This is a genomic window from Halovulum sp. GXIMD14793 (genome assembly GCF_054457435.1).
In genome coordinates this window covers 56,688-99,902 of record NZ_JBTLNE010000004.1, presented here as the reverse complement: position 1 = coordinate 99,902, position 43,215 = coordinate 56,688, and the positions used below count along the sequence as shown (strand labels likewise).

The 43,215-nt window shown below is 58.9% G+C and carries 42 protein-coding genes, 1 tRNA gene and 2 pseudogenes (1 of these 45 cut by a window edge); 22 read left to right on the top strand and 23 right to left on the bottom strand.

The window, feature by feature from the left end; translation table 11 throughout:
* Both ACW9UQ_RS01590 and ACW9UQ_RS01585 read left to right on the top strand, forming a co-directional pair.
* The coding region (locus tag ACW9UQ_RS01590; protein ID WP_458929238.1) for a hypothetical protein at positions 1–232 on the top strand (232 nt) is incomplete at its 5' end.
* Positions 121–360: pseudogene (locus ACW9UQ_RS01585) on the top strand (Tn3 family transposase); the annotation flags it as partial. The gene ACW9UQ_RS01590 and the pseudogene ACW9UQ_RS01585, both read left to right, overlap by 112 nt.
* 60 nt (positions 361–420) lie before the next feature.
* On the opposite strand, the gene ACW9UQ_RS01580 reads toward ACW9UQ_RS01585, so the two are convergent.
* From ACW9UQ_RS01580 to ACW9UQ_RS01560, 5 genes are read right to left on the bottom strand one after another with little or no spacing between them, the layout of a single operon-like run.
* Entirely contained in the window at positions 421–1,635 is a 1,215-nt protein-coding gene (locus ACW9UQ_RS01580; RefSeq protein ID WP_458929237.1) for a hypothetical protein, read from the bottom strand.
* A 13-nt stretch (positions 1,636–1,648) separates the two neighbouring features.
* Positions 1,649–3,082: a cardiolipin synthase gene (cls, locus tag ACW9UQ_RS01575; protein WP_458929236.1), complete on the bottom strand. Its 1,434-nt coding sequence runs from the start codon at positions 3,080–3,082 to the stop codon at positions 1,649–1,651.
* Positions 3,079–3,762, bottom strand: coding sequence for an endonuclease/exonuclease/phosphatase family protein (locus ACW9UQ_RS01570; protein ID WP_458929235.1), 684 nt, complete (start codon positions 3,760–3,762; stop codon positions 3,079–3,081). The genes cls and ACW9UQ_RS01570 overlap by 4 nt, the downstream gene beginning before the upstream one ends.
* Before the next feature lie 3 nt (positions 3,763–3,765).
* Positions 3,766–4,038, bottom strand: a complete 273-nt coding sequence (locus ACW9UQ_RS01565) for a YrhK family protein (RefSeq protein ID WP_458929234.1) — start codon at positions 4,036–4,038, stop codon at positions 3,766–3,768.
* A gap of 10 nt (positions 4,039–4,048) precedes the next feature.
* Positions 4,049–4,681, bottom strand: a complete 633-nt coding sequence (locus ACW9UQ_RS01560; protein ID WP_458929233.1) for a MarC family protein — start codon at positions 4,679–4,681, stop codon at positions 4,049–4,051.
* A 498-nt stretch (positions 4,682–5,179) separates the two neighbouring features.
* On the opposite strand from ACW9UQ_RS01560, the pseudogene ACW9UQ_RS01555 reads away from it, so the two are divergent.
* Positions 5,180–5,353 (top strand): annotated as a pseudogene (locus ACW9UQ_RS01555) (IS5-like element ISCARN85 family transposase); the annotation flags it as partial.
* A gap of 76 nt (positions 5,354–5,429) precedes the next feature.
* On the opposite strand, the gene dapE reads toward ACW9UQ_RS01555, so the two are convergent.
* The 5 genes from dapE to pncA form a co-directional block, all read right to left on the bottom strand.
* Positions 5,430–6,581 (bottom strand): succinyl-diaminopimelate desuccinylase, encoded by a 1,152-nt coding sequence (gene dapE, locus ACW9UQ_RS01550; RefSeq protein ID WP_458929232.1) that lies wholly within the window; start codon positions 6,579–6,581, stop codon positions 5,430–5,432.
* A gap of 60 nt (positions 6,582–6,641) precedes the next feature.
* Positions 6,642–7,298: an HAD hydrolase-like protein gene (locus ACW9UQ_RS01545; RefSeq protein ID WP_458929231.1), complete on the bottom strand. Its 657-nt coding sequence runs from the start codon at positions 7,296–7,298 to the stop codon at positions 6,642–6,644.
* A 59-nt stretch (positions 7,299–7,357) separates the two neighbouring features.
* Positions 7,358–9,058, bottom strand: coding sequence for a hypothetical protein (locus tag ACW9UQ_RS01540; RefSeq protein WP_458929230.1), 1,701 nt, complete (start codon positions 9,056–9,058; stop codon positions 7,358–7,360).
* Positions 9,059–9,379: 321 nt separating this feature from the next.
* Entirely contained in the window at positions 9,380–10,672 is a 1,293-nt protein-coding gene (gene pncB / locus ACW9UQ_RS01535; RefSeq protein ID WP_458929229.1) for a nicotinate phosphoribosyltransferase, read from the bottom strand.
* A complete protein-coding gene (gene pncA, locus ACW9UQ_RS01530) occupies positions 10,669–11,259 on the bottom strand; it encodes a bifunctional nicotinamidase/pyrazinamidase (protein ID WP_458929228.1) in 591 nt (196 codons plus the stop codon). Before pncA ends, pncB begins: the two co-directional genes overlap by 4 nt.
* A 116-nt stretch (positions 11,260–11,375) precedes the next feature.
* Between pncA and ACW9UQ_RS01525 the strand changes: the two genes are divergently transcribed.
* The 3 genes from ACW9UQ_RS01525 (at position 11,376) to leuC (ending at position 13,984) form a co-directional block, all read left to right on the top strand.
* A complete protein-coding gene (locus tag ACW9UQ_RS01525) occupies positions 11,376–11,954 on the top strand; it encodes a nitroreductase family protein (protein WP_458929227.1) in 579 nt (192 codons plus the stop codon).
* A 69-nt stretch (positions 11,955–12,023) separates the two neighbouring features.
* Entirely contained in the window at positions 12,024–12,341 is a 318-nt protein-coding gene (locus ACW9UQ_RS01520; RefSeq protein WP_458929226.1) for an anticodon-binding domain-containing protein, read from the top strand.
* A gap of 236 nt (positions 12,342–12,577) precedes the next feature.
* The gene (gene leuC, locus ACW9UQ_RS01515; protein ID WP_458929225.1) at positions 12,578–13,984 is read left to right on the top strand and encodes a 3-isopropylmalate dehydratase large subunit; all 1,407 of its coding nucleotides are present in this window, start codon (positions 12,578–12,580) and stop codon (positions 13,982–13,984) included.
* A 143-nt stretch (positions 13,985–14,127) separates the two neighbouring features.
* Here the strand turns inward: leuC and ACW9UQ_RS01510 are convergent, their stop codons facing one another.
* The 4 genes from ACW9UQ_RS01510 to tsaD all read right to left on the bottom strand — a co-directional run bounded on the left by ACW9UQ_RS01510 (position 14,128) and on the right by tsaD (position 17,028).
* A complete protein-coding gene (locus tag ACW9UQ_RS01510; RefSeq protein ID WP_458929224.1) occupies positions 14,128–14,382 on the bottom strand; it encodes a DUF1761 domain-containing protein in 255 nt (84 codons plus the stop codon).
* Positions 14,383–14,544: 162 nt separating this feature from the next.
* A complete protein-coding gene (locus ACW9UQ_RS01505) occupies positions 14,545–14,961 on the bottom strand; it encodes an EVE domain-containing protein (protein WP_458929223.1) in 417 nt (138 codons plus the stop codon).
* A 19-nt stretch (positions 14,962–14,980) separates the two neighbouring features.
* On the bottom strand, positions 14,981–15,952 hold the full coding sequence (locus tag ACW9UQ_RS01500) for an NAD(P)H-dependent glycerol-3-phosphate dehydrogenase (protein WP_458929222.1): 972 nt from the start codon (positions 15,950–15,952) through the stop codon (positions 14,981–14,983).
* Complete coding sequence (gene tsaD / locus ACW9UQ_RS01495; RefSeq protein ID WP_458929221.1) at positions 15,949–17,028, bottom strand: tRNA (adenosine(37)-N6)-threonylcarbamoyltransferase complex transferase subunit TsaD; 1,080 nt, start codon at positions 17,026–17,028, stop codon at positions 15,949–15,951. The genes ACW9UQ_RS01500 and tsaD overlap by 4 nt, the downstream gene beginning before the upstream one ends.
* Positions 17,029–17,079: 51 nt before the next feature.
* On the opposite strand from tsaD, the gene ACW9UQ_RS01490 reads away from it, so the two are divergent.
* From ACW9UQ_RS01490 to ACW9UQ_RS01470, 5 genes are all read left to right on the top strand, one after another.
* On the top strand, positions 17,080–17,763 hold the full coding sequence (locus ACW9UQ_RS01490) for a uroporphyrinogen-III synthase (protein WP_458929220.1): 684 nt from the start codon (positions 17,080–17,082) through the stop codon (positions 17,761–17,763).
* A gap of 145 nt (positions 17,764–17,908) precedes the next feature.
* Entirely contained in the window at positions 17,909–19,228 is a 1,320-nt protein-coding gene (locus tag ACW9UQ_RS01485) for a COG4223 family protein (RefSeq protein ID WP_458929219.1), read from the top strand.
* A gap of 10 nt (positions 19,229–19,238) precedes the next feature.
* Positions 19,239–20,771, top strand: a complete 1,533-nt coding sequence (locus tag ACW9UQ_RS01480) for a heme biosynthesis HemY N-terminal domain-containing protein (RefSeq protein ID WP_458929218.1) — start codon at positions 19,239–19,241, stop codon at positions 20,769–20,771.
* A gap of 51 nt (positions 20,772–20,822) precedes the next feature.
* Positions 20,823–20,898, top strand: a tRNA-Thr gene (locus ACW9UQ_RS01475).
* A gap of 304 nt (positions 20,899–21,202) precedes the next feature.
* Positions 21,203–21,607, top strand: coding sequence for a Rap1a/Tai family immunity protein (locus ACW9UQ_RS01470; protein WP_458929217.1), 405 nt, complete (start codon positions 21,203–21,205; stop codon positions 21,605–21,607).
* Between the two features lie 84 nt (positions 21,608–21,691).
* Here the strand turns inward: ACW9UQ_RS01470 and ACW9UQ_RS01465 are convergent, their stop codons facing one another.
* The 5 genes from ACW9UQ_RS01465 to ACW9UQ_RS01445 all read right to left on the bottom strand — a co-directional run bounded on the left by ACW9UQ_RS01465 (position 21,692) and on the right by ACW9UQ_RS01445 (position 27,164).
* Positions 21,692–23,326, bottom strand: coding sequence for a hypothetical protein (locus ACW9UQ_RS01465; RefSeq protein ID WP_458929216.1), 1,635 nt, complete (start codon positions 23,324–23,326; stop codon positions 21,692–21,694).
* Positions 23,327–23,329: 3 nt separating this feature from the next.
* Positions 23,330–24,070 carry an ABC transporter ATP-binding protein gene (locus tag ACW9UQ_RS01460; protein WP_458929215.1) on the bottom strand — a complete coding sequence of 247 codons (741 nt, stop codon included), beginning with the start codon at positions 24,068–24,070 and terminating at the stop codon, positions 23,330–23,332.
* Between the two features lie 205 nt (positions 24,071–24,275).
* On the bottom strand, positions 24,276–25,577 hold the full coding sequence (locus tag ACW9UQ_RS01455) for a TRAP transporter large permease (protein ID WP_458929214.1): 1,302 nt from the start codon (positions 25,575–25,577) through the stop codon (positions 24,276–24,278).
* Positions 25,578–26,102, bottom strand: a complete 525-nt coding sequence (locus tag ACW9UQ_RS01450; RefSeq protein WP_458929213.1) for a TRAP transporter small permease — start codon at positions 26,100–26,102, stop codon at positions 25,578–25,580. It abuts the gene before it with no gap.
* Between the two features lie 99 nt (positions 26,103–26,201).
* A complete protein-coding gene (locus ACW9UQ_RS01445) occupies positions 26,202–27,164 on the bottom strand; it encodes a TRAP transporter substrate-binding protein (RefSeq protein ID WP_458929212.1) in 963 nt (320 codons plus the stop codon).
* A 162-nt stretch (positions 27,165–27,326) separates the two neighbouring features.
* Between ACW9UQ_RS01445 and ACW9UQ_RS01440 the strand changes: the two genes are divergently transcribed.
* Positions 27,327–28,181 carry an MBL fold metallo-hydrolase gene (locus ACW9UQ_RS01440; RefSeq protein ID WP_458929211.1) on the top strand — a complete coding sequence of 285 codons (855 nt, stop codon included), beginning with the start codon at positions 27,327–27,329 and terminating at the stop codon, positions 28,179–28,181.
* Between the two features lie 39 nt (positions 28,182–28,220).
* Here the strand turns inward: ACW9UQ_RS01440 and ACW9UQ_RS01435 are convergent, their stop codons facing one another.
* A complete protein-coding gene (locus tag ACW9UQ_RS01435; RefSeq protein ID WP_458929210.1) occupies positions 28,221–29,024 on the bottom strand; it encodes an undecaprenyl-diphosphate phosphatase in 804 nt (267 codons plus the stop codon).
* A gap of 243 nt (positions 29,025–29,267) precedes the next feature.
* Here ACW9UQ_RS01435 and ACW9UQ_RS01430 point away from each other — a divergent pair, with 243 nt between their 5' ends.
* The 7 genes from ACW9UQ_RS01430 (at position 29,268) to gltB (ending at position 38,393) form a co-directional block, all read left to right on the top strand.
* Entirely contained in the window at positions 29,268–30,689 is a 1,422-nt protein-coding gene (locus ACW9UQ_RS01430; RefSeq protein ID WP_458929239.1) for an NAD(P)-dependent oxidoreductase, read from the top strand.
* 261 nt (positions 30,690–30,950) lie between these two features.
* The gene (locus tag ACW9UQ_RS01425) at positions 30,951–31,577 is read left to right on the top strand and encodes a hypothetical protein (RefSeq protein ID WP_458929209.1); all 627 of its coding nucleotides are present in this window, start codon (positions 30,951–30,953) and stop codon (positions 31,575–31,577) included.
* Positions 31,578–31,651: 74 nt separating this feature from the next.
* Positions 31,652–32,254, top strand: coding sequence for a hypothetical protein (locus ACW9UQ_RS01420; RefSeq protein WP_458929208.1), 603 nt, complete (start codon positions 31,652–31,654; stop codon positions 32,252–32,254).
* Positions 32,251–32,691, top strand: coding sequence for a GFA family protein (locus ACW9UQ_RS01415; RefSeq protein ID WP_458929207.1), 441 nt, complete (start codon positions 32,251–32,253; stop codon positions 32,689–32,691). The genes ACW9UQ_RS01420 and ACW9UQ_RS01415 overlap by 4 nt, the downstream gene beginning before the upstream one ends.
* Positions 32,688–33,122, top strand: a complete 435-nt coding sequence (locus tag ACW9UQ_RS01410; RefSeq protein WP_458929206.1) for a GFA family protein — start codon at positions 32,688–32,690, stop codon at positions 33,120–33,122. The genes ACW9UQ_RS01415 and ACW9UQ_RS01410 overlap by 4 nt, the downstream gene beginning before the upstream one ends.
* A gap of 1 nt (position 33,123) precedes the next feature.
* Positions 33,124–33,861, top strand: coding sequence for a hypothetical protein (locus ACW9UQ_RS01405; protein ID WP_458929205.1), 738 nt, complete (start codon positions 33,124–33,126; stop codon positions 33,859–33,861).
* Positions 33,858–38,393, top strand: a complete 4,536-nt coding sequence (gene gltB, locus ACW9UQ_RS01400) for a glutamate synthase large subunit (RefSeq protein WP_458929204.1) — start codon at positions 33,858–33,860, stop codon at positions 38,391–38,393. The genes ACW9UQ_RS01405 and gltB overlap by 4 nt, the downstream gene beginning before the upstream one ends.
* A gap of 93 nt (positions 38,394–38,486) precedes the next feature.
* Here gltB and ACW9UQ_RS01395 read toward each other — a convergent pair whose 3' ends face one another.
* On the bottom strand, positions 38,487–38,969 hold the full coding sequence (locus ACW9UQ_RS01395; RefSeq protein WP_458929203.1) for an EF-hand domain-containing protein: 483 nt from the start codon (positions 38,967–38,969) through the stop codon (positions 38,487–38,489).
* A gap of 162 nt (positions 38,970–39,131) precedes the next feature.
* Here ACW9UQ_RS01395 and mtgA point away from each other — a divergent pair, with 162 nt between their 5' ends.
* From mtgA to queG, 3 genes are all read left to right on the top strand, one after another.
* Entirely contained in the window at positions 39,132–39,863 is a 732-nt protein-coding gene (mtgA, locus tag ACW9UQ_RS01390; RefSeq protein ID WP_458929202.1) for a monofunctional biosynthetic peptidoglycan transglycosylase, read from the top strand.
* A gap of 75 nt (positions 39,864–39,938) precedes the next feature.
* Complete coding sequence (gene fzlA / locus ACW9UQ_RS01385) at positions 39,939–40,604, top strand: FtsZ-binding protein FzlA (RefSeq protein WP_458929201.1); 666 nt, start codon at positions 39,939–39,941, stop codon at positions 40,602–40,604.
* The gene (gene queG, locus ACW9UQ_RS01380; protein WP_458929200.1) at positions 40,605–41,663 is read left to right on the top strand and encodes a tRNA epoxyqueuosine(34) reductase QueG; all 1,059 of its coding nucleotides are present in this window, start codon (positions 40,605–40,607) and stop codon (positions 41,661–41,663) included. It abuts the gene before it with no gap.
* A 56-nt stretch (positions 41,664–41,719) separates the two neighbouring features.
* On the opposite strand, the gene ccoS is transcribed toward queG, so the two are convergent.
* Together ccoS and ACW9UQ_RS01370 are read right to left on the bottom strand one after the other, a co-directional pair.
* Positions 41,720–41,869 carry a cbb3-type cytochrome oxidase assembly protein CcoS gene (ccoS, locus tag ACW9UQ_RS01375; RefSeq protein WP_458929199.1) on the bottom strand — a complete coding sequence of 50 codons (150 nt, stop codon included), beginning with the start codon at positions 41,867–41,869 and terminating at the stop codon, positions 41,720–41,722.
* Positions 41,866–43,215 carry the 3' portion of a heavy metal translocating P-type ATPase gene (locus ACW9UQ_RS01370; protein ID WP_458929198.1) on the bottom strand. The gene runs 897 nt beyond the window's last position, so the window shows 1,350 of its 2,247 coding nt (coding positions 898–2,247); its start codon lies off the right edge, out of view; the stop codon is at positions 41,866–41,868. Before ACW9UQ_RS01370 ends, ccoS begins: the two co-directional genes overlap by 4 nt.

The window sequence follows — 43,215 nt, the reverse complement described above, 5'->3', positions numbered from 1 at the left end:
TCACGCTTTTAGGGTAATGCGCCCCTTTGAAATTGATAGCCATTTCGCCTGCCTTTTTTTTGCAGAGGGCATAACAGAAACGAAAATCAACAGCGAACTGAAAAATTTGCGACAGAACCAGGCGAAATCCGCGACCGTTCCAGCCGTGCCCAAAATGACCGCTTGGCCGGTCTCAATCTTTTGGCTGCGGTCATCATCTACTGGAACACGAGACAGCTCGGTCAGATCATAGTCAAACGAAGAAACGCTGGAATTTACGACCCAGAAGACCTGCTCTCACACGTCTCTCCGCTCGGATGGGCGCACATTTTGATCACGGGCGAGTACAGATGGCCCAAAATTACCTCGAAAACCCCTTAACGCAGGATTCCGCCCCTATCCGCAACTGACCCCTGTACCGAACTTTAAACGTTCTTGAGGTTAGCCACTCGCCGGTATGCCCAACACCGCAATAGCAAAGGCGATGAGTGCCAAGAAGCCAAACCACTTCTCTTGTCCCCGATCCCCATTGTGTCGCGCAACAAGAACGGCCACCACGCATTGCAAGGCGTAGAAAAGAGCAAAGGCCCGCGACGCAAGCGTCACAATGGACACCACATCAGTCGCCCAGATCACGCAGATTGCCACGGCTCCGATCACCACATAGGCGTGTTTTGGCGAAATGTGCCCACGGGTTGTTGTGCTTACCAGCCCGCTTGCTCCAATCGAGTCCGCAACAGAGGCACTGAATTGGCTGGCGATCGCACCTGCAGTGACGACATAGGGCAGCCACGGCGTGACGCGCCCAATCACATCAATGAATCCCGCGACATCTGCTGTCGAGGTGAAGTAGGGGAACAACGGGATCATCAAGATGAAAAACCCCACATAGACCAGAGAAGAAGTGATCTGCGCGCGTTTCATCGCAGAAATCCGAACCTTGCCGCTATACATTTGCCCCATGAAGCGCGTGGTTTCGAACCCTTGTACGATGATCAAGAGTCCCATGAGAAACCGTAAGGTATCCCAATCAAAACTGTGGTTTTCCTGCGCCGCTGCGGACCAGCTGTATGGCTCGGACAAGGTGAACCCAAAGATGATGAGAGATACCAACAATGCTGCGATCGCCGCGAGGTTCGCACTGACGGTGAACTTTTCTGCTCGCTCAACGCCTTTCAGTCCTTTGGTTGCGCCGATGAAACAAATGGCTGAAATCATTGCCGTTGCGACGGCTTTTCCCAGAAAGGGATCGTTCCAACCGACCAACTTTAGGCCAAACGCGGACAACAGGACTAGGTAGTAGGCAACCGAAATGAAGTAGGCCCCGATTAGGACCAGATGCGAAAGTGTCTCAATCAACTTGATAGGATGACCCGCCTCGGCGGTGTCAAAGATGGGTTCGCCATTTGCGATGTTGTAGCGAATGGCCCCGCCGATCAAGAAAGCCAAGAAGGTCAGACCAACAACAGCTGCAACCGCCCAGATGCCGATTGCACTCGCCAACAGAGGGACTGACACAAGAAAGCCACTGCCAATAACTGAAGCGAGTGGCGTGACCGTCGCCGACCACCCATTGTTGTTTCGCACGGGTCCGCTGACCAGAATGCCAAAGGCGATCACCAGCACTGCAACCATTGTCATATCAAGCGTTGTCATGAGGGCTACCCTTTCAAAGAACCGGGCCGATCGTGGCTATGACGTTGTTCCAAATGCGTCGGTGACGCGGCCAGGTGATGACTTGCTCCAGCATCACGGGCTCGGACTGCGCGATGTAATCTCCCTGCCTGTTTCGAACGTCTGAAGTCACGCCGGTATCTTGCAGAAGGATGTTGTTTTCATAGTTCAAATCGAAGCTGCGCAAGTCGAGGTTGGATGATCCGATCAGGGCTACTTCACCATCTATCGTCAACGTTTTAGCGTGCAGAAGGCCACCTTTGAATTCGTGTATCTCGCAACCCGCCGACAAGAGTTTTCGATAATAGCTGCGGCTAGCGGCGGCCACGATCCAGCTGTCGTTCACCTTGGGAAAGATCAAGGTTACGGTGACGCCGCGATGTGCCGCAGAGCAAAGCGCTTCCAATACAGTCGCATCCGGCACAAAATAGGGTGTTGAAAGTGTCAGGGTATCCTGCGCGCATGCGATGAGAGTTGCGAAGAGTTGCGGCGTCGCCCCCTTTCGCTCGGTCGGGCCATCGCCCATGACTTGCGCCGGGAACCCGTCCGGGATTGTCGCTGACTTTAGTTCGAATCCGTCAAGGTTTTCGTCCGTTGCCTGCATCCAATCGCTGAGAAAGAGAAGTTCGTTTTGCGCGACAACAGGTCCCTCAAATCGCAACATGATGTCGACCCATGGAGCATACTTGGCCTTAACAAGGAATTCGGGATCAGCAGAATTGCGGCTTCCGCAATAGGTAACCTTGCTGTCGATGACAGTGATTTTGCGGTGGTTTCGTAGGTCAATTCGGCTGGTCAGCAAGGTGCGAATGGGACTATTCAAAGGCAAGGCAACAGCCATATGAACCCCGGCGTCTTTCATTTCCTGCCACAATGGTGATTTGATCAGGGCACGCGATCCAAGGCCATCGGCTATCGCCCTGCATGTCACTCCGCGTCCTGCGGCGCGGATCAGGGCGTGTGCAACTTCAATGCCGGTTCGGTCATCCAGCCAAATGTAATATAGCACGTGCACTTGGCTTTGAGCGGCATCGATATCTGCGATCAGACGCGCATTGGTGGCTGCGGCATCCACCATCAATTCCGCCTTGTTGCCATCGACCGGATGAAACCCATTGATTGATCCCGCATATCGAAAGGCAGGTCGGTAGCGGGGATCGATCAGACGATTCGTGTCGCCTGCATTCCCCATAAGATGTGCGGCTGAAGCGCGAATTTGACTGAAGATTTCTGTGTGGCGCTTGTTCGCCCTGTTTCCAAGATCAATTTCTCCAAACAGGAAGTAAATGATGCTGCCGACATAGGGCAGGACCATCAGAACAATGAACCATGCAAGCCGTGCGGGCGGTGAAAGATCATCTCTTAGCAGGATGCGGATGGTGAAGCCGGTGACGATCAGCAGATGAAGTATAAGTAGGAATGTCGTCATTGAGCTGTCTCCGTGAATGCGATGTCAATCACCACCGGCAAGTGATCTGATGAACGTTTTGAAAGTTCGGAATGATGTACATGACTTGAGACCGCATGCAGACCAGAGCTCAGGACAAAAAGATCGAGCGCGGATGTGGGGCGTGCTGCATGAAAACTGAAACCTGGACAGACGACTGTCGTCGGTGCTTCAAACGCTATACGCTTCGCGTTCCATTCGTTAAAATCGCCTGCCAATAAGACGGGGTGTTTCTGATTATTCAGCACGTCTTTCAACGCCTGCATCTGTTTGCGGCGCATCCCGGGGGTCAATCCAAGATGAACGCCGATGATTTCCAGTTCTGGATCATGCAAAAGGACAGAGACCGCTCCGCGTGGCTCTGTTGTTGGTAAATCGATGCGGCTGGACGTGTAGTCTCTGAAACGCGATTTCAAGAGGATCGCATTTCCATGCCAACCATGACTGAGAGGGCGGAGTGATACGTCAGATAAAGTAAGCTCAAGCTCCGCCTCCAGACGATCCAGCGGTAGAACACCTTTACGTGAACCAATCCGCTTGTCTGCTTCCTGAAGAACCACGATGTCTGCATCTATTTCGCCCAGCACATCGACGATCCGGTGCGGGTCGCGCCGCCAGTCCAGTCCAATAGCTTTGCGTATGTTGTAACTTGCGACCCGCACCTTTCATCCTTTGGCGATGTCATCGTAGTCGCCAAGCCTCAGATACCCTATCTCGCGATAAAGCTTGATCGTCGGGCGCAAGCCGAACAGCACTGATCCCACAATGAACAGCCACGTTCCGAAATAGGTCGTGCTTTCATTAAAGAACAAGAAACTTCCGATGACGAAAAGTGCGGCCGCTGAGAAGTCGACCACCGTGTAGGCCATTTCGCACATGGCGTAGAGCCGTTTGTGGTCCTCGGATTTGGTATGGTTGTCTGGATTGAACAGTCTCATCTTCGTCCCCTTATGCCAGTCCCGGCAGAACAGCCGTTGTCCCCGCAACGATCATCTCGACTGCAATTGCCAATAAGATCATGCCCATCAGCCGTGTCATGATCACGCGCATGGTGTCGCTTAGAACCTTGCCAAAGAAGGAAGCGAAAAACAGCACAACAAACAGCATCGCTAGAATGACGCCTACGACACCTCCGACAGCGATCAGTCCGGTCATTCCTTTGGCATGCCCTGCATAGATGATCAGCGCGGCGATTGTTCCCGGTCCAACGATCATCGGAAACGTAATCGGGTAAAACGCAAGACCGGACAGATCTTGCATATGATCGTTTTCCTTCTCGGTCCCGTGGTGCGAAGTGATGCTGTTTCCGTTCAGCATTGACCACGCGATATGAGCCAACACGACGCCACCAGCGATCCGAAACTGATCAACCGTAATGCCGAAGAAGCCAATGATTTCTTGCCCCGCGAACAAGATTACCGCACACATGATCGCCGAAAATATCGTGATCTTCAGCGCCAGTCTGCGTTGTTGGGCGACCGTGAAGCCTGCTGTCATTGCAAGAAATATTGGTAAATTTACAAAGGGATTCATTATTGCAAAAAATGCGCCAAATGCTTTGGTGAACTCGGTATAATCCATGCCAGTCCCTCTGGTTCTTTTCATGACCCTATGCGAAGCGCCTCAAATGGGAAAGCGCGCGCCGCCTGACCCCCCTGAACAGGCGGAGCGCGTCCTACGTGAGTGGTCGTCGTCGCGATGGGAGGCGTCCACACACAGCTTCGGGCCCTTTGGCCCTTGATGGTATGATCCTGTCGTACGGATGGTCGCACAAGCGGGTTGCGGTGATGGACTGCACCGATCTGGCGGACGGCAGCACGGATGGCCGCTTTTCCTCGACGCTACAGAACTGGATGACCCAGATGGCGGCCTGCAAATTCCGTCCGCCACAACTGGAACTGATCAAGTGCAAAACGCGCGATGAGGCCGAGGCCATCTCCGATCAGCTTCTGAATGGTGATATCGCGCATTTAGTCTCATCCCTCGCCTGCAAACCCGACAAGCCGGGCTTTGCCCGTTACCGGGACGCGCTGAAAGCATGGGTGGCAGTGCAAAGCCTGACCTTCGAGGTCGCATGGGCCTTGGAAGGTCAGCGCCTACGACCGCACCCTCTACAAGAGGCGCAACGAAGTCGAACGCCTGTTCCGAAGGCTGAAAGGCTTCCGACGTATCTTCTCAAGATTCGAAAAGCTTGATGTCATGTACCGCGCCTTTCTGAACGTCACCCTCATCGTGAAGATGATTAAGTGTTAACAGGCCCTAGTGAAAGCTGCGTTCAAGCACACCCTGACTATGAAAGTATTCTGCGACTTGACCCAGAGCTTTGGTGTCAGCGGGCGCTCCGCGCGAAGAAGTCTCGCAATAACCTCCCATAGACCCGCTTTAACGCCCCAATCTCCTCCACCTCCACATACTCATCCACCTGATGCATGGTTTTGCCGACCAGACCGACCTCGACCACCGGGCAGTGGGACTTGATGAAGCGGGCGTCGGAGGTGCCGCCGGTGGTGGACAGGGTCGGGGTGGTGCCGAGTTCGGACTGGATGGCGGTGCTTACCAGATCGGACAGCGGGCCGGGCGGGGTCAGGAAGGCCTCGCCGGACAGGTGGTGGGTCAGGGCGAAGTGCACCCCGGTGTCCTTTGCCACGATATCGGCCTGTGTCTGTGCCCATTCGATCAGGCTTTGACCCGAATGGGTATCGTTGAAGCGGATGTTCAGGGTGGCTTTCGCGGCTGCCGGGATGACGTTTGACGCAGGGTTGCCCACATCAACTGTGGTCACGGCAAGGGTCGAGGGATCGAAATGCTCCGTCCCCTGATCCAGTTCGGCCGAGGCCAGACGGTCCAACAGGCGCACCAGCGCGTGCACCGGGTTGTTGGCGCGGTGGGGATAGGCCGCGTGGCCCTGTTTCCCGGTGGTTGTCAGATACAGCGTCAGCGCCCCGCGCCGGCCAATCTTGATCATATCGCCCATGGTCTCAACGCAGGTCGGCTCACCCACGATGCAGACATCCATCCGCTCGCCATTTTCGGCCATCCAATCGAGGATGGCTATCGTCCCATCGGTGGAGGTGCCTTCTTCATCACCGGTCACCGTGACCACCACCGCGCCATCGGGCGGGGTTTCGGTGACAAAGTCGATGGCGGCGGCGACAAAGGCAGCGACGCCGGATTTCATATCAACCGCGCCGCGGCCATACATCCGGCCATTGCGGATTTCCGGTGTGAATGGGTCCGAGGTCCAATCCTCCACCGGGCCGGTCGGCACGACATCTGTATGACCATTGAAACCAAAGACCTTGCCATTGCCTGCCTCGCCCCATTTGGCGAACAGGTTGGACACGCCGCCCCGCTCAATCCAGGTGCATTTGAAACCGGCATCGGTCAGCATCTCTTGCAGCAGGATAAGTGCGCCGCCTTCGTCGGGCGTGACGGAAGGGCAGCGGATCAGGCGGGCGGTCAGGTCAACGGGATCGGTCATGATGTGGTCTTAGCAGAGAGGTAGGGGCAGCGTAAGGGGCCTTGATCACGGTGCCGCCTGTCAGTCGCTCAAACCAAGCAGATCAAAGGCAATCTCGGGCACCTCTTCGGGATCACCGGCCAGCGCATCGGCTTCGGCCATGTGCAATTCCTCATCCTCGGCATAGCCCCAAAGCGCGCCGATACAGGGGATATCGTTATTCTTTGCGCCAAAGATGTCGAATTTGCGGTCGCCCAGCATGATGGCCCGGGCCGGATCAATACCGGTTTCGGCCAATGCATGCGCCAGCAAGTCGGTTTTGTCGGCGCGCGTACCGTCGAGTTCCGAGCCGAAAAGGCCGTTCACATGCGCCGAAATGCCGAAATGATCGAGGATGGTCTGCGCATAGACATGCGGCTTGGAGGTGGCGACGAACATTTCGGCCCCGGCATCGTGGAATGTCTCGAACATCTCGCCAATGCCGTCATAAATATCTGCTTCATAAACGCCCTCTTCGACATAGCGTTCGCGGTAATGCGCCATGGCGGCATCAATGTCCGCACCATCGCCAAGTATTGCCGCGAAAGAGTGCGGCAGCGGCGGGCCGATGCACCAGGTCAGTTCGTTCTGGGTCGGCACCTCCGCCTCGATTTCGCGCAAGGCGTGCTGAATGGACAGGGTAATCCCCTCTTTCGGGTCGATCAGCGTGCCATCAAGGTCAAGAAAAACGGTCAGCATGGCCCTCTCCTGCGCTGGTCCACCCCTTGCTAAGTGGTTCAGCGCAGGCAGGCAAGTGATCAGTCCTCTTCAGGTGGCGGGGACAGGCGGGTATAGGTGGTTTCCATCGGACTTCCGGCGGCGTTGTGTGTCGCGCTCATGCTGGTGCGCCCGCAGGAATAGCTGTGGATCAGTGTCCCGCCGCCGGGCTGGCCCACCGGCATGGTTCTGCCTTGGACCGTCACGGTCCCCTGCACGCCGCCGCTGTCCTGACAGATGGCCAACTTGCCATCAGCGATGGACCAGCGGCCCGCAGCAGGCAGGGCAGAGCCTTCGCCATAGCTAACCTCATCCCCTGCCTGAACCGTAATGCTGGTTCCGAAAGGGTTGGTGTAATAGGTGCCGTCATCCGCCAGGTGCATGATCCGCGTGCCGGGGTTTGAGGCCGGGATATTGATCCCCTGCCGCTTCATCCATTCAATCGGCCCGCCCCCGGTCATTTCCCAGGTGCCAACGACACAGGCATCCAGTTCCTTGGCCCCGGCGCAGGGCTCACAAGACCGTTTCCGCTCCACCTTCAGGCGCACAGCCTGGTCATTGTCGCCGGTGTTGAGCGCCGCATAGCGGACGCGGATTTCGGGGGCTTCCTCACTGTCGACTTCCTCAGGATATGAGGACCACTCGCGTTCGCGTTCCAGACGCCCACCGATATTGGCATTGTCAGGGCGCAGTTTGTTTTCCCACATCCCGCAGTCATAGGTGACCCAGCCGCGCCAGATGACAAAGGGCGACAGCGTGAAGCGTTCTGTCCTGTTGCCGGTGAATGAAATCTCGTCGCCGTCATTGTCGGCAAATGGCAGGGCCGACCCGCCAGGTGCCGTAATCGCGCGATCAGCATAATCCTGAGTAAACATCAGCCACTTGTCATCGCTCAGGGCCCCGCGCATGGCAGCGCGTTGGGCCGTCGTGCCATTGCTGCTGGCCATGCCGCGCAGGAACGGCATCAGCCCGGTCGGCCCATCCTGACCGTGAAACCAATAGAAGAAAACGGCCATTTCATAGGACATATTGTGAAAAGGTGTTTCCGCCCCGACCGCTTCGTCAAAGGCTCCGGTCCGCATGGCGGGGAAGGGGCTTGTTGGAACGGCCAGGGCGCTGAAATACTCTGCCGAGCCTTCGGCCCACCATGCACCGCCGCCCGCCATCGTTGCGACCTGCCCTGCCGACAGGCTGGCAACCTGAAGGCAGTGGAAAAGCTCATGCGCCAGAACAGCGGCAACAACATCCACCTCACCGCCGCGACCCAGCATATAGGTGGTCACCAGGCATTCCTTGCCGTGATCCCAGTCACGCGTAGGTGCGGTTATTGCGCCAATGGTGCCCTCGTGCTCGGCGTCCAGTTCTGCAGGCTCGTAGGTGTTGTCGAGGATCAGGATGGTGATGTCGTCAATGGCCCAGCCGCCACCGAGTGTCTGCATCGTCTCGGTTGTCCGCCGCGCTCCGTGTTCGACCTCGCCCAGAGAGCCGGGGCGGAAGGCCCAGTCCGCGTTGATGTCGCGGATGCCGCGCACCCGGCGCAGGCCGGTGGGGGTTGGAAACTCGTATTCGAATTCGACCACGCAGGTGATGTCCTGAATCGGGCCGAGCGGCGCTGACCTCGCCTCAGATGAGCCGAAAGCGCTTAGGTAGTCGCGGTTCATGCAGTCGCCAAACTCTGCCCTTGCCGGGGCTGCGCCCAGCAGCGCTAGACCGAAGATCAGTGTCAGAAGCCGTGCCACCATTGCTGTCCCTTTCCGCTGTTCCAACAGTATCGCATAAATCTGTCGATTTGACGTTAGGGAAAGTTCAGTTGGGTGGAACAAGAGGTTGAGCAGCACAGCGTCGAGCCGTGGCGCAGCGATCCGCCCTTTGATCAACTCACTTTATCCCACCACTGGCGCGCACCAGCCATCCGGTGCGCCAGGACCAACCCAATCGCCGTGCCGACGGGACGGCTCGGCGATGTGCGGCGGCCTTCGGCCTTTGCTCCGCACATGCACAGAATCGAGGACACTTGCTGGGCTGACGCCGTTTGATGCCACGCCTTCTCTGCCTAACCGGACTCAAACGATGGGCTGATCCTCGGTCTGATCAGACAGATCAAACACCCGTTTGTACCGCGCCACCTGATCCGTCGGCCCCATCGCCTTCGCAGCATTATCCGACAGTTTGACCGTGGAATGGCCGTTCGCCGAGACCGCCTTGCAGACCAGAGAGAACGGTGCAAGCGCGTCATTATCCGTCAGCCCGCGGAAATCATTGGTCAGCAATGTGCCCCAGCCAAAGCCCATCTTCACCCGGCCATGGAACAGACCGTAAAGCCGCTGGATTTCCTCCACATCCAGCCCGTCCGAGAAAATCACCAGCTTTTCGCGCGGGTCCTCGCCCTTGGATTTCCACCAGTTGATCGCAGTTTCCGCCCCCGTGACCGGGTCACCACTGTCGATACGAATGCCGGTCCAACTGCTCAGCCAATCGGGCGCGCGGTCCAGAAACGTCTTGGTCCCATAGGTGTCGGGCAGCATCACCCGCAAATTGCCGTCGTAATCCTGATGCCAGTTCTCCAGCACTTTGTAAGGGCTTTCGGCCAGCCCCGCATCATCCCCGGCCAGCGCGGCATAGACCATGGGCAGTTCATGCGCATTGGTCCCGATCGCCTCTACCTCGCGGCGCAGCGCGATCAGGCAGTTGGACGTCCCAAGGAACTTGTTCCCCAACCCCTCGATCATCGCCTGAGCGCACCAATCCTGCCACAGGAAGGAATGCCGCCGCCTTGTGCCAAAATCTGCGATACGCAGATCGGGCAACGTATCAAGGGCCTGTATCTTTTCCCAAACCCGGGTCATCGCCCGGGCATACAGCACCTGCAAATCCAGCTTGCCCATATGTCGCAAAACAGCGCGGGAGCGCAGTTCCATCAGCACCGCCAGCGCCGGAACCTCCCACATCATCACATCGGGCCACGGCCCTTCGAAGGTCAGCTCATACTGATCGCCAACCCGTTCCAGATGATAAGCGGGCATGCGGAAGCTTTCGAACCAGTCGATAAAGGCGGGCGAGAACATCCGCTGGATGCCGTAAAATGTGTTGCCGCGCAGCCAGGTCACCTCGCCTCGCGACAGGCGCAGGGTGCGGATATGGTCAAGTTGCTCGCGCAATTCCCCCTCATCAATCAGGTCAGCCAAAGGCACATGCTTGGACCGGTTGATCAGCGAGAATGTGACGCTGACATCCTTATGCCGCTTCTCGACCATCTGCGCCATCAGTAGCTTGTAGAAATCCGTATCCAGCAGTGACCGGACAATCGGGTCGATCTTCCACGTGTGGTCTTGAACGCGTTGGGCGATGTTGATCATGCTAAACGGACCCCCGCATCGGTCATGTTGCTGCGGGCTGCGGCAAGTGATCCGTCAAGGTCGATGGCCCGACAGGCGGCATCAGCGACGGTTACGGTGAACCCCAGCTTTGCGGCATCAATCGCAGAATAGGCGACGCAAAAATCAGTTGCCAGACCCGCAAGAGTCAGATCGGTAATACCTCGGTCGCGCAGATATCCGGCCAGCCCGGTCGGGGTCTTGTGATCGTTTTCAAAAAAGGCGGAGTAGCTGTCGATCGCCGCCCGAAACCCTTTGCGGATAATCAGGTCGCCGCGCAGGTCCAGATCAGGATGAAAGGCCGCCCCATCCGTCCCTTGCACACAATGCACCGGCCACAGAACCTGCGAGCCATAGGGCATGTCGATTATCGAAAACGGCTCTGCCCCCTCATGATTGGCCGCGAAAGAGGAATGATCCGCCGGGTGCCAGTCCTGTGTATAAAGCACGGTGTCGAACCCGGTCATCATGTCATTGATCACCGGCACCACGGCATCGCCACCCGCTACGGCCAGCGCACCGCCGGGGCAGAAATCATTCTGAACGTCGATCACCAGAAGTGCTTGCATCACCCTATCCTCTGTTTTGAGGGGAGTTTTCAGTCCACAGGCAGGCGGGGTCAAGAGCAGTTGACATTTCACCTTACGCCGCGCCTTCTCTGGCGGCCTGATAAAAGGAGGCTGCCATGCCCGATCCGCGCCCTGAAGTTCTGGATTTCCTGCTGACCCGCCGCTTCCGCCCGGCCAAGACGCTGACCGGCCCGGCCCCGGATCGCGCGGCACTTCAACCCTTGCTGCAGGCAGCTGCCCGGTGTCCCGATCATGGCATGCTGGTGCCCTGGCGGTTCATCGTCCTGGAAGGCGCCGCCCTGCACCGCCTGTCACAGCTGGGGGCCGCCCGCGCCCGCGCCTTGGGTCTGGCCGATGACCGGGTTAAGAAAACCGCCAATATGTTCGCCAACGCCCCGCAGATCGTCGCGGTGGTTCTGTCCCCGAAAGACAGTGAGAAGGTGCCCGAGGTTGAGCAGGTGCTTAGCGTTGGGGGCGTTTGCCTGGGCTTGCTGAACGCTGCGTTGGCCGCTGGCTGGGGAGCGAACTGGCTGACCGGCATCATGGCCTTCGACCGGGATTTTCTGCGGGACGGGCTGGCGCTGGCCGACCACGAAACCGTGGCAGGCTATATGGTGATCGGTACAGAGCAGGTCACACCAGCCGAGCGCGCGCGGCCTGATCTAGAGGCCATTACCGACCGGGTCGAAAGCTGATGGACGCTCCGTTCTGCTTTCGAGCAAACCCGTATATTGATTTCATACACTTAAATTAGGTTGGGAAAAGTGAACCTGTCAATTTCTCTGGTCCTCGAAACCGAAGATGAAAGAAAGGCACTGAGAGTTGTCTCAAGGCTAAATAAGATTATTGATGCCAGCACGCCCGATCTAGAAGCCTACCACAAAGGCGGAACCCAAGCGTATCTGCATAAGACGTTGCCAGAATCTCAGTGGCCGGAAGCGTTCTTGGCCGGAGTGTTGGTCGCCCAATCATTTGGATATGGTTGGACGTTGCTGGGTGATGCGGAGGAAGAATTGGACCTCGTAGGAAATGAGTTTAAGATTTCGGGTATTGAATGGGCCCAGCTTTATTTGAAGCGTTGAACTTGGTGCTTGGTCATAAACCTCAGAAATAGCTTAGCGTTTGTAAAATTCCCAAAAGCAAAGCCGCGCGACTTGCCCGCGCCTGCGTCTAGGAGTATGTCAGTCCTATGATACGGGCGATTGAGTTGGATGATCACGCGCGCCTGCCATGGCGATTCCATGGCCGAGCCGTGAGCTGTCGGCTGCGCTGAAGCGCGCCGCCCTCAATCGAAACCCATTTACCAGCGAGATCAGCCATGTCCGAGCCGAAAACCCTTTATGATAAAATCTGGGATGCCCATGTTGTCGACGAACAACCCGATGGCACCTGCCTGCTTTATATCGACCGCCATCTGGTCCACGAGGTAACTTCCCCCCAGGCGTTCGAGGGGTTGAGCATGGCGGGCCGCTCTGTGCGTGCGCCCGAAAAAACCATTGCTGTGCCGGATCACAACGTGCCGACAACGCTGGATCGTGAAAAGGGCATCGAGAACGAGGAAAGCCGCATTCAGGTCGAGGCCCTGCGCCAGAACGCCAAGGATTTCGGCATCGAAATGTATGACGTCAACGATATCCGTCAGGGCATCGTGCATATCATTGGTCCGGAACAGGGCTGGACCCAGCCCGGCATGACCATCGTCTGCGGCGATAGCCACACCGCAACCCATGGGGCCTTTGGCGCACTTGCGCATGGCATCGGGACGTCCGAGGTGGAGCATGTTCTGGCCACCCAGACCCTGATCCAGAAGAAATCCAAGAACATGAAGGTAGAGGTGCGCGGCTCTCTGCCTCCGGGTGTGACCGCCAAGGACATCACCCTGACAATCATCGGCGAGACCGGCACCGCCGGTGGCACCGGCCATGTGATCGAGTATTGCGGTCAGGCCATCGAAGAGCTGTCGATGGAAGGTCGCATGACCGTCTGCAACATGGCGATTGAGGGGGGCGCAAGGGCCGGACTTGTCGCCCCGGATCAGAAGACGTTCGACTATGTCAAAGGCCGCCCGCAGGCGCCGAAAGGCGGCAACTGGGAATTGGCGCTCGCCCATTGGAAGATGCTGACCTCTGATCCCGGAGCGCATTACGACAAGGAACTGATCCTGGAGGCGGCGGATATCGTGCCCGTCGTCACCTGGGGCACCAGCCCCGAGGATGTTCTGCCAATCACCGGCGTTGTCCCCAACCCCGAAGACTTCGAAGGCGGCAAGATCGAAGCTGCCCGCCGTTCACTCGACTATATGGGCCTGACCCCCGGCCAGCGCCTGCAGGATGTAGAGATTGACACCGTGTTCATAGGCTCCTGCACCAATGGCCGGATTGAGGACCTACGCGAAGTGGCCCAGGTGATGAAAGGCCGCAAGGTCAAGGATGGTCTCAGAGCCATGGTCGTACCGGGGTCCGGCCTGGTGCGCGCACAGGCCGAAGAAGAAGGCATTGCAGACATTCTGAAAAAGGCCGGTTTCGAATGGCGTTTGGCGGGCTGCTCCATGTGCCTGGCGATGAACCCCGATCAACTGTCCCCGGGCGAGCGCTGTGCCGCAACCTCAAACCGCAACTTCGAGGGCCGCCAGGGCCGCGGCGGACGCACCCATCTGCTAAGCCCGGCGATGGCAGCAGCCGCAGCGATTACCGGACGTCTGACAGATGTTCGGAAATTGAGCTGATACCACGCGCCGGACCAAGGCCATGCCTCCGGCGGGGATATTTTTAGAACAATGAAGGGCTGGTGCCATCCCCATCTTCACTGTTCTGCAAATATCCGCCGCCGGCAGGCTCGGGCCGAAGGCCACTGACTGTCTTGCCGCCGTCAGGCGGCGCATTTTGATTGGGCGGTGCCGGGCGTCAGGTTGCGCGGTCGCTTGGCATAAGCGTAGTTCATAGCAACCCATGGCGTGATGAAGAAAAGTCCAACGCGGAGACCTGCGACTGCGCCCTGACCAATTCCATCGATAGCGGCCATCGTAAAGATATGTCGCATCATACCAGCGACGAGGATCATGCAGATACCGGCAATCAGAAACGGCGGCGGGGAGGCGTCCTTGGGTCGTCCATTGTCGTCCACGTCGATCCCTGTTGCCGTCACCCAGGTTTAGCGAGTGTCATGTACCAGACCGCACCAAAGGCAAAGCCAGCGGCCGCGGCGACCAGAATTGCAAAAATTCCCATTTCATCCTCTTGCGTTGGCCCCTGCGCAGTATGGAGGGCTTCGGTTGCAGATCAAGCTTCAGGTGAGGCCGCCAAGTTTGCGGATATGGGTCCATTCGGCCTTGGTCACCGGCTGTACAGACAGGCGGGAGTTATTCACCAGGACCATGTCTTTCAGCTTCGGCTCGGCCTTGCACATCTCCAGCGTCACAGGATTGGGCATCGTTTCGACCGCGCGAATGTCAACACATTCCCAGCGCAGGTCATCGGTGGTGCTGTCGGGATGGGCTTCTGCGCAGACCTCGACAATACCAACGATGCATTTCTCGTTCACCGAATGGTAAAAGAAGCCCAGATCGCCGATCTGCATCTCGCGCATGTTGTTGCGGGCCTGATAGTTGCGCACGCCGTCCCATTCCTCGCCTGCTTTGCCTTTGGCGACCTGATCGTCCCAGCTCCAGGTATTCGGTTCGGATTTGAACAGCCAATAACGCATGTTTTTTGCCTTCCTGTTGTTATGTTTCCGCACGTTGTGGACGCGACAGAAGCCGGGTCATGACCTCGCTTATGGACAGGGTGCCGTCAAGCACATGGGTCACGGCCTCAGCAATGGGCATCTCGATTTCATGGTTTGCGGCTAGGCCAAGAACAGCATGCGCGGTCGCCATACCCTCGATGGTGGTCCCGAGTGTGACGCGCCCGATGCGGCCCAGATCGCGCCCGGCGGCAAAGTTGCGGCTGTGGTCCGAGGCGCAGGTTAGGGCCAGATCGCCCAGGCCAGAGAGGCCGGTCAACGTTTCAGCTTCCGCGCCGAGCGCTTTGCCCAGCCGGGCAATCTCGGCAAAACCCCGTGTCATAAGGGCAGCGCGCGCGCTATCCCCCAGCCCGGCCCCATCGCACATGCCGCAGGCCAATGCCACAACGTTCTTCAATGCGCCGCCCAGTTGCACGCCAATGATATCGGTGGTCCGGTATAGCCGCAACACCGGCGTGTGCAGCCGGTCCTGCAATTGCGCGCCAAGAACCGGGTCGGCACATCCCAGGCTAAGCGCGGTGGGAAGGCCCTGGGCAATCTCGGCGGCAAAGCCGGGTCCCGACAGAACTGCCAACCGCCGGGCGGGCGCTATGTTGGCGGCCACCTGAGATTGCAGTGCTGCGCTTGCCTGATCAATACCTTTGCCAGTCAACACCAGCGGGGCATCGGGTAGTATCTGATCCCATTGTTCGATGAAGGCACCGGTTTGTTGGGCGGGTACTGCCAGTACTTGCAACGCATCCATCGGTAGTTTGTGCAGATCATCAATGGGCTTCAGGGCCTTGGGAAAGCGAATATGAGCAAGATAGCGGCTATTCTGCCTTTCAGCCCGCATCGCAGCGACCTGCGTGGCATCGCGCGCCCATAGCAATACGGGCCGCCCGGTGGAGGCAAAGGCAATGGCAAGGGCGGTCCCGAAGGCCCCGGCGCCCAGAACGGCAATAGGTCTCATGCCTTGGCCCCCTTGCGGCCCGATCCGATCATCGGCGCGGACGTCTGGTCCAGCGGCCAGCGCGGGCGAGCCGAAAGGCTTAGGTCGCTGGTTTGTCCTGCGGCAGCCTGTTCGATACCTGCCCAGGCGATCATCGCGGCATTGTCCGTACACAGGGCCAGCGGCGGCGCGGCGCAGGCAAAACCAGCCTCAGCCGCGACCCCTTGCAAGGCTTGTCGCAGGCTGTGGTTTGCGGCAACCCCGCCAGCGACGGCCAGCGTGGGGTTGGTCGTGTCAGTCATTCGACTGAATGCGGCGCAGGCCCGGCGGGTCTTCTCCGCCAGCACATCAGAGACCGCCGCTTGAAAACCGGCACATAAATCTGCCTGATCCTGCGGCGTCAGACCGCCCTGATCGCTGACCAAGACATCCACGGCACGGCGCAGTGCTGTCTTCAGGCCTGAAAAGCTCAGATCGCAGCCGGTCCGGTCCAGCAAAGGTCTGGGGAAGGCAAATCGTGCCGGATCGCCAGTTTCGGCCATCTTTTCCACTGCGGGTCCGCCAAGAAAGCCCAGGCCCAGAAGGCGGGCGGTCTTGTCAAACGCCTCGCCGGGCGCGTCATCAATGGTGCCGCCAAGGCGACGAAACTCTGTCGGGCCAAGCACCGCCAGAAACTGGCAATGCCCGCCAGAGACCAGCAGCATAAGATAGGGATAGGCGACATTGTCGGTCAGCCGGGGTGTCAGCGCATGACCTGCCAGATGGTTCACGCCCAGCATCGGAATGCCGGTCGCCGCCGACAGGCCCTTGGCGCACATCACGCCTGCCAGAACGCCGCCGATCAGGCCCGGACCGGCTGTAACAGCGATCAGATCAATATCGCTGAGCGCAACCGCAGCCTGATCCAAAGCCGACTTCACACAGATATCAACACGCTCCGCATGGGCGCGCGCGGCAATCTCGGGAACTACACCGCCAAAGCCCTGATGCAGCGTGATCTGATCGTAAATCACCGACGACCGGATCGTCCGGTCCGGCAGCACAATTGCCGCAGCGGTCTCGTCACAGCTGCTTTCTATGCCAAGGCAGGGGCGCATCGTATCGGTTCCGGTTTGCCAAGAAGGTATGTCGCAGGTAACACCGGGCAGATGAGCGTGCAATCCCGTCCCTTGCTTATCACGCGTCCCGAAGCGCAGGCCAAAGCCTTTGCCGAGGCTTTGAAAACCGCGCGTCCCAACCGTTGGCAGCCTGTGATCAGCCCGGTGATGACGGTGGTTCCGACCGTTGCAGTGGTGGATCTGACGGGCATCCGCGCGGTGGTGTTTACCTCGGCCAATGCTGTTCGGGTGATAGCGGACCAATGTCGGGGTGCGGGGATACGCGCCTATTGCGCCGGCCCTGCCACGGCGGAGGCGGCGCAGAAGGCCGGGTTTGATGCACAGATGCTGGCCCCTGACGCCTCTGGACTGGTGCGGGCGTTGGAGCGGGTCGACGGTCCGCTGCTGCATCTTTGCGGAGAGCATGTGACCCGCGATCTGCCGACGGAACTGGCCCAGAGCGGCGTTACGGCGCAGCAGCTGGTGGTTTATCGGCAGCAGGCGACACCGATAGAGGCTGACATCCTGGATCGGATCGAAAACGGCGAGATCGTGGATATCACCCTGTTTTCCCCCCGCTCTGCGCGTCTGTTCGCCGACCAGATTGCCCGCGCGCCAACCGGTTTGCGGTGCTATTGCCTGAGCAGCGCAATTGCTGCGGCCCTGCCACCGGGCTTTGCCACTTGTCTGATTGCCCAAAGCCTGGATCAGAACGGCATGTTGCATTTGCTATAGCCTGCGGCACTCAGGTGCAAAATCCAGAAGGTTTTGACCATGTTGCGGTGCGGCATCCTTGTAGCCGGGGCCGCGCAGCACTAACATAAACTGGAATAGGGATTCTCGGGGGGCAGGGCATTGCGCCCGTTGGACAGGAACACCGATGGCGGATCAGGACGAGACGGCAAAAACCGCACCAGCGGAGAACGAAGTAAGCCTCGACGAGGCGCTGGCCAGTTCTTCGCTGCTGAGCTCTGGTGTCGCCCCTGCGCAGCCGGTCGAAGAAGTGCAGGCCGATCTTGCCCATGACGAGGATGAATATGACGACCACGACGAGGTCGGCACTCCGCTTTCGGCGAAAATTTTGACGGGTCTTGGTGTTTTGCTGGCCGGAGGTGTTATCGCGCTGTGGGCCGGGCCGAAAATCGCGCCGCATCTGCCCGCAGGGATGGAGTCGACGCGGGCCTGGCTGATGCCGGGCGCGGGCGTGTCCGCTGACGATCTGGCCACTCTGCGTCAGGACCTTGAGGCGCAGATCGCCGCCAAACCGTCAACACTGGACGAAGACCGTGTTGTTGAACTGATCACCGAGATACCGGTGCAGGATGCGGGCTCTGCCGAGGCGATTGAAGCCCTGCGCAAGCGGATAAACGAGTTGTCCGATCAGGCTGAGGCGTTTAACCGTGCCGATCTTCCGAAACGACTGGAAGCCGTGGAAAGCCGGCTTGAGGGGATCTCCGGCCAGCTTGAAAGCCTTGGAACCCTGGCCGAGTCGGCGGATGGCCTGTCCGAGGATGCCGTTGCCCAGATCAGCAAGTTTGCTGCGATGGTTGATGGGCTGCGCTCGGAAATCAAGGGTCTGACCGAGCGTAACGGAGAGATCGCCCAGCGTCTGGACGAGGTTGCTGCGAATGCCGAACGCCGCATTTCGGAAACCGAAACCGAATTGACCAATGTGCGCGAAAAAGCGGCAGACGACTTGAACCAGGCGACAATCCGCACCGTGGTGATCCAGCTTAGTACGGCTGTTTCCAAGGGTCTGCCTTATCAGGAGCCGCTTGATCAACTGGCCGAACGGCTTGACAGCCCGCTTGTGGCTGAGCTGGCACCGATGGCGGCAGGGGGCGTGGCCACGATGCCGGAACTTCGCGCCGGGTTCGGCGATGCCGCCCATGCTGCGATCCGCGCGGATATCAAGGCAGGCTCGAACGAAAGCGCATTGGGGCGTTTGAATGCCTTTGTCGGGGCGCAGGTCGCCAGCAGATCACTCACCCCGCAGGAAGGCAACAGCACCGACGCGATCCTTAGCCGGGCCGAGGACAAGCTGCGCCAGGACGATCTGGCGGGCACCATGACCGAACTGCAAAGCCTGTCGCCCGAAGCAGGGAAGGCCATGGCCGTCTGGTCGGATCGCGCCCAGGCCCGCCTGAACGCCGTCGAGGCGGTGGCCGCCCTGACCGAGATGACGCAAGCCGCCAATTGAGGAGCGCGCAATGATCTGGTCCATTTTCAAAGCCCTGATCTTTGTTGCGCTGGCCGCGGCAGTGACTTGGGGTGTTTGGCTTATAATAGAACTGCCTGGAGAGGTTAAGATCTCGTTGGCTGACCGGGAATGGCCGCTGACCCCGATCAAAGCTCTGATCCTATTCATCGCCGCCATGTTTGTCGTTTGGGTCGCCCTGCGGCTGATCGGCATTGTGCTGGCGATATTCCGCTATCTGTCCGGTGACGAAACCGCGCTGACCCGCTATTTTGACCGGGGCCGGGAGCGTCGTGGCTTTGAAGCCCTGACCCAAAGTCTGCTGTCCCTGGCGTCGGGCGATGCCAAAAAGGCGCAATCACAGGCGCAGCAGGCGGAAAAACTGCTGGACCGCCCCGAACTGACCCGCCTGATCAACGCCCAGTCCGCCGAGGCCAGCGGCGACATCGAACGGGCGGCGCTGTACTACAAGGAAATGCTGACACAGGACAAATCCCGCTTTGCCGGGGTCCTGGGGCTTATGCGCCACAAGCTGGAAGCGGGCGATACCGATACCGCCCTGAAACTGGCTGAAAAAGCCTTTGCGATCAGCCCGCGCCATACAGGCACGCTGGATACCCTGTTCAAGCTTCAGTCGCAAAAGCAGGATTGGGCCGGCGCCCGCAGCACCCTGAAAGCCAAAGTTGCCGCGGCATCATTGCCGCGCGATGTGGGTAAACGTCGCGAGGCCATCCTGCTGCTGGCCAATGCCCGCGCTGCCATGGAAAACGAAGAAATCGAAAAGGCACGCGAGGCATCCTATCAGGCCAACCGCCTGGCCCCTGATCTGGTGCCCGCCGCTGCCCTGGCTGCAGAACTGCACGCAAAAGCAGGCGAGGGCCGCCGGGCCGTGCGCATCGTCAAACGCGCCTGGTCCACCGCCCCTCACCCCGATCTTGCCGCCGCATTTGCTGCGATCGCCCCCGACGAAACACCAGCAGAGCGCCTGAAACGCTTTCAACCCTTGCTGAGACAGGCCCTGTCCGCAGATGAATCGCGCCTTGTCGGTGCTGAACTGGCCCTCGCCGCCGAGGATTTCCCCGAAGCACGCCGTGCATTGGGTGATCTGGCCGAAACAAAGCCAACCACCCGATCACTGGCACTGATGGCAGCTATCGAGCGGGGACAAGGCGAAACCGATGCAGTGGTGCGTGGCTGGCTGGCCAAAGCCCTAAGCGCCCCGCGCGGTGAGGCCTGGGTCTGCAGCACCTGCCATCATGTCCACAGCACCTGGGTTCCGATCTGCGAGCAATGCGGTGCCTTTGACACCCTGTCTTGGCAACCTCAGCCCGCAGTCGAAGACGCCGCCCATACCGCTGGCATGCTGCCCCTTATTGTGGGTGCGCTGGAACGCCCCGAGCCGGAGCCTGAGCCGCAGCCCGAAACAGAGTCTGTGCCAGAGACGGACACCGCCGAGTCTGCAGAGCATGAGGATATCGAAGACGCAGAAATTGCCGAAGCCGATGTCGTGCCGGAAACCGAAGCCCCCCGCGCCACCCCCGCCTGAGCCCTTGCGTTCCGGCCTTCTGGCACTAAACAACCGGCCCGCAGTCTGCGGGCCTCAATAGCTCAGCTGGTAGAGCAGGTCCTTCGTAAGGACAAGGTCGGGGGTTCGAGTCCCTCTTGAGGCACCATTAAAATGGTATTTTTGATTTATTTTCAGTAAGTTAGATATTATGCAATCCTGATAATCCACCCATATGACCACCCCGAATACTCCGTTTGAGCGTTCTGTTTAGCCTTCTGTGTGCTAAAATTTTTTAACCCTTTTGTCAGAATCTGACCACCACTCATCCTCTTTTGTTGAAGTTGAGAATAGTGGACATTTTCTAACCTGTGGATCGCTCCAAAACTGTTCAAACCCAAACCCAAACCCAAACCCTTTGCCCGAAAGGCGAATCTGTGCTGGAGTGTGGGGGATTTTAGGGAGGGATTGAGATGTGGATTAGAGCGCTAGGACTGGCGGCCGCTTGTTTGATACCGGCGTTGTCTAGGGCGGAGCCGCCGAAAGATGACTATGGGTTTGTTCTCAAGCAATGCTCAAATCGTGAATCTCCAAGCGCCGCGGATTTTTGCTTTGCTAGGTTTCGTGGGTTCTTGGATGGGATTGTAGCCACTACCCTAAAGGAAGATAGCTCGCTTGAGGGGCTTCCGCTTTTGGATGTGTACACTCTGGCAAGCCGGAAAGTTGGCTTCTGTCTGCCTGCAGACGTATCTTCGAGACAAATTGCACAAGTTATCGTTAGCTACCTGGAAGAGCGCCCTGACGAACGGGGTAAGCCAGTAGGGTTGCTTATGCTTGGTGCCGCCAGAGAGGCTTTCCCCTGCGAGCCTGTGGAGTAGGGTTTGGTTTACATAAAACTTAACAAGGTGATCGGTTGCCTCTGAATTTTTATCCCCGTGCAGGACAAATATTGGTTTGCGGTTTTAGTCGAAAACCTCTGCGACTACGAACCGTCTGAAAGCATATTGCATTATGATCGTTGCCAGGCCCCCGATTAAGGCCAGCGTTAACCAACTGGCCATGCCAGGAAGGACCCAGGTGGTTTTGAGGGTCGTGAAGGTAAATACCCCGACGCCAGCCGCCGCCGCCGCACCAGAGAGGACGATAACTAACTTCACAATGAATTCGACCATTGCACGACCGAGAAACTCAAAATCCGCCCGTCCCATTGGCACAAGCTTTGCCGGGAACAGCAAGAAAATCGTGTTTTCAACCGCGTAGATAAGCAGGGTCAACGGGAGTGCAAACGCCGCCAGCGCCAAAGCTATGGTGGGGGTGAGACGGTCCTCGAAGATCAGGGCACTGGCGATCAGAGTCAATACAATGGCGTAGGACAGAAGCACCTGAACCAAGAGTTGGCCCATACAGATGCGCCACGGTGCGATCGGCAAAGCCTTATATGTTTCCATCCGGCTCAGCTCGCCGCGAAAGTCGCATATCAACGTACGGGGGACGATGAATGCAAAAAAGAAAAGAAGCATCGCCAATGCATGGTCGTCCGTCATTGATATTCTGGCAAACGAAGCGATAGGTGCGGCGCCAGCGGCGGCGACGATGAATACGGCGACTACCTTAGATGAGTTGCGCAAGGCCTTGATGGCCTGACGCCAGGCAATGGGGCCCAAACCACCAAGCGTTGGCGCGTTGCGTATCGAGGGAACATCGGTCCGCTCGGTGGCCCAGAACGACCCGCCCTGCTTCATACGCTCCCAGCGGTTGCTTAGTCGGGTGTTTTGGCTGAGCGAGCGCTCGAACGTGCGACCGTCAAGCCTGACAATCGCCCAGAGCAGCGCCGCATTGATTAGGATGGCCATGGTGGCCCAAAAGGCCAATTGCGGAAAAAGGGATTGCGCCAGAAAGAGTTCGGCAAAAACGATGTAGGGCATCAGGATGATGGTGCCGATCCATGAGTGGCGCACGTCTGACAGAAGGTCGACTATGGTGCGATCAGGGACTGCCCAGGCGTAAATCACGGCGGCAACCGCAATCACAAATACCAGCGCAACTGCAGGCCATTTTAACCGCGCAAGCCGGTTACCCTCGAACGCCTGCCAGGCCATGCCGAAGGCCGCACTGTTCAACTGAACAAACAAGAGCGTCAGAAGTGCTGCGATAAAGGTTGAAAGGGCCGAACCCGTTTGCGTTTGCGCAAAGGGTGCGATGAGTGCGGCAGTGAGTGCCGCGCCCGCAGCATATGCGATGAACTTGTAAAGGATCAGGTCGCGGCGGCTGAACGGTCCAACAAAGAGAAGATTGATCTCTGCCGGTGAGAAATGAAACGACGGCCCGGTCGTAAGTAACACCGTAAGCAGTGTCATCCCGAACAGCCCAAGTGGCATGAATGTGTCTATCTGACCGCGAATGGTCTGTGGATCGAGACCCGCAACACCAAACAGCTGCGCGTCCGGAACCGGCTTGCCCACAGCGATCAGCAGCCAGATGATCCCACCAATCGCAAGGAACAGAAGTGCGCCGCGCAGGCTCACCAATTGCATCAGGCGCTGGCGAATCCCGCCGCGCATTCGCATTGACAGAAGGCGAAGAAGCGCTGTGTCCATGCCTCAGGCTTCACCCTTCGTTTGATCTTGTGTGATCGTGAAATAAGCCGCCTCGAGGGCCGAATTGCTGTCGGACTGACCAAATTCCGCCAGAACGTCGCTCATTTCGCCGAACCGGCGGCACTCGCCAAGGTTCAGCACCATAAGATGTGTGCACAAGGTCTCAAACAGGCTCAAAAGGTGCGAGCTTATGATGATCGCTGCGCCGTTGTTTGCACGTTCGCGTATGGCGTCCTGAATGCCCCGGATACCTTGCGGATCGAGCCCGGTCAGGGGTTCATCAAAAAGGATAGCCTTCGGATCGTGCAAGAAGGCGCAAGAGATCGCCACTTTCTGACGCATACCCCGGGACAAGTTATGAACAAGCGTATCGCGTTTATGCGAAAGTTCGAATGACGTCAGCAGCGCTTCGGCACGATCCTCAAAATCCGCGACCTTGTAAGCGGCGGCGGTGAAGGCCAGATGTTCCCAAACCGTCAAACTGTCGAACAACCGCGGATCGTCAGGAATATAGCCAAGGTTTTGTTTGGCGGCGAGCGGGTCTTTGACGATGTCGTGGTTCGCGATGGAGAGGGTTCCAGACGTCGGTGGAACGATACCACATAGGGCACGCAACGTCGTGGTCTTACCCGCTCCGTTCGGCCCGACCAGCCCAAGAATTTGGCCGGGGGCAACTGTAAAGCTGAGGTCCGTGACAGCTGCGAAGCCGTTGTAGTTTTTGTTGAAATTCGTAACTGTGATCATCGACATTTGCTCGATCTGAGGTGCGTTGTCACACTAACCGACCGGCGTGGGGTCCAACAATGCAAATTTTCGGTATCGATTTGTCATACCATTGAAATTCGGCAGCGGACCCAGTTTCTTCGGCTCCTAGAAACGTCTGTTCTGGACGAAAGGCGAGATAACGCACCACCGGCAAACGCATCCGGGGCGGATCAACCCTTTTAAGTCATTTAGACATTGCTGACGGCAGGTAGGTGACGATTTGCGGGAACACGGTGATAAGGGCCACGGCGACAAGCAGCAGCACAAAGAACGGCAGCGCGGCGGCGGCAATCCGCAGGATGTCTATGCCGGTCAGGCCCTGGATCACGAACAGGTTGAAGCCCACGGGCGGGGTGATTTGGCTCATCTCGACCACCAGAACCAGATAGATGCCGAACCACAGCGGGTCGATGCCCACGGCCTTGACCATTGGCATGATGATAGAGGTGGTCAGAACCACAACGGAAATCCCGTCAAGAAACAGGCCCAGCAGGATGAAGAACAGGGTCAGCACCGCCAGCAATACAAAAGGCGACAGGCCCATTCCGCCGATCCAGGCGGCCAGATTGCGCGGCAGTCCGGTGAACCCCATTGCCACGGCCAGCAAGGCCGCGCCCAGCAGGATAAAGGCAATCATGCAGGATGTGCGCGCTGCTGACAAAAGTGCGTCAAAGAAATCTTGCCGGGTGAAACTGCCCGACAGAACTGCCAGCAGGATCGCCAGCAAGACACCTAGTGCGGCCGCATCGGTGGGCGAGGCCAGCCCGGAATAGATCGACCCGATGACGCCCGCGATCAGCAGTGCGACCGGGATCAGCCCGCGCGATTGCCACAGTTTTTCCTTTAGCGGTAGGCTACGGTCGGGCTTGGGGATCAGGTCAGGGTTAAGCCAGGCCCGCACCGCGACATAAGCGCCGAACAGCCCCACCAGCATCGCGCCGGGCAAAAGACCGGCAACGAAAAGCCGCGCGATGGATTGGTCCGTCGCCACGCCATAAACGATCAGAATGATCGAAGGCGGGATCAGCAACCCCAACGTGGCGGATCCGGCAAGTGTGCCAAGGATCAGACCCTCGGGATAGCCGCGTGAGCGTAGTTCCGGGATCGACATCTTGCCGATGGTGGCTGCAGTCGCGGCAGAAGAACCGGACACCGCCGCGAAAATCGCGCACCCCAGCACGTTCACATGCAACAATCGCCCCGGCAGGCCGCCAAGCCAGGGGGCCAGCCCGTTGAACATGTCCCGGCTAAGGCGCGAGCGCAGCAGAATCTCGCCCATCAGGATGAAAAGCGGCAGGGCGGCCAGTGACCACGAATGGCTATGCCCCCAAAAGGTTGTCGCCATCACTAGCCCCACCGGCGCATTGGAGAAGAACACCAACGCAACCACCGCCACACCGGTCAGGGCCAGCGCAATCCACAGGCCGGATGCAAGACCAGCCAGTAACACGCCCAACAGCAGAAGGCCAACCATTGGATCGGACATTCAGACCTCCTCCGTTGATTGGATGACGGGGCTGCGGCGCTGGATCGTCTCAAACAGCGTGTGAAGGATGGCTATAAACAGCAACGTCAGTCCCAGCGCCATAACCGATTGCGGGATCCACAGGGGCACCGGCACGATACCCGGCGAGACATCGCCAAAATGCCAGCTTTCCAGCACCAGCGCGCCGCTATACCAAACCGCAAAACCGGTAAGACCTGCCGCAATTGCCAGAACAAGAACCTCGGCGACCAGTTGCCCCCATTCTGGCAGCCGCGTAGTCACCAGCGACACGCGGATATGCCCACCGGAGCAGAATGTATATGGCATCGCCAGAAACGTGGCGGCGGCCAGCATGAAGCCCGAGAAATCGGCATAGGACGGGATCGTGGCAGGCAACCCCAAACCCAGAACCCGGGTGGCAAAGTTCAGAAGCACCTGCGCGCTGATCAGCACGGCAATGGCCAGAATGATCAGTGCCGATGCCCATCCAGCGGCCAGATAGACCCGGTCAAGGAAACGTTGCATCTGTGGTTGCCTCTTTGTCGTTCCGGCCCCTGGTTCAGCAATTGCAGGGCCGGAACGGATGATCGTGTGACCGGGCAGCGGCCCGGTCAGAGCGCCGGGTTATTCCTGATATGTGGTCAGGATCGACAGGGCGGCGTCCGAAGCAGAGGCTTTCCAGTTGTCCAGCATCTTGGTGCCGATCTCACGCAGGCCGCTTTGCAGCGCTTCGCTTGGCTCGGCGACGATGATGCCATTCTCGGCCATCACAGCGGTTTTCGCTTCAGCTTCTGCGGCAGACATTTCCCAGCCACGAGCCTCGGCGGCTTCGGCGGCTTTCAGGACAGCGGCCTGCACATCTTCGGGCAAACGGCGGAAGGCACGTTCGTTCACAACGACGATGTTTTTCGGCACCCAGGCGTTAATCGGCGTGTAATGGGTCACGAAATCCCAGGCCTTGGAATTCGCACCGGTTGAGGGAGAGGTGATCATCGCCTCGACCTGACCGGTCGCAAAGGCCTGCGGGATATCCGGGGCCTCAACCTGAACCGGTGCGGCTCCTGCCAGGGTTGCGAATTCCTCAAGCGCGGCATTATAGGCGCGGAAACGCAGCCCTTTCAGCGCGTCGACGGTCTCAACCTCGCCATTGGTATAAAGCCCCTGCGCTGGCCAGGGGACAGAGAACAACGGCATCAGGCCCTGCTCGGCCAGCAGATCGGTGATTACGGGCTTTTGCGCCTTCCACAGCTTGGCGGCATCTTCATAGCTGGTGGCGACGAAAGGCTGGCTGTCCAGACCAAAGGCCGCATCCTCATTAACCAGCCGCGACAGGAAGAATTCTCCGGCCGGGACCTGACCGGAGCGCACGGCGTTCTTGATCTCAGCATGCGGAAACAGCGAGCCGGCGGAATGCACCGTGATCTCAAGCGCACCATCGGTGGCCGCTGCCACATCCTTGGCGAACTCTGCGATGTTCTGGGTGTGGAATGTTGCATCGCCATAAGGCGTTGGCATGTCCCAAGTATCCGCAAAGACGGCCCCGGTCAGCCCGGTCGCAAGGGCGGCAGCAAGAACGACATGTTTCATTTTGAACTCCCTGTCTTGTCATGTGTCTTTGCTTGAATAGCAGAGTATTTTGCCGCGTCACAGGGGGCTTGCAATCCGATGGTTCGGTGACCTCTTCACCCCTGGCGTTGGTCGTGCCAAACTCTGCTTGTTTTGGGATGGGTGGCAAAAGGCAGATCTGTGATGACCGATTTCGTTTCACTATTGGGGGTCAAGGGTGGACCTGCGATCCGGCCCAATTCCAACATGCCGACGGCGAACCTTGTGTCGCTGGGCGGTCGCACCATTCTGGTGGACGCTGGATTGGGTGCCGCGCGCGGCCTGTGCGATCAGGGGGTGAACCTGACGGATATCGACGCTATTTTCGTCACGCATCTGCATTCCGACCATTACCTTGAACTCGGACCTTTGTTGCATACCGCCTGGACGGTGGGGCTGGCCCGCCCGGTGCCGGTTTATGGGCCCGAGGGGCTAGACGATTACTGGCGGCATTTTCTGGTTTCCATGTCATTTGATATCACGCTGAGGATCGAAGATGAGGGTCGGCCGGATCTGGCTGGTCTGGTGGATATCCGCCCCATGAGCGAAGGTGTGGTCATGACCGATGGTGCGCTGTCGGTGACCGCGATGCTGAATGACCACCCGCCGATCCGCGAAAGCTATGCGCTTAGGTTCGAGACCAGCGATAAGCGCGTAGTTCTGTCTGGCGACACAGCGCCACTGGACCAGATGGTGCAATTTGCCGAAGGGGCCGATCTGCTGGTGCATGAGGCGATGCTGATCGAGGGTGTCGATGCCCTTGTGGCTAAAGTCGCCAATGGCGACGACCGCCTGCGCCAGCACATCCTTCGCAGCCATACCAGCGCAGAAGATGCCGGAGATATCGCCACCCAGGCCGGGGTGGGGCATCTGGCGCTGAACCACTTTGTCCCGGACGGGCTGCCCGGGTTCACCGAGGCAAACTGGACCGAGGCCACCCGCAAGACATGGGATGGCAGACTGACCATCGCCAAGGATGGAGAGCGGATTTTGCTATAGATTGCTATAGAGAAAGTTATCTTAGCCCGGCAAGTTTCATCAGGGATAAACCAGCCACAGGATCGCCGCGCCCAACACCATCCGATAAATCACATAAGGCGTAAAGCTGACGCTGCGCAAAAGCCGCATCATCAGCGCCAGCGCGCCAAGCGCCGCGACAAATGCCATGGCAGCCGCAATCGCAGCATCGCGCGCCAAAGCCCAATTGGCCTGTGCCACAACATCCCCGGTCAACAGCACACCCGAGGCAAGGATCGTCGGGATCGACATCAGCATTGCCAGACGCGCGGCATCATGGCGAGCATACCCCAGCATCCGCGCCGCTGTGATCGTGATGCCAGAGCGTGACGTGCCGGGGATCAGCGCCACCGCCTGCCAAAGGCCCATCTTGATGGCGTCGGTCAGGCACCAGTCGGCATCGGTCTTTTCAACAGGGCCCTTTCGATCAGCCCAAAACAGCAGCAGCCCGAAGACAATTGTCGCCCAGCCCACCACAGCCGGGTCTCGCACCGTATCCGCCAGCCCGGTCAGCTTCATCGCCAGCCCTGCAATCACCACCGGAACGGTCGCAACCGCCAGCAGAAAAGCAAGCCGTGTATCGGGATGCGACAGATCCAGCCGCAGCAGCCCCGGCACCCCGCGCAGCATCCGGGCAACATCGGCGCGGAAATACAGCATCACTGCCGCCAGCGTGCCAACATGCACCGCAACATCCAAAGCGGTGCCCTGATCTGGCGCACCGGTAATGCTAGGCAAAAGGATCAGATGACCAGAGGAAGAGACCGGCAAAAACTCGGTAATGCCCTGCACAAGGGCCAGAAGCAGCAGGTGAAACAGGGACATCAGAACCTCCGGCCCGGTATGACAGGGCAGGTGTAGCACTCTGGCAGGAATGGGGTAAGTCAGGATATTAGTCTCAATCCGGACCTAATTTCTGGTGCGAAGATTGCATTCAGGACCTCGATATAAGAAAAAATCTATACATAGGTCAGTATATATGACTTTCTTTCCACCCAAGTCTGCGTTAAACCCTGCCGGCACAGCCATCTCTGCGCCGATTCCAGGAAGCCAGCCATGACCAATAAAATGCTGAAATTTGTCGATGTTGCGCGGGATATGCCGCCCAAACGCGCCGCAGATGACCGGCGCGAAGACTTCGCCGAGATATATGCCGAATTCGCCGATGCAAAAGCGGCAGAACAGGCCTCCCGCTGTTCGCAATGCGGCGTGCCTTACTGTCAGTCGCATTGTCCGCTGCACAACAATATTCCCGACTGGCTGAAGATGACGGCCGAAGGGCGGCTGCAGGAAGCCTATGAGATTTCGCAGTCGACCAACACTTTCCCCGAGATTTGCGGCCGTATCTGCCCACAGGACCGCCTGTGCGAAGGCAATTGCGTGATCGAACAATCCGGGCACGGCACTGTCACCATCGGTTCGGTCGAGAAGTACATCACCGATACAGCATGGGAACAGGGCTGGGTGCAGCCGATTGCACCCGTTTCGGAACGCACCGAAACCGTCGGCATTATTGGTGCCGGTCCCGGTGGTCTGGCTGCCGCTGATGTTCTGCGGCGCGCGGGTGTACAGGTTACGGTTTATGACCGCTATGACCGCGCGGGCGGGCTGCTGACCTATGGCATTCCCGGCTTCAAGCTGGAAAAGGATGTGGTCATGCGCCGTATTGATCAGCTGGAGCAGGGCGGGGTGACTTTCCGACTGAATTGCGATGTGGGCAAGGATATTACCTTTGGCGAAATCCGCGAAAGCCATGATGCCGTTCTAATTGCCACCGGCGTCTATCAATCCCGCGATCTGGGCGGGCCCGGCGCGGGTCTTGACGGGATCGTCAAGGCCATCGACTTCCTGACTGTATCCAACCGCAAGTCCTTTGGCGATGACGTGCCGGAGTTCGACAGCGGAGAGTTGAACGCCAAAGGCAAGACCGTCGTCGTCATTGGCGGCGGTGATACCGCGATGGATTGCGTCCGGACCTCCATCCGGCAGGGGGCCAAATCGGTCAAATGCCTCTACCGCCGCGACCGGGCCAACATGCCCGGCAGTCAGCGCGAGGTGGAAAACGCCGAAGAAGAAGGCGTCGAATTTGTCTGGCTGGCCGCCCCCAAAGGCTTTGTTGGTGAAGGCAGCGTCACCGGCGTCAAAGTCGCCAGGATGCGACTTGGCGCGCCAGATGCCAGCGGCCGCCAAAGCCCCGAGGAAATCGAGGGCGCGGACTACACCGAATCTGCCGATCTTGTTATCAAGGCCCTGGGCTTCACCCCAGAGGATCTGCCGACCCTTTGGGACACGCCCGAACTGGAGGTCAGCCGCTGGGGAACCGTCATGACCAGCTTTGCCACCCACGAAACCAAACTAAGCGGCGTCTATGCCGTTGGCGACATCGTGCGCGGCGCCTCTCTGGTCGTCTGGGCCATCCGTGACGGCCGCGAGGCAGCGGAGAGTATTTTGCGGCGATTTCAGGCCAACGGTGCTTTGGCAGCAGAGTGAGAAGCAAACATGCAACTTTTAAGGTTGAGGTTGTTCTCCGCAATTAGCGGCTCTTTTTTCGCAATGGTCTTTGTCATCGGGATTGGGCCTGCGATTGCAGATGGCTTGCCAAGGGGGAACCTATATCATGCAACGGTGACGCATGGCGGTGCTACGCCAGCATGTTCCGGGCCCGGGAAACTGCCACTGCGAGCTAAAGTTAACGCTGAAAATGTTGAAGTCACATTAAGCCCCGCCCGTCATGAAGGCGAGCAGAGGAAGATGTTAAATGATAGTGTGGTCAGTCTCTCTGACGGCGGTGTCTATCCGTCCAAATATGGTTGTTTTATCAACGAGCGTCGCGGGACCGAGGTGGTAACCCGCGAAACTCCGTGTCCCAACTCTTCCGGTCTGCAGTCCTTCGAAAGATGGGCGGTCGCCGCTCGTATTTCGACTGACCTGAAGGTTCAAGCGGAAATCTGCATGTCGCCTACATCTATTTCGGTAATTTCGGGACATTGGGAATTGGACATGACCTCGAGCTTGGGGCCGAAGAGGATTTCTGGAGACTTGCTCGAAGAAAACAGCGCGATGGAGTTTCAGCTTTCAAGTGTGCCAATTAGTCTCAGCAATTTACACTACCCAAAGCCCGGCCTGATGGTGGGTCTTTCCCTGGATTGTATTGATACTGGCTTTGAGTTTGAACCGGGCAGATCCGCTTTTGTATCAACTTACGCAGATTTCATCATGTCGGAAAAAGGCGACGACGAATGCAAAAATGCCGCTTCTTCCTGCTATTCGGCGGCTTCGAAAGATGACCGCAGAGTATTTGCCAAATTTGTCTTTAGACGAATGGCCGAAGGAACTTGGTGCAAGGCGGGCGGCTTGGCATCGGGACCGCAGAAATGAAGCTTTTGCGCTTGAAATACCTTCAGCTGGATCAGTTGTATGCGAGACGGCAGCACACGCTGAGATTGTCATTGTTGATAGCAGGAGTTTTCGCTTTTCCAGCCAGGGCCGACCTGACCTGCGATGACGTGCGCACGGACCTTCGGGCCAACCGTATCCAGCCGCTGGATGCGGCGGAGAGCCCTTGCGATCCGACGCGGGAATTGGGGGCAAAGATTGTGCTGGCGGGTGCGGGGATCTGCTACATGACAGGGCTGCCGGAACTGCCGCCGCGCACGGGCAAGCGGACCATCACGATGCGCAAGGGTGGCGAGACGGTGACGATTGAGGTCGATCCCTATACACCCGACATCGATGAGGACCCCACCATCGACACCGTTGAACTGGTGGTGGCGGCCAAGATGTGCCAGAGCCGCGACGCTGTGCGGCTGGCCGAAGGCACCTGGATGATCACCGGGCGTGATGGTGGCGAGGCGTTCTCGGCCAAGGGGTATTTCCCAGCGGATGCGATCTGGATCGACAGCATGACCTTTGGCCGCGACGGCAGCCGCAAGATCGGCGTCGGTTTTGAATTGCCGTTGGTGCAACTGGAACTGGACAAGGCGGAACGCTCCATCTCGGGCGTTGCGGTGTTTCCGATTTTTACCGAAACGATGGAAGCGGAGGGCCAGGAATGACCACGCAAACCGGGCACTGCCTTTGCGGCGCAGTCAAGGTGACCTTCGCCCCGGAAAGCCAGATCACTGCCTGCCATTGCGAGATGTGCCGACGCTGGACAAGCGGCGCCTTCGTTGAAGTTGATACCGTGCCGGGCTCGCTAAAGACCGAAGGACCAGTGAAAACTTATCGCGCCTCCGAACAGGTGGAGCGCGGCTTTTGCGGGGAATGCGGCTCGACCATATTTTTCCATTTTGATGCTGCAGGCCATGACCTTTACAGCGTCTCCGCCGGGTTGTTGGAGAATGCAGGCGGGCTAAAGCTGGAAAAAGAGCTTTACGCGGATGAAACCGCAGATGCCTTTGCTTTCGCCGGGGATCATCTGCGCGAAACCCGGGACGAGCATGAGGCCAAGCGGCAGGCATTCCTACAACGGATCAACGAGGCACCGTCATGAGCGATCGACGCGGCCACTGCCTGTGCGGGGCAGTCAGCTTTACCATTCAGGAGCCGAAAACGGAATTCGGTGCCTGTCATTGTTCGATGTGTCGGCAATGGACCGGCTCTGCTCTATTGGCGCTGGAGGTTCCTGCCGACAAGATCACGGTCAGCGGGCAGGACAGCATTGCGGCCTATCGTTCGTCGGACTGGGCGGAGCGGTGCTTTTGCAAAACCTGCGGCTCCAAACTTTGGTACCGCGTGACGGCAGAGGGGCCGCATCAGGGGGCCTATCATCTGGCTGTGGGTCTGCTGGACGACCTGGCCGGCATGAAACTGACCAGTGAGATTTTCATTGACGAAAAGCCCGACGGCTATGCCTTTGCCGGTCCGCTGGATCAGATGACCGGCGCGCAAGTGATGGCGCTGTATTCCGGTGAGGAGACCTGAGATGCGTATGATACTGACGATCTGTGCCCTTCTGATGCCCGGCGGATTGCTGGCGGACACGGTGTTTGAGCCGCCCCGGAGATGCACCAAAATCCTGACCGTGCAGCAGCGCGAGTGTCAGGTGATGAACGTTTGGGAATGTGACGGCGGCGCAGAGGGATGGGCCGGATATTTTGGTGATGAGGGTGCCGTCATGTCGTTCGAGAAATACGGACCTGACGGAGAGTTCATCCACATCCAGGACTTTGAAATCGGAGGGTTAATGATGACTGCCAAGTCAGCAAAAGATAACTCGTCCATGTCCTCACTGATTGAAACGGGAACCGACACCATCGACATGACCGTAAGCCTCCGTGTTCTGGTTTTGGAAGTTGAACTTAGAGCCGTTGGTAAGTCTGCCCGGACAGGCGAAGTCATTGTTGTTGACGGAGAGCAACTGAAGGTCTTGCGGACATCCGTTTCCATGATGGTGAAGGAAAACGATATCACCGGCCTAGACATGAACATCAGTGGAACCAGCAAGGACTATCTGCTGCTGTCTGATCAAATCATGATCGATGGCGAAGGTATTTTGCAAACGCCTGAGGGTGAAGAAAGATACAACCACACCCCCATCGAAATCATCCGTCCGGGCGAAGACGGCTTCTTTTCCCGTATCCCGAAATATGACTGCGGCGCGCAGGTTTCGTCGCTGATCAAGACTACGCCCCGCGCGTTTGACGATGAGGATCGCTTATGACCCAAGATATGCAAAACTGGACCAAAGCCTATGAGGCCGAGCGGGACCGGCTGGCCGCAACGGGGATGTACCGCACCGAGGATGAGCATGCCTCTTGCGGGGTTGGGCTTGTGGTGGCGGTGGACGGCAAGCCGCGCCGTCAGGTCGTCGAAAGCGGCATCGAGGCGCTGAAAGCGATTTGGCACCGGGGCGCGGTCGATGCGGATGGCAAGACCGGGGATGGTGCCGGTATCCATGTGCAGATTCCGGTTGAATTCTTCCATGATCAGGTCCGGCGCACCGGGCACGAGCCGGATGATGCAATGCTGGCCGTTGGCATGGTATTCCTGCCGCGCACAGATTTCGGTGCGCAGGAAACCTGCCGGACCATCGTGGAAACCGAAGTTCTGGCCATGGGTTATACCATCTATGGCTGGCGCCATGTGCCGGTGGATATCTCGGTCCTTGGCGAAAAGGCCGATGCGACCCGGCCAGAGATTGAGCAGATCCTGATCTCCAATTCTAAGGGCGTGGACGAAGAAACCTTTGAGCGGGAGCTTTACGTCATCCGCCGCCGGATTGAAAAGGCAGCAGCGGAACGCCAGGTCAGCGAGCTGTATATCTGCAGCCTGTCTTGCCGGTCGGTGATCTATAAAGGCATGATGCTGGCCGAGCAGGTGGCGGTTTTTTACCCCGACCTGATGGACGAACGCTTTACCTCGGCCTTCGCCATCTATCACCAGCGCTATTCGACCAACACCTTCCCGCAATGGTGGCTGGCGCAGCCGTTCCGGATGCTGGCCCATAATGGCGAGATCAACACGCTGAAAGGCAATGTGAATTGGATGCGCAGCCATGAGATTCGTATGGCCTCGGACGCATTTGGCGAATTGCAGGATGATATCAAGCCGATCATCCCGGCGGGGTCATCGGATTCGGCCGCGCTGGATGCCGTGTTCGAGGTGATGGTGCGTGCCGGGCGGACCGCACCGATGGCGAAAACCATGCTGGTGCCTGAGGCCTGGTCGAAAACCGCGACCAAGATCCCGCAAGCCTGGATTGACATGTACAATTATTCCAACGCCGTGATGGAGCCGTGGGACGGCCCGGCGGCGCTGGCGATGACCGATGGTCGCTGGGTCTGTGCCGGGCTGGATCGCAACGGCCTTAGGCCAATGCGCTATGTGGTGACTGGTGACGGGCTGGTAATCGCCGGGTCCGAGGTTGGCATGGTGCCCACCGATGAGATGACCGTGGTGGAAAAAGGCGCGCTGGGCCCCGGTCAGATGCTGGGCATCGATATGGCCGAGGGGAAGCTCTACCACGATACCGCCCTGAAGGACGCGCTTGCGGCATCGCGTGATTTCGGCAGCTGGGTCGGCTCGATTACTTCGCTTGAGGATAGCATGGGCGTGGCCGACGAACCTGTGCATTACACCGGTGATGTGCTGCGCAAGCGTCAGATCGCGGCGGGCTATTCGCTGGAAGATCTGGAGAACATCCTTGCCCCGATGGCCGAGGATGCGAAAGAGGCGATTGCCTCAATGGGGGATGACACGCCCTCGGCGGTATTGTCCGAGCAGTACCGGCCGCTGAGCCATTACTTCCGGCAGAATTTCAGCCAGGTGACCAACCCGCCGATCGACAGTCTGCGCGAACATCGGGTGATGAGTCTGAAGACCCGGTTCGGCAATCTGAAAAACGTGCTGGATGAGGACAGCAACCAGACCGAGATTCTGATGCTGGAAAGCCCCGTTGTGTCGAACGGGCAGTTTGATGCGATGGTTAAGGTGTTCGGCAAGGATGCTGTCACCATCGACTGCACCTTCCCGGCCGAAGGCGGGCCGGGCGTTCTGCGCGAGGCACTGAATGCGATCCGGTCGCAGGCCGAGGTGGCCGTACGTGCCGGGGCCCAGCATATCGTGATGAGTGATGCGGAACAGTCCGAGGATCGCGCGCCCATTCCGATGATCCTGGCGACCAGTGCGGTGCATAGCTGGCTGACCTCCAAGGGGTTGCGCACCTTTTGTTCGCTGAATGTGCGGTCGGCGGAATGTATGGACCCGCATTACTTTGCCGTGTTGATCGGTTGTGGTGCCACCACGGTTAACGCCTATCTGGCGCAGGACAGCATGGCGGATCGCATTGACCGGGGTCTGCTGGATATGGACCTGGCCACAGCGGTTGCGCGCTATCGCGAGGCGGTCAATCAGGGCCTGCTGAAGATCATGTCGAAGATGGGGATCAGTATGATTTCCTCCTATCGCGGCGGCATGAACTTCGAGGCGGTGGGCCTTAGCCGCGCCATGGTGGCTGAATACTTCCCCGGCATGGTCAGCCGGATCTCTGGCATCGGTATTTCTGGCATCAAGACCCAGGTTCAGGCCGTACATGCCAAGGGCTGGCGAATGGGCGCGAATGTGCTGCCCATCGGGGGTCTTTATAAATCGCGCCGCAGCGGGGAAACCCATGCCTGGGGTGCGCAGGGCATGCATCTGTTGCAATCGGCCTGCGACCGGGCCAGCTTTGATCTGTGGAAGAAATATTCCGCGATGATGCGGTCGGCCCCGCCGATCCATCTGCGCGATCTGCTGGATTTCAAACCCGATGTGACACCGATCCCACTGGAAGAGGTGGAAAGCATCACCTCCATCCGCAAACGGTTCGTTACGCCTGGGATGTCCCTTGGCGCGCTCAGCCCTGAGGCGCATAAGACGCTGAATGTGGCAATGAACCGGATCGGCGCAAAGTCCGATAGCGGCGAGGGCGGCGAGGACCCGGCGCATTTCCATCCTGAGCCGAATGGTGACAATCCGTCGGCCAAGATCAAGCAGGTCGCCAGCGGACGGTTTGGCGTAACGGCGGAATATCTGAACCAATGCGAAGAGCTTGAGATCAAGGTCGCGCAAGGCGCCAAGCCGGGTGAGGGCGGTCAGCTGCCGGGCATCAAGGTCACCGAATTGATCGCTCGGCTGCGGCATTCCACGCCGGGTGTGACCCTGATCAGCCCGCCGCCGCATCACGATATCTATTCGATCGAGGATCTGGCCCAGCTGATCTATGATTTGAAACAGATCAACCCACGCGCCAAAGTGACGGTCAAGCTGGTGGCGCAGTCGGGCGTTGGCACGATTGCTGCCGGTGTGGCGAAGGCCAAGGCCGATGTGATCTTGATCTCTGGCCATAATGGCGGCACGGGGGCCAGCCCCGCGACCAGCATCAAATATGCCGGCCTGCCCTGGGAAATGGGCTTGACCGAGGCGCATCAGGTGCTGGCGCTGAACAACCTGCGCGAGCGGGTGACGCTGCGCACCGATGGCGGTTTGCGGACGGGCCGCGATATCGTCATCGCCGCGATGATGGGGGCCGAGGAGTTCGGCATCGGCACCGCCGCCCTGATCGCGATGGGTTGTATCATGGTACGTCAGTGCCAGTCCAACACCTGCCCGGTGGGCGTTTGCACCCAGCGCGACGATCTGCGCGCCAAGTTCACCGGCAATGCCGACAAGGTGGTCAACCTGATTACCTTCTACGCGCAAGAGGTACGCGAGGTTCTGGCGTCGCTTGGTATGCGTTCCCTCGACGAGGTGATTGGCCGGGCCGATATGCTGAGCCAGGTCAGCCGCGGTGCGGCACATTTGGACGATCTGGACCTGAACCCGCTGCTGATCACGGTCAGCGGGGCCGAGGATATCACCTATGACCGCCTGAAACCGCGCAATGAGGTGCCTGAAACGCTGGACGCCCAGATCGTGCAGGACGCGCAGCCGTTCTTTAAGGATGGTGAAAAGATGCAGCTGTCCTATGCGGTGCAGAACACGCACCGGACCATCGGGACGCGGGTCTCCAGCCAGATCGTGCAGCGCTTCGGTATGCGCAACAACCTGCAGCCTAATCACCTGACGGTAAAGCTGTCAGGTTCGGCCGGGCAAAGCCTTGGGGCTTTTGCCGCGCCGGGGCTGAAGATTGAGGTATCGGGCGACGCCAACGACTATGTCGGTAAGGGCCTGTCAGGTGGCCGCATCGTTGTGCGCCCGCCGCTGGGCAGCCCGCTGGTGGCCAAGGACAACACCATCATCGGCAACACCGTGCTTTATGGCGCAACGGGCGGCGCGCTGTTTGCCAATGGCCGCGCCGGGGAACGGTTCTGTGTCCGCAACTCGGGTGCTGATGTTGTGGTGGAGGGCTGCGGCTCGAACGGGTGTGAGTATATGACCGGCGGTGTCGCTGTGATCCTTGGCCCGATTGGCGACAATTTCGGGGCCGGGATGACCGGCGGGATGGCGTTTCTTTATGATGAACATGGTGAGATGCGTCAGCGCCTGAACGATGAAACCATCATCGCGCAATCGCTGCAGTCGGCCCATTGGACCGCTGTGCTGAAAAACCTGGTCACCGCGCACAGCGATGAAACCCACAGCCAACTGGCCGATGACATCCTGCGCCACTGGTCCACGACCTCGGGGCATTTCCTGCAGATCGTGCCGAAAGAGATGCTGACCCGGCTTGAGCATCCACTTAGCGATGCAGATGTGTCGGTGCCCGCCGAATAGAATCCGGCGCATCTATTCAGCAAAGCGCCGCCCCCGGGGAAAGGGGCGGCGCACGCCAGTGATCAGGCCATTCTTTGCCTGATGCAATAGGCGTCAGTCGTTGGAACGCTCGCCGCTATCCGACCTGTCGCGGCCTCGGCGCCCGTCACCACGGTGGCGCATATCATTGGCGTCAATCTGACCGTCGTCATTGCGGTCCATGCGGGCGACCATTTTTGCCTGCATCTCACCAAATTCCTCGGCTGTGACCAGCCCGTTGCCGTCATCGTCATGGCGCTGGAACTGATCAACCATGCGCTCATGCATCGCATCCAGCCACAGGGCTTGGTATTCCTCAAGGCTCAGATTGCCATCGCTGTTGGTATCGAATTGCTGCAGGCGCTGTGCCCGTGCGGTGTCGATCTCTTCTTGCGTCAGCACGCCGTCCTTGTTCAGATCGAACGCCTCAATCATCTGATCGATCCGGGCGTGGCCCCGGCCATTATGACCATCACGATGCCGGTCTTTGGCCAATGCGATCCCACCGGTTGCCAGTGCTGCGGCGACCAGGACAGTTATTCCGATTTTGCGGTTCATGTATCCGTTCCTTTGCTTTCTCAGATACTGTTTCCACGTGCCACCGGCGCTTTTCCGTCGCATAACACGGAAAAAAGTCGCCGGTATTTGCATTATTCCCTTAGGATAGGTAGCCTTAGCGAAAGTATAGAAAGCGGCCATCCCCCTGAATCCCGCATGTTTATGAGCAGCACAAAGCACCAATTGCGAAAGCCGATCCGGCGTCGCAGGCGCAAAAAGAAAAAGCCCTTTCTGGACCGGCTTGCCCGGTTTGTCGGCATGGGCCTGACCGTGATTGTTCTGACCACAGTGGCTGTGGTCTTCGCATTGCGTTTTGTGAATCCGCCGCTGAACTACTATCAGGCACAGGAATGGATGCGGATCGGCGCGCTCAAGCGGGAATGGGTACTGATCGACGTTCTACCCCGCTATGTTATCCAAAGTGCTATCGCTGCTGAGGATGCCAAATTCTGCGAACATATCGGCTTTGACGTTGATGCAATCCGCGCCGCACTGAATGATACAGAGCGTTTTCGCGGCGGCTCAACCATCTCGCAGCAGACGGCCAAGAACGTGTTTCTTTGGCAAGAGCGATCCTGGGTACGCAAGGGTGTAGAGGTGGTCTTTACCGGGCTTGTCGAAGCGTTGTGGGGCAAACGGCGCATCATGGAGGTCTATCTGAACGTTGCCGAATTCGACGAAGGTGTGTTCGGGATCGGTGCTGCGTCCAAGCACTATTTTGGTGTCGAGGCTTCGGATCTCAGCCGTACGCAAGCGGCCCGGCTGATGGCAATTCTGCCCAGCCCAAAACGCCGCTCTGCCGCGCGGCCGGGGCCTTTGACGGCACGGCGGACCAGCCAGATTGCCAGTGGGGCGCGGCTTGTCGCCCGTCAGCGCGGCGATGCCTGTATCTGATCCATGCGTCCGCATGCTTGAAACTGTCGCCCGGGCAAGGCACAAAGGCATGCAAACACCGGAGCTTACCCGCTGATGCGTCGTCTCTATCACATGCCGTTGTCGCCATTCTGCCGCAAGATCCGGCTGGTTCTGGCAGAAAAGAAGATCGAGGTCGAACTGGTCGAAGAACGTCCATGGGAAGAGCGCATGGATTTTCTGCGCCTGAACCCTGCGGCCAAGGTACCGATGCTGCGAATGGATGGGCTGGTGTTGGTCGATTCAAGTGCGATCTTTGAATATATCGAAGAAACGCACCCCGATCATCCCTTGCTGCCGCAAGGCGCACCTGAACGGGCCGAGGCCCGACGTCTGGTGGCCTGGTTCGATGACAAGTTCCACCATGAGGTGACGGAAAACCTGCTGTATGAGCGGGTCTATAAGCGATTGATGAAATCTGGCTACCCTGAGAGCAAGAAGATCAAGGAGGGGGCCAAGAACATCAAATATCACCTGGATTATATCGGTTGGTTGATGGAAGGCCGCCGTTGGCTGGCCGGCGATCAGATGACAATTGCTGATTTTGCCGCCGCCGCCCAGTTGTCCAGCCTTGACTATATCGGCGATGTCGATTGGGGCCGGAACGAGGCGATGCGCGACTGGTATGCCAAGATCAAGTCGCGCCCGGCTTTCCGGTCTTTGCTGGCTGATCTGGTGCCGGGCTTTACGCCGCCATCGCATTATTCTGATCTGGATTTCTGAGTGCGCGGCGAGGGGGCCACGCTGAAAGCTGCCCTCAAGGCGCGCGCCTTGGAAGAAGGGTTTGCTGCAATGGGTGTGTGCCGCCCGGATGCGATCCCCGATGCGCCTGCGCGTCTGAAGGCGTTTCTTGAGGCGGGGTATCATGGTCAAATGGAGTGGATGGAAAAACGCCAGCATTGGCGCGGTGATCCATCAGCGCTTTGGCCCGAGGCGCGTTCTGTTGTCATGTTGGCTGAACCCTATACGCCGGATCGCGATCCAATGGCGCTGCTGGATCAGCCGGAACGCGGCATGATTTCAGTCTATGCGCAGGGGCGGGACTATCATGATGTGGTCAAGAAGCGTCTGAAACGCCTGGGGCGCTGGCTGGTCGATCAGTCCGGGGCCGAGATCAAGGTTTTCGTCGATACTGCCCCGGTGATGGAAAAGCCTCTGGCTGCCGCTGCAGGGCTGGGTTGGCAGGGCAAGCACACCAATCTGTTGGGCCGGGAGTTGGGCAACTGGGTGTTTCTGGGGGCAATCTTTACCACCGCTGAGCTGCCGGTTGATGCGCCCGGCACGGATAACTGTGGAAACTGCCGCCGCTGTCTGGACATTTGTCCCACGGATGCCTTTCCCGCACCGTTTCAGCTGGATGCGCGCAAGTGCATCTCCTATCTGACCATCGAGCATGACGGACCTGTGGATGAGGACCTGCGCCCGAAGCTGGGCAATCGCATATATGGGTGCGACGATTGTCTGGCGGTTTGCCCCTGGAACAAGTTTGCCGTCGCAGCCCGCGATCAGGCCTATTGGGCCCGGATTGAGCTGCGCTGCCCCAAACTGGACCATCTGGCGGCCCTGAGTGACGGGGAGTTCCGGCAGGTGTTTTCCGGCTCTCCCATCAAGCGGGTCGGGCGCAACCGGTTTGTGCGCAACGTGCTTTATGCGATTGGCAACTCTGGTATCGCGGGATTGCTTCCACGGGCGCTGTCCTTGCGCAAGGATGCTGATTCGGTGGTGCGGGATGCGGCGGATTGGGCGGTTGGGCGTTTGCAGGCCCAGGTGGATGGCGGCTAGCGCTTTTGGCTGGTGGTGGGAGCCTCCGGCGGGGATATTTGGGGAACAATGAAGGGTCAGGTCGGGTCTTCGTCATCGTCCAGAATGCGGTGGGCGGCACCGTCGAGGTCATCGTATTGGCCGGAGTTGAGGCTCCACAGAAAGGCGACAAGGCCGATCAGGCCCATGAATAGGGCAACCGGGATCAAAAGCATAAGTCCGGTCATGCGGGAACCTCTGACAAGGTGGTGCGTGGGGCCGGGGCTGTGCGCCGGGCGAGGCGCAGGCTGTTGGCGACCACGGCGATGGAGGAGCCGGACATCGCAAGAGCGGCGATCAGCGGGGTGACGAAGCCGGAGACGGCCAGTGGAACCGCAATACAATTGTAAAGGATGGCGAGGCCGAAATTCTGCTGCACCAGGCGGCGGGCCTTGCGTGCTGTTGCAAGGGCGGTGGCAACAGCGCCCAGATCGTCATGGGTAAAGACGAAATCGGCTGCCATGCGCCCCACATCGGACGCCGAGGCCGGGGCCATGGAGGCATCACCGGCAGCGAGTGACGGTGCATCATTCAACCCGTCGCCGACCATAAGCACCTTGTGGCCCTGGTCCTGCAGGGTGCGGATGCAGGCGATCTTGTCGGCCGGGCGCATACCGGACCGCCAGTCGGGCAGGTTCAGCCGGGTGGCCATGGCCGAAACCCGGGCCTGAGTATCACCAGAGGCAAGTACAGGTGCAAAGCCCTGGGCGTTTAGGGTGGCGACGGTGTCCTCTGCGCCTGTGCGCAGGGTTTCGCGCAGGCCAAAGCCCCTGGCGGGTTTTCCGGCGAAGGCAAAGGCCGGGCCGTCGGTGTTGGTGGGGGTGCTGGCAATTTCAGCGACCCAGTCGGCGCGACCAAAGCGCAGCACCGTGCCATTCAACCGGGCCTCAAGGCCGCATCCGGGGTGTTCCTCCGCATGTTCCAGTTCGGCGGGTGTGATGTGCGGCAGAGCATTGGCAACCGCGCGAGAGACCGGATGGGTCGAGGCGCGCGCCAGTGCAAGGGCTGCGGCTTCTTCGTTGGGGGTCAGCTCGGACAGGGTGGCCAGCGGGGCACCCGTGGTCAGGGTGCCGGTTTTGTCAAAAACCACGCGGTCAACCTCTGCCAGGCGCTCCAGTGCGGCGCCGTCTTTCATCAAGATACCGTTTTCGAACAAGCGCCCTGCGCCAATGACGTGCACGACGGGTACGGCAAGGCCCAGTGCACAGGGGCAGGTCACGATCAGGACAGCGATCCCGATATAAAGAGCGCTGTGCCAGTCGGCACCCGCGATCATCCAGCCGACAAAGGTCACCAAGGCCAGCAGATGCACAACCGGTGCATAAAGCCGGGCGGCGCGGTCGGCGACCCGGGTATAGCTGCCGCGCCCGGCCTCGGCGGCCTGCATCATCTCCATCACTTCGGCAAGGAAACTGTCCGAGGCCGCTTTGGTCGCACGAAGTTCCAGCGGCGCACCGATATTCAGTACCCCGGCCTCAACATTCAGGCCGGGACGGGCGGCGACCGGTGCGGCCTCTCCGCTGACGAGAGAGCG

Excerpts from the sequence above, each read along its gene's own strand:
- ACW9UQ_RS01455 (WP_458929214.1), bottom strand. The coding sequence starts at position 25,577 with ATGTCCGATCCAATGGTTGGCCTTCTGCTGTTGGGCGTGTTACTGGCT.
- ACW9UQ_RS01560 (WP_458929233.1), bottom strand. The coding sequence starts at position 4,681 with ATGGATTATACCGAGTTCACCAAAGCATTTGGCGCATTTTTTGCAATA.
- dapE (WP_458929232.1), bottom strand. The coding sequence starts at position 6,581 with ATGACCGATCCCGTTGACCTGACCGCCCGCCTGATCCGCTGCCCTTCC.
- ACW9UQ_RS01460 (WP_458929215.1), bottom strand. The coding sequence starts at position 24,070 with ATGATCACAGTTACGAATTTCAACAAAAACTACAACGGCTTCGCAGCT.
- ACW9UQ_RS01525 (WP_458929227.1), top strand. The coding sequence starts at position 11,376 with ATGCCCGATCCGCGCCCTGAAGTTCTGGATTTCCTGCTGACCCGCCGC.
- pncA (WP_458929228.1), bottom strand. The coding sequence starts at position 11,259 with ATGCAAGCACTTCTGGTGATCGACGTTCAGAATGATTTCTGCCCCGGC.
- ACW9UQ_RS01505 (WP_458929223.1), bottom strand. The coding sequence starts at position 14,961 with ATGCGTTATTGGCTGTTCAAATCCGAACCGAATACCTGGAGCTGGGAC.
- ACW9UQ_RS01410 (WP_458929206.1), top strand. The coding sequence starts at position 32,688 with ATGAGCGATCGACGCGGCCACTGCCTGTGCGGGGCAGTCAGCTTTACC.
- pncB (WP_458929229.1), bottom strand. The coding sequence starts at position 10,672 with ATGATCAACATCGCCCAACGCGTTCAAGACCACACGTGGAAGATCGAC.
- ACW9UQ_RS01500 (WP_458929222.1), bottom strand. The coding sequence starts at position 15,952 with ATGAGACCTATTGCCGTTCTGGGCGCCGGGGCCTTCGGGACCGCCCTT.
- ACW9UQ_RS01395 (WP_458929203.1), bottom strand. The coding sequence starts at position 38,969 with ATGAACCGCAAAATCGGAATAACTGTCCTGGTCGCCGCAGCACTGGCA.
- ccoS (WP_458929199.1), bottom strand. The coding sequence starts at position 41,869 with ATGACCGGACTTATGCTTTTGATCCCGGTTGCCCTATTCATGGGCCTG.
- ACW9UQ_RS01425 (WP_458929209.1), top strand. The coding sequence starts at position 30,951 with ATGTTAAATGATAGTGTGGTCAGTCTCTCTGACGGCGGTGTCTATCCG.
- ACW9UQ_RS01445 (WP_458929212.1), bottom strand. The coding sequence starts at position 27,164 with ATGAAACATGTCGTTCTTGCTGCCGCCCTTGCGACCGGGCTGACCGGG.
- fzlA (WP_458929201.1), top strand. The coding sequence starts at position 39,939 with ATGCGTCGTCTCTATCACATGCCGTTGTCGCCATTCTGCCGCAAGATC.
- mtgA (WP_458929202.1), top strand. The coding sequence starts at position 39,132 with ATGAGCAGCACAAAGCACCAATTGCGAAAGCCGATCCGGCGTCGCAGG.
- ACW9UQ_RS01415 (WP_458929207.1), top strand. The coding sequence starts at position 32,251 with ATGACCACGCAAACCGGGCACTGCCTTTGCGGCGCAGTCAAGGTGACC.
- ACW9UQ_RS01430 (WP_458929239.1), top strand. The coding sequence starts at position 29,268 with ATGCTGAAATTTGTCGATGTTGCGCGGGATATGCCGCCCAAACGCGCC.
- ACW9UQ_RS01540 (WP_458929230.1), bottom strand. The coding sequence starts at position 9,058 with ATGGTGGCACGGCTTCTGACACTGATCTTCGGTCTAGCGCTGCTGGGC.
- ACW9UQ_RS01405 (WP_458929205.1), top strand. The coding sequence starts at position 33,124 with ATGCGTATGATACTGACGATCTGTGCCCTTCTGATGCCCGGCGGATTG.
- ACW9UQ_RS01580 (WP_458929237.1), bottom strand. The coding sequence starts at position 1,635 with ATGACAACGCTTGATATGACAATGGTTGCAGTGCTGGTGATCGCCTTT.
- tsaD (WP_458929221.1), bottom strand. The coding sequence starts at position 17,028 with ATGCGCCCCTGCCTTGGCATAGAAAGCAGCTGTGACGAGACCGCTGCG.
- gltB (WP_458929204.1), top strand. The coding sequence starts at position 33,858 with ATGACCCAAGATATGCAAAACTGGACCAAAGCCTATGAGGCCGAGCGG.
- ACW9UQ_RS01485 (WP_458929219.1), top strand. The coding sequence starts at position 17,909 with ATGGCGGATCAGGACGAGACGGCAAAAACCGCACCAGCGGAGAACGAA.
- cls (WP_458929236.1), bottom strand. The coding sequence starts at position 3,082 with ATGACGACATTCCTACTTATACTTCATCTGCTGATCGTCACCGGCTTC.
- leuC (WP_458929225.1), top strand. The coding sequence starts at position 12,578 with ATGTCCGAGCCGAAAACCCTTTATGATAAAATCTGGGATGCCCATGTT.
- ACW9UQ_RS01435 (WP_458929210.1), bottom strand. The coding sequence starts at position 29,024 with ATGTCCCTGTTTCACCTGCTGCTTCTGGCCCTTGTGCAGGGCATTACC.
- ACW9UQ_RS01450 (WP_458929213.1), bottom strand. The coding sequence starts at position 26,102 with ATGCAACGTTTCCTTGACCGGGTCTATCTGGCCGCTGGATGGGCATCG.
- ACW9UQ_RS01545 (WP_458929231.1), bottom strand. The coding sequence starts at position 7,298 with ATGCTGACCGTTTTTCTTGACCTTGATGGCACGCTGATCGACCCGAAA.
- ACW9UQ_RS01465 (WP_458929216.1), bottom strand. The coding sequence starts at position 23,326 with ATGGACACAGCGCTTCTTCGCCTTCTGTCAATGCGAATGCGCGGCGGG.
- ACW9UQ_RS01565 (WP_458929234.1), bottom strand. The coding sequence starts at position 4,038 with ATGAGACTGTTCAATCCAGACAACCATACCAAATCCGAGGACCACAAA.
- ACW9UQ_RS01480 (WP_458929218.1), top strand. The coding sequence starts at position 19,239 with ATGATCTGGTCCATTTTCAAAGCCCTGATCTTTGTTGCGCTGGCCGCG.
- ACW9UQ_RS01470 (WP_458929217.1), top strand. The coding sequence starts at position 21,203 with ATGTGGATTAGAGCGCTAGGACTGGCGGCCGCTTGTTTGATACCGGCG.
- ACW9UQ_RS01440 (WP_458929211.1), top strand. The coding sequence starts at position 27,327 with ATGACCGATTTCGTTTCACTATTGGGGGTCAAGGGTGGACCTGCGATC.
- ACW9UQ_RS01490 (WP_458929220.1), top strand. The coding sequence starts at position 17,080 with ATGAGCGTGCAATCCCGTCCCTTGCTTATCACGCGTCCCGAAGCGCAG.